Annotated in this window: 47 protein-coding genes (2 of these 47 running past the window's edge); 31 read left to right on the plus strand and 16 right to left on the minus strand. The window is 71.6% G+C overall.

The features are described from left to right. The 5 genes from CHR28_RS01785 to CHR28_RS01805 all read left to right on the plus strand — a co-directional run. Positions 1–699, plus strand: partial view of an MFS transporter gene (locus CHR28_RS01785; RefSeq protein ID WP_094051596.1) — the 3' portion only. The gene continues 585 nt to the left of window position 1, outside the view; the window shows 699 of its 1,284 coding nt (coding positions 586–1,284); its start codon lies off the left edge, out of view; it ends in the stop codon at positions 697–699. A gap of 64 nt (positions 700–763) precedes the next feature. Next, positions 764–1,825 (plus strand): YihY/virulence factor BrkB family protein, encoded by a 1,062-nt coding sequence (locus CHR28_RS01790; protein WP_094051597.1) that lies wholly within the window; start codon positions 764–766, stop codon positions 1,823–1,825. Between the two features lie 213 nt (positions 1,826–2,038). Then, the gene (gene tap / locus CHR28_RS01795; protein ID WP_094051598.1) at positions 2,039–4,315 is read left to right on the plus strand and encodes a telomere-associated protein Tap; all 2,277 of its coding nucleotides are present in this window, start codon (positions 2,039–2,041) and stop codon (positions 4,313–4,315) included. A 12-nt stretch (positions 4,316–4,327) separates the two neighbouring features. Next, the gene (gene tpg, locus CHR28_RS01800) at positions 4,328–4,885 is read left to right on the plus strand and encodes a telomere-protecting terminal protein Tpg (RefSeq protein ID WP_094051599.1); all 558 of its coding nucleotides are present in this window, start codon (positions 4,328–4,330) and stop codon (positions 4,883–4,885) included. Between the two features lie 93 nt (positions 4,886–4,978). Further along, positions 4,979–6,286 carry an NAD(P)/FAD-dependent oxidoreductase gene (locus CHR28_RS01805; protein ID WP_256984066.1) on the plus strand — a complete coding sequence of 436 codons (1,308 nt, stop codon included), beginning with the start codon at positions 4,979–4,981 and terminating at the stop codon, positions 6,284–6,286. A gap of 240 nt (positions 6,287–6,526) precedes the next feature. On the opposite strand, the gene CHR28_RS01810 is transcribed toward CHR28_RS01805, so the two are convergent. Beyond that, positions 6,527–7,072 carry an SDR family NAD(P)-dependent oxidoreductase gene (locus tag CHR28_RS01810; RefSeq protein ID WP_256984067.1) on the minus strand — a complete coding sequence of 182 codons (546 nt, stop codon included), beginning with the start codon at positions 7,070–7,072 and terminating at the stop codon, positions 6,527–6,529. After that, positions 7,069–8,526 (minus strand): glycosyltransferase, encoded by a 1,458-nt coding sequence (locus CHR28_RS01815; RefSeq protein ID WP_107473106.1) that lies wholly within the window; start codon positions 8,524–8,526, stop codon positions 7,069–7,071. The genes CHR28_RS01810 and CHR28_RS01815 overlap by 4 nt, the downstream gene beginning before the upstream one ends. Before the next feature lie 220 nt (positions 8,527–8,746). Between CHR28_RS01815 and CHR28_RS01825 the strand changes: the two genes are divergently transcribed. From CHR28_RS01825 to CHR28_RS01835, 3 genes are all read left to right on the plus strand, one after another. Next, on the plus strand, positions 8,747–10,927 hold the full coding sequence (locus CHR28_RS01825) for a glycosyltransferase family 4 protein (RefSeq protein ID WP_179272282.1): 2,181 nt from the start codon (positions 8,747–8,749) through the stop codon (positions 10,925–10,927). Positions 10,928–11,111: 184 nt separating this feature from the next. Then, positions 11,112–11,372: a WhiB family transcriptional regulator gene (locus CHR28_RS01830; RefSeq protein WP_094051602.1), complete on the plus strand. Its 261-nt coding sequence runs from the start codon at positions 11,112–11,114 to the stop codon at positions 11,370–11,372. Between the two features lie 281 nt (positions 11,373–11,653). After that, entirely contained in the window at positions 11,654–12,475 is an 822-nt protein-coding gene (locus CHR28_RS01835) for a S1 family peptidase (protein WP_256984068.1), read from the plus strand. A 28-nt stretch (positions 12,476–12,503) separates the two neighbouring features. On the opposite strand, the gene CHR28_RS01840 is transcribed toward CHR28_RS01835, so the two are convergent. Beyond that, entirely contained in the window at positions 12,504–13,709 is a 1,206-nt protein-coding gene (locus CHR28_RS01840; protein WP_094051604.1) for a cysteine desulfurase-like protein, read from the minus strand. A gap of 188 nt (positions 13,710–13,897) precedes the next feature. On the opposite strand from CHR28_RS01840, the gene CHR28_RS01845 reads away from it, so the two are divergent. The 5 genes from CHR28_RS01845 (at position 13,898) to CHR28_RS01865 (ending at position 21,661) form a co-directional block, all read left to right on the plus strand. Next, positions 13,898–15,073, plus strand: a complete 1,176-nt coding sequence (locus tag CHR28_RS01845; protein ID WP_094051605.1) for a carboxylate-amine ligase — start codon at positions 13,898–13,900, stop codon at positions 15,071–15,073. Positions 15,074–15,272: 199 nt separating this feature from the next. Then, complete coding sequence (locus CHR28_RS01850; RefSeq protein ID WP_373453315.1) at positions 15,273–15,809, plus strand: Dps family protein; 537 nt, start codon at positions 15,273–15,275, stop codon at positions 15,807–15,809. Between the two features lie 192 nt (positions 15,810–16,001). Continuing rightward, entirely contained in the window at positions 16,002–18,194 is a 2,193-nt protein-coding gene (locus CHR28_RS01855) for a discoidin domain-containing protein (RefSeq protein WP_094051607.1), read from the plus strand. 214 nt (positions 18,195–18,408) lie between these two features. Next, positions 18,409–20,502 carry a discoidin domain-containing protein gene (locus CHR28_RS01860; RefSeq protein ID WP_256984093.1) on the plus strand — a complete coding sequence of 698 codons (2,094 nt, stop codon included), beginning with the start codon at positions 18,409–18,411 and terminating at the stop codon, positions 20,500–20,502. An 82-nt stretch (positions 20,503–20,584) separates the two neighbouring features. Further along, entirely contained in the window at positions 20,585–21,661 is a 1,077-nt protein-coding gene (locus tag CHR28_RS01865) for a DUF1996 domain-containing protein (protein ID WP_094051609.1), read from the plus strand. A 116-nt stretch (positions 21,662–21,777) separates the two neighbouring features. Here CHR28_RS01865 and CHR28_RS01870 read toward each other — a convergent pair whose 3' ends face one another. Both CHR28_RS01870 and CHR28_RS01875 read right to left on the minus strand, forming a co-directional pair. Further along, complete coding sequence (locus CHR28_RS01870) at positions 21,778–22,800, minus strand: LacI family DNA-binding transcriptional regulator (protein ID WP_094051610.1); 1,023 nt, start codon at positions 22,798–22,800, stop codon at positions 21,778–21,780. An 85-nt stretch (positions 22,801–22,885) separates the two neighbouring features. Then, complete coding sequence (locus CHR28_RS01875) at positions 22,886–23,260, minus strand: peptidase inhibitor family I36 protein (protein WP_094051767.1); 375 nt, start codon at positions 23,258–23,260, stop codon at positions 22,886–22,888. Positions 23,261–23,625: 365 nt separating this feature from the next. Between CHR28_RS01875 and CHR28_RS01880 the strand changes: the two genes are divergently transcribed. Beyond that, on the plus strand, positions 23,626–24,012 hold the full coding sequence (locus tag CHR28_RS01880) for a gas vesicle structural protein GvpA (protein WP_094051611.1): 387 nt from the start codon (positions 23,626–23,628) through the stop codon (positions 24,010–24,012). Positions 24,013–24,130: 118 nt separating this feature from the next. On the opposite strand, the gene CHR28_RS01885 is transcribed toward CHR28_RS01880, so the two are convergent. Together CHR28_RS01885 and CHR28_RS01890 are read right to left on the minus strand one after the other, a co-directional pair. Beyond that, positions 24,131–27,577 (minus strand): CARDB domain-containing protein, encoded by a 3,447-nt coding sequence (locus CHR28_RS01885; protein ID WP_094051612.1) that lies wholly within the window; start codon positions 27,575–27,577, stop codon positions 24,131–24,133. A gap of 732 nt (positions 27,578–28,309) precedes the next feature. Next, the gene (locus tag CHR28_RS01890; RefSeq protein WP_094051613.1) at positions 28,310–32,395 is read right to left on the minus strand and encodes a discoidin domain-containing protein; all 4,086 of its coding nucleotides are present in this window, start codon (positions 32,393–32,395) and stop codon (positions 28,310–28,312) included. Positions 32,396–32,634: 239 nt separating this feature from the next. Between CHR28_RS01890 and CHR28_RS01895 the strand changes: the two genes are divergently transcribed. After that, the gene (locus CHR28_RS01895; RefSeq protein ID WP_094051614.1) at positions 32,635–33,345 is read left to right on the plus strand and encodes a helix-turn-helix domain-containing protein; all 711 of its coding nucleotides are present in this window, start codon (positions 32,635–32,637) and stop codon (positions 33,343–33,345) included. Positions 33,346–33,469: 124 nt separating this feature from the next. Here the strand turns inward: CHR28_RS01895 and CHR28_RS01900 are convergent, their stop codons facing one another. Continuing rightward, positions 33,470–34,045, minus strand: coding sequence for a dihydrofolate reductase family protein (locus CHR28_RS01900; RefSeq protein WP_094051615.1), 576 nt, complete (start codon positions 34,043–34,045; stop codon positions 33,470–33,472). A gap of 214 nt (positions 34,046–34,259) precedes the next feature. On the opposite strand from CHR28_RS01900, the gene CHR28_RS01905 reads away from it, so the two are divergent. After that, positions 34,260–35,087 carry an SAM-dependent methyltransferase gene (locus CHR28_RS01905; protein ID WP_094051616.1) on the plus strand — a complete coding sequence of 276 codons (828 nt, stop codon included), beginning with the start codon at positions 34,260–34,262 and terminating at the stop codon, positions 35,085–35,087. 152 nt (positions 35,088–35,239) lie between these two features. Further along, complete coding sequence (locus CHR28_RS01910; protein WP_094051768.1) at positions 35,240–36,247, plus strand: D-cysteine desulfhydrase family protein; 1,008 nt, start codon at positions 35,240–35,242, stop codon at positions 36,245–36,247. 149 nt (positions 36,248–36,396) lie between these two features. On the opposite strand, the gene CHR28_RS01915 is transcribed toward CHR28_RS01910, so the two are convergent. Continuing rightward, positions 36,397–37,032, minus strand: a complete 636-nt coding sequence (locus CHR28_RS01915) for a TetR/AcrR family transcriptional regulator (RefSeq protein ID WP_094051617.1) — start codon at positions 37,030–37,032, stop codon at positions 36,397–36,399. A 135-nt stretch (positions 37,033–37,167) separates the two neighbouring features. Between CHR28_RS01915 and CHR28_RS01920 the strand changes: the two genes are divergently transcribed. The 5 genes from CHR28_RS01920 (at position 37,168) to CHR28_RS01940 (ending at position 42,637) form a co-directional block, all read left to right on the plus strand. Then, entirely contained in the window at positions 37,168–38,313 is a 1,146-nt protein-coding gene (locus CHR28_RS01920; protein WP_094051618.1) for a VOC family protein, read from the plus strand. Between the two features lie 28 nt (positions 38,314–38,341). Continuing rightward, a complete protein-coding gene (locus CHR28_RS01925; protein WP_094051619.1) occupies positions 38,342–39,292 on the plus strand; it encodes a fumarylacetoacetate hydrolase family protein in 951 nt (316 codons plus the stop codon). A gap of 7 nt (positions 39,293–39,299) precedes the next feature. Then, the gene (mhpA, locus tag CHR28_RS01930) at positions 39,300–40,931 is read left to right on the plus strand and encodes a bifunctional 3-(3-hydroxy-phenyl)propionate/3-hydroxycinnamic acid hydroxylase MhpA (RefSeq protein ID WP_094051620.1); all 1,632 of its coding nucleotides are present in this window, start codon (positions 39,300–39,302) and stop codon (positions 40,929–40,931) included. Between the two features lie 298 nt (positions 40,932–41,229). After that, positions 41,230–41,574, plus strand: coding sequence for an STAS domain-containing protein (locus CHR28_RS01935; protein ID WP_094051621.1), 345 nt, complete (start codon positions 41,230–41,232; stop codon positions 41,572–41,574). Positions 41,575–41,815: 241 nt separating this feature from the next. Beyond that, the gene (locus CHR28_RS01940; protein WP_094051622.1) at positions 41,816–42,637 is read left to right on the plus strand and encodes a DUF2382 domain-containing protein; all 822 of its coding nucleotides are present in this window, start codon (positions 41,816–41,818) and stop codon (positions 42,635–42,637) included. 216 nt (positions 42,638–42,853) lie between these two features. On the opposite strand, the gene CHR28_RS01945 is transcribed toward CHR28_RS01940, so the two are convergent. Continuing rightward, complete coding sequence (locus tag CHR28_RS01945) at positions 42,854–43,576, minus strand: alpha/beta hydrolase (RefSeq protein WP_094051623.1); 723 nt, start codon at positions 43,574–43,576, stop codon at positions 42,854–42,856. Between the two features lie 167 nt (positions 43,577–43,743). On the opposite strand from CHR28_RS01945, the gene CHR28_RS01950 reads away from it, so the two are divergent. After that, complete coding sequence (locus CHR28_RS01950) at positions 43,744–44,610, plus strand: helix-turn-helix domain-containing protein (RefSeq protein ID WP_094051624.1); 867 nt, start codon at positions 43,744–43,746, stop codon at positions 44,608–44,610. A gap of 309 nt (positions 44,611–44,919) precedes the next feature. Here CHR28_RS01950 and CHR28_RS01960 read toward each other — a convergent pair whose 3' ends face one another. Beyond that, positions 44,920–45,807, minus strand: coding sequence for a PaaX family transcriptional regulator C-terminal domain-containing protein (locus tag CHR28_RS01960; RefSeq protein ID WP_094051625.1), 888 nt, complete (start codon positions 45,805–45,807; stop codon positions 44,920–44,922). Further along, the gene (locus CHR28_RS01965) at positions 45,804–46,427 is read right to left on the minus strand and encodes a GNAT family N-acetyltransferase (protein ID WP_256984070.1); all 624 of its coding nucleotides are present in this window, start codon (positions 46,425–46,427) and stop codon (positions 45,804–45,806) included. Before CHR28_RS01965 ends, CHR28_RS01960 begins: the two co-directional genes overlap by 4 nt. A 123-nt stretch (positions 46,428–46,550) precedes the next feature. Here CHR28_RS01965 and CHR28_RS01970 point away from each other — a divergent pair, with 123 nt between their 5' ends. The 6 genes from CHR28_RS01970 to CHR28_RS01995 all read left to right on the plus strand — a co-directional run bounded on the left by CHR28_RS01970 (position 46,551) and on the right by CHR28_RS01995 (position 53,059). After that, a complete protein-coding gene (locus CHR28_RS01970; protein WP_256984072.1) occupies positions 46,551–47,594 on the plus strand; it encodes an alpha/beta hydrolase family protein in 1,044 nt (347 codons plus the stop codon). Positions 47,595–47,682: 88 nt separating this feature from the next. After that, a complete protein-coding gene (locus CHR28_RS01975; RefSeq protein ID WP_094051627.1) occupies positions 47,683–48,519 on the plus strand; it encodes a DUF2182 domain-containing protein in 837 nt (278 codons plus the stop codon). A 114-nt stretch (positions 48,520–48,633) separates the two neighbouring features. Further along, a complete protein-coding gene (locus CHR28_RS01980) occupies positions 48,634–49,290 on the plus strand; it encodes a DUF1326 domain-containing protein (RefSeq protein WP_094051628.1) in 657 nt (218 codons plus the stop codon). Positions 49,291–49,494: 204 nt separating this feature from the next. Next, on the plus strand, positions 49,495–50,664 hold the full coding sequence (locus tag CHR28_RS01985) for a hypothetical protein (protein ID WP_256984073.1): 1,170 nt from the start codon (positions 49,495–49,497) through the stop codon (positions 50,662–50,664). 173 nt (positions 50,665–50,837) lie between these two features. After that, entirely contained in the window at positions 50,838–51,230 is a 393-nt protein-coding gene (locus CHR28_RS01990; protein WP_179272283.1) for a hypothetical protein, read from the plus strand. Continuing rightward, positions 51,227–53,059, plus strand: a complete 1,833-nt coding sequence (locus CHR28_RS01995; RefSeq protein ID WP_094051630.1) for a caspase family protein — start codon at positions 51,227–51,229, stop codon at positions 53,057–53,059. Before CHR28_RS01990 ends, CHR28_RS01995 begins: the two co-directional genes overlap by 4 nt. Positions 53,060–53,108: 49 nt before the next feature. On the opposite strand, the gene CHR28_RS02000 is transcribed toward CHR28_RS01995, so the two are convergent. From CHR28_RS02000 to CHR28_RS02010, 3 genes are all read right to left on the minus strand, one after another. Beyond that, positions 53,109–54,008 (minus strand): aminoglycoside phosphotransferase family protein, encoded by a 900-nt coding sequence (locus tag CHR28_RS02000; protein WP_094051631.1) that lies wholly within the window; start codon positions 54,006–54,008, stop codon positions 53,109–53,111. Positions 54,009–54,183: 175 nt separating this feature from the next. Next, a complete protein-coding gene (locus CHR28_RS02005) occupies positions 54,184–55,005 on the minus strand; it encodes a MerR family transcriptional regulator (RefSeq protein WP_094051632.1) in 822 nt (273 codons plus the stop codon). A 50-nt stretch (positions 55,006–55,055) separates the two neighbouring features. Further along, on the minus strand, positions 55,056–55,649 hold the full coding sequence (locus CHR28_RS02010) for a TetR/AcrR family transcriptional regulator (RefSeq protein WP_094051633.1): 594 nt from the start codon (positions 55,647–55,649) through the stop codon (positions 55,056–55,058). Positions 55,650–55,711: 62 nt separating this feature from the next. Between CHR28_RS02010 and CHR28_RS02015 the strand changes: the two genes are divergently transcribed. Together CHR28_RS02015 and CHR28_RS02020 are read left to right on the plus strand one after the other, a co-directional pair. After that, positions 55,712–56,608: an oxidoreductase gene (locus CHR28_RS02015; protein ID WP_256984074.1), complete on the plus strand. Its 897-nt coding sequence runs from the start codon at positions 55,712–55,714 to the stop codon at positions 56,606–56,608. 113 nt (positions 56,609–56,721) lie between these two features. Then, on the plus strand, positions 56,722–57,162 hold the full coding sequence (locus CHR28_RS02020) for a YdcF family protein (protein ID WP_179272284.1): 441 nt from the start codon (positions 56,722–56,724) through the stop codon (positions 57,160–57,162). Here CHR28_RS02020 and CHR28_RS02025 read toward each other — a convergent pair. Then, positions 57,057–57,671: the end of an ankyrin repeat domain-containing protein gene (locus CHR28_RS02025; RefSeq protein ID WP_094051636.1), read on the minus strand. Its footprint extends 1,140 nt past the window's final position; only the last 615 of its 1,755 coding nucleotides appear in the window; the start codon falls outside the window, past its right edge; the stop codon is at positions 57,057–57,059. The two genes, CHR28_RS02020 and CHR28_RS02025, sit on opposite strands and share 106 nt — an antisense overlap.

The following is a 57,671-nucleotide window of genomic DNA, read 5'->3' on the forward strand; positions in this document are numbered from 1 at the left end:
CTGGCCGCGTTGCTGGTCGCCGGCGCGGTCATCTCGGCACTGCCCGAGACCTCACTGCGGCGTCCGGGTGCTGCCCGCTCCCTCCAGCCCCGCCTCCGGATCGCGCCGCACCTTCGAGCGGACCTGCTGAGCCTGGTGCCGATCCTCGTCGCCAGCTGGGCGCTCGGCGGCCTCTACCTCTCCCTGGGCCCGTCCGTCGCAGCCGGCCTGTTCGGCCTGTCCAGCCATGTCGTCGGCGGGCTCGTCGTCACGCTGCTGACCGGTCCGGCCTTCCTCACCGCCCTCGCCCTGCGCGGCTGGCCGGTCGGACGCACCCTCGCCGTCAGCGCCGGACTACTGCTCGCCGGCACGGCCATCGCCCTGACAGGTGTTCAGGAACACTCCCTGGTCACGGCTGCGCTCGGCACCGCCATCGCGGGCGTCGGCTTCGGCGGCTCCGCCCTCGCCAGCTTCGGCACCCTGGCACGCATGGCCCGGCCGGCCGAGCGCAGCGAGCTCTTCTCCGTGGCCTTCGTCATCTCCTACCTGTCCTTCAGCATCCCCGCGGTGATAGCCGGAATCGCCACCACGCACGCCGGACTGCAGCCGACGTTCGTCGTCTACGCGGCCACCGTCGCCGTGCTGTGTGCCCTCGCCCTGCTCGCTCAGCGCCTGCGCGCCACCCGCACCGCGACGGCCGCACCCGCCCCCCGCGGGTGACGCACCGGCACCCGCGAACCGACCGGCAGGGCTTGAGGCGGCGGCGCCGGGTTACCCCCTTTCCATGGTGAAGCTGCAGTTTCCAGGGCGGAAAGACCGTGACGAGGAGCCGGGATCGACCTCCGGTGCTCCGGAGCCGGACGACGTGGGGCCGGACCGAGAGGTGGAGGAGGCGGCGCCGGACGCGCCGACGAAGCTGCCGAAGGGCGCCTGGATACAGGTGCTGAAAGGCAGCGTGAAGGAGTTCAAGGACGACGAGCTGACCGACCGCGCGGCGGCGCTGACGTACTACGGAGTGCTGTCGTTGTTCCCGGCGCTGCTGGTGCTGGTCTCCCTGCTGGGGATCGCCGGGGAGTCGGCCACCGACAAGGTGCTGGACAACCTCAAGCAGCTCACGCCCGGCTCCGCGCGGGACATCATCACGCGCGCGGTGGAGCAACTGCAGGGCAACGCGGGCACCGGCTCGGTCGTCGCCGTGGCCGGTCTGGTGCTGGCGGTGTGGTCGGCCTCCGGCTATGTCGCGGCGTTCATCCGCACCGCGAATGCCGTCTACGACATGCCCGAGGGCCGGCCGGTGTGGAAGGTGCTCCCGGTGCGCGTGGCGGTGACCGTGGTGCTGATGGTCCTGGCCGTGGTCAGCGCCCTGATCGTCGTGTTCACCGGCGGTGTCGCCCAGCAGGCCGGACAGGCCCTCGGCATCGGGGACACGGTGCTGACGGTGTGGTCGATCGCCAAGTGGCCGGTGCTCGTGCTGCTGGTCACGGTGATGATCGCGATCCTGTACTGGGCGTGCCCCAACGCCAAGGTGAAGGGCTTCCGCTGGGTCACCCCGGGCAGCTTCCTGGCGCTGGTGATCTGGATGGCCGCCTCCGCCGGCTTCGCGTTCTACGTCGCCAACTTCGCCTCCTACAACAAGACGTACGGCACGATGGCCGGTGTCATCGTCTTCCTGGTGTGGTTGTGGATCAGCAACCTGGCGATCCTGCTGGGCCTGCAGTTCGACGCCGAGACCGTCCGGCAACGGGCCGTCGCGGGCGGCCACCCGCCGGAGGCCGAGCCCTACACGCAGCCCCGCGACACCAGCACATGGGACGAGGACGACCTGCGCCGCCTGGACGACGACTGACACGGCATACGCCGGCCCGCGGTGCGATCACCGCGGGCCGCCGTCCACGTCCGTCCTCCGTCGAGCAGTACATGGAAACGCTGGAGGCTGAGGCCCGGGTCGGCACGTCCGGCACGTCCGGCACGTCCGGCACGTACGGCGTGTACGGCGTGTACGGCCGATGTACGCGACTCGTACGGTTGTCGCGGTAGGGTGCTCGGCAGGAGGTGTTCCATGTCCGAGTTGTTCGACGCGGTCGACGCGCTGGTGGCCTCCCGCGCCGCCCTCCCGCCGGTGGAGGAGCGCAAGCGGCTGCGGCAGGCCCATGGTCTGACGCTGGACGAGGTGGCTGCCGCGCTGAAGGTGCGCCGGGCGACCGTCTCCGGCTGGGAGTCGGTGAAGAAGCCGGTCGAACCGCGCGGACCGGAGCGGGAGGCGTACGCCCGACTGCTGAACCGGCTCGCGGAGCTCTACCCGGCGCCCGTCCCACCTCCCGCGGCCCCGGTGGCGGCACCCGAGCCCGAACTCGCCGAGCAGGCCCCCACTCCGGGTCACGCCTCCGACCCCGTACTCATGGCTGAACGTGAGGACGCGCGGACCGCGCCCCGGGCTGAACGAGACAACGCGCAGACCGTCCCCGCCCCCAGCGCGCCCGCCGCCCCGGCCCAGCGTGTCGCACACCGCCCGTCGGGAACCGCCGGCCGGGCGTCGGCGCCGGCGTCGGGGCCCCGCCGCCCCGCAGCGAGAAAACCCGCCCCGGCCCCAGCCCACAGCGCCGACCCCCGCTTCGAGAACGGTCCCCTCGCGGTGGTCGACGCCGACCCCGACGGCCAGGTCCTCGCGTACTGCACCGGCGGCCTCGTCCTGGACGTGCCCGCCAAGAGCCTCCCGGCACTGGTGGAGTGGACCCTGACGGAGGCGAGGCTCGGCCAGCCGAGGCTGTCCGGCCCCGGCAAGGACGCCGACCCGCTGCTCGTCCTCACCGAAACCGCCCTGAAGCTCTACGGCCTCCCGGTCACCCTCACCGACGAGGAGCGGCACGCGGGACGGATCCCGGAAGACCACAAGGTCGTCAAGCAGTTGGCGCGCGCCGAGTGGAAGCTGACCAAGCGCGGGTTCGGGCCGTGGGCGCGGATCTACCGCCCGGCCACCGGCTCGGAGCGGGCGTGCGTACAGCTGTGCATCCCGTCCTGGCACGCGCTCGACGCACGCCACTGGGGCAACGCCGCCGGGCTTCCGCCCGCCGAACTCGCCCGCGTCCTGGGCGTGTACGCCTCGCGCGTCATGACGCCGCGCGGATCCACCGCCGTGACCGGCCTGGAGCTGATGACCGCGCTCCGCCCGCCGACCCGCGCCTCCGAACCGGACGCCGACGGCCGCCGCCACTCCGAGCACAACCCCGGCTCCCTCGGCAAGGACCCGGTCGACTGCGCCCCATGCGAGGCCCCGGACGGGCACCCGCTCCTGGCGGACCTGCCGCGCTTCCACATCCGCGGCCCCGGCGAGAAGCTCTTCGAGGAGGCCTACGACTGGGCACGGCCGATGACCGACGACGAGTGCACCCTGCGGCACCTCGTCGGCATCGACGTGAACATGGCCTTCGCCGCCGGAGCCAACGGCCTGGTCGTCGGCCTCGGCGAGCCGACGCACGTCAAGCGGCCGGTCTTCGACGCGAAGCTGCCCGGCTCCTGGCTGGTCGACCTCTCCCACGTCGATCTGGCGAAGGTGAGGATCGGCAAGGACAAGTGGGCCGAGCTGGACGCCGGTCTGCTGCCCAGCCCGTTCACGCCCAAGGGCGAGCGCCCCGAGGGCCCGGCCTGGTACGCGACCCCCACCGTGGCGTACGCGGCGGAACTGGGCTACGAGGTGCGGCCGATCGAGGCGTACGTCCGGCACGAGAGCGGCCGCTACCTGGACGGCTGGTACCAGCGCCTGCGCGACGCCTACCTGGCCACGATGGCCGACCTCGGCGTACACGCCGACATGGAACCGGCGGCATTCCTGGAGGCCATGGACGGCTACCGGCAGCGCGATCCCGAACTGGCGATCGTCGTCTCGGCGATCAAGGCCACCGTCAAGGGCGGCCTGGGCAAACTGCGCGAACGGCCGCGCGGTGAGGGCTGGCGACCCGGCCAGGCCTGGCGCGCGCTGTCCCGTCCGACGTGGCGGCCGGACATCCGCGCCGCGGTCATCTCCCGCACCCGCGTCAACCTCCACCGCAAGATCGTCAAGCACGCGGCGTTCACCGGCCAGTACCCGGTCGCGATCCTCTCCGACTGCGTCGTGTACGCGGCCAACGGCGCATCACCCCTGGACTTCCTGCCGTACCGGGACGGCAAGCCGCTGCCCGGCGGCTTCAAACTCGGCGTGAACCCCGGCCTGGTGAAGCACGAAGGCACCCAGAGCGTCCTGTGGGGCGAGGAGGTCCGCGAGCGCTTCGACGCTCCGGAGCTCAACCTCGCCCGCTACATCAAGGACGGCACCGTCACCGACATCGACAACGGCGAGTAGGGGAGAGCGACGATGAGCCTGTTCGGTGACGGCCTGGAGGCCGCGGTGCAGAAGGCCTTCACCCGCCCGGCACCCAAGACCGCGCCCGCCCAGATGCGCTACCTGGTCAAACAGCTCAAGAGCACCCGGGCCGTCGCGCAGATGCTCCGCATCTCCCAGCGCACCGTCGAACGCTACGTGAAGAACCAGATCAGGAAGCCGCGCCCGGACCTCGCCGCCCGGCTGGAACGTGAGGTGACCAGGCGGTGGCAGCCGCAGGTCCGGGCCAGGGCGCGGCAGCGAGCGGCGACGACCGGGGGCATCGTCATCGACACGCGCGCCCGGATCGGCTACACCGCACCGATCGGTACGACCGACGACGCCCGCCTGAGGCACCTGACCGTCGCACTGCCGCCGCAGTACGCCGCCCGCCTCTTCGACGCCCAGCAGGCCGGCGCCGCCGACCAGCAGCTGCAGCAGATCGCCGCCGAAGGCCTCAAGGAGATGTACTTCCAGGACGGCGGCCGCCGCGCCGGCTCCCTGGAGGAGATCCGCTTCACCGACATCCAGCACATCGAGTTCGACTTGTAGCCCGCCCGAGCGGCGACACGGTCCGTCCCCCGTTCGGGTGCCTGGCCGCATCCGCTGCGGGCCGTTGCGGGGAAGCACCCGGGAAGCGATTGCTTGCGGGAGGTGGTGGCCGTGGTGGGTGCCGGCGCGGATGCGGACGTCGTCGTGGTGGGTGCCGGGGTGGCGGGGCTGGCGTGCGCGCACGACCTGGCCGCCGCGGGGCTCGGCGTCACGGTGCTGGAAGCCGGGGACGCGGTGGGCGGGCGGATGCGGACCGACCGCCTCGACGGCTTCACGGTCGACCGGGGCTTCCAGGTCGTCAACCCGGCCTACCCGCAGCTGCGCCGCCGCCTGCCCGCCCGGTTCCTCGCACCGCGCGCCTTCCTGCCGGGCGTCCTGGTGCACACCGGTGAACGGAGCGTGCTGCTGGCCGACCCCCGGCGCCGGCCCGACACGGTCGCCTCGCTGCTGTCCGGGCGGCTCGTCCGGCCACGCGACGTGGCCGCGCTGGCCGTGCTCGGCGCCCGCGACGGACTGGGCCCGGCGCGTGTGCTCAAGCACGCGCCCGAGCGCACCACGCGCACGGCGCTCGCCGAGGCCGGGTTCTCCGAGGAGTTCGTCGAGGGGTTCTTCCGGCCGTTCGTGTCAGGCGTCTTCCTGGAGGACGCACTGGAGACCTCAAGCCGGGTGTTCCACCTGGTCTGGCGCAGCATGCTGCGCGGCTCCCTGTGTCTGCCGGCCTTCGGCGTGCAGTCCGTCCCGCGCGCCCTGGCCGCCGCGCTCCCCGAGGGCACCGTCCGGCTCGGCACGCCGGTCGACCGGATCGCGGAAGGGGGCGTGATCACGGCGGACGGTGCGGAGGTCCCGGCGCGGGCGGTCGTGGTGGCCACGGGCGCCGACGCGGCCGCGAAGCTCGTGCCCGGCCTGGACGTCCCTGCGCACCGCACGGTCACCACGTACTACCACGTCGCGCCGCGCTCGCCCCTCGGCCGGCCCGTCCTGCTGGTCGACACCCGCCGCCGCGTCCTGAACACCTGCGTCCTCAGCGACGTCGCGCCCGAGTACGCGCCGCGCGGCAGCGCGCTGATCGCCACCTCGGTGCTGGGCGGCGACGACCCGTCCGTGCGCACGTCCGTGGCCACGGCCCTGTCCGAGATGTACGGCACCGACGCCACCGCCTGGGACCTGCTGACCGTGCGTACGGTCGAGGGCGCGCTGCCCGCCATGCCGCCGCCCTGGCCGCTGACCCGGACCTGCCGCACCGCGCCCGGCCGGTACGTCTGCGGTGACTACCGCGGAACGGGATCGGTCCAGGGCGCGCTCGCCTCCGGCGCCCGGGCGGCCCGGGAGGTGCTGCGGGACCTCGACGGGCACGACGGGCACGACCGGCGCGACGGGCACGACGGGCGCGAGGGGGGCTGACGCGCGAGGCCCGGCACACCGCCCTCGGCGGAGCCGGCCCATGGGCGGTTCCCGCCACGGCCCCCGGCATCTGACAGAACCCGCCCGTGGGACGTAGCGCGGCACGAGCTGCGCGGGCCGTCGCGCTCATCCCTCCTGGCTGGTGAGCTCCGCGACGATGCGGTCCGCGGCCTCGTCGACCGTCAGTCCGCGCGGTAGCCGTGGAGGTTCTCCCACGACCCGGCGCGCGGCGAAGCCCGACTACACGTGGGGCAGACGGATGTCCAGGACGGACGTGCCGGTGCGCCGCCGCTCTCGGCGTACGGCGGTGAGCCATGCCGCGAGCGCCGACTTGGCGGCCGCGTAGTCGGCCATGCCCGCCGGCGGCGCGTCCACCACGACACCGGTGACGGCGGCGAGTACGCCGGGCGGCGTGACCCGGGGCAGTGCGGCGCGCAGGAACGCCAGCGGCGCCAGGGCGTTGACCGTGAACAGGTGCTCGGCGACCGCGTCGGGCACGGTGTCGGCAGGTCCGAAGCCCGCGACGCCCACACAGACCACCACCGCATCGAGCCCGCCGAGTTCGCCGGCCGCCCAGTCCGGCGCGCGGGCGCAGCGGTCGAGCTCGTACGCGTCGAAGCGGAAGACGGGCGCGCCCTCGCACGCTTCCGACACGCGACGCAACCGTCCCTCGTCATGGCCCGCGAGGGCGAGCCGGGCACCGCTCCGGTGCAGCCGGACCGCCAGGGCCGAGCCGATCGCACCGGAGGCCCCGGGCACCAGCACGCGGGAACCGTGGATGTTCATGGCGATCCTCCTTCCGGCAGCACAGCTGAAGGGCGAAGCGGCAGCCTCGCCCCGGCGGCCCTACCCACAGTCGTCTCCACAGTCGTCGCTGCGGCCATCCCCGCCCTCATCTCCGCGGCTGCCCCCACCCCCGTCTCCATGGCCGTCACCAGCCGTTCTGCCGCCCACGAGGGGCCGTATCGGCGCAGCTCGCGCGCCATGCGGCTCGTGCGCCTGCGCACGGGTCCCGCCATGGCCGCCGCGAGGGCGTCCGGGACGTCCGGCGCTCGCAGCGCGTTGGGGTCGCGGACCACGCCGACCCCGGCCCGTTCCGCGTCCCTCGCCACACAGAACTGGTCGCTGGACATCGGCAGAACCAGGGCGGGCACGCCGGCGCGCAGACATTCGGTGAAGGAGTTGCCGCCTCCGTGATGGACCATGGCGTCCACGTGCGGCAGAAGCTGCCGCTGTGGAACCGTCGGCACCACCACGGCCCGGTCGCCCGCGAGATCCGCGAGCGCGTGCGCGCGGGCTCCCGCGGCCACCACGACGGCCGTGTCGTCCGTGCCGTCGAGCAGCCCCGACACCACGGTGCGCAGCACGTCGTCGCGGGCCGACAGGAAGGTGCCGAACGCCACGAGCACCACCCGCTCGGCCCGCTCGCGCAGCTCCCGCATGCGGCGTGTCCACTCGGGGGACGGCGGCGCGTCGGGCCCCGCCATGTGCCCGGCGAACAGGTGGGCGGGCCCGTCGGGCCGTTCGGGCAGCCAGGGCAGCGCGGGGTAGGCGTAGACGACGGCGTGCGTGGACGTCAGCGCGAAGGCGCGGCCCGGAGCGGGCGCCGACGGCGTACGGGCCCGGGCGAAAGCGGTGAACAACTCGGTGAAGGCCCGGTCGTTGTCCCGTACCGCGGTGTGCAGCTCGGTCAGCCGCGACGGCGCCGGGCGGACCGCGTCCGGCCAGTCGTGGGGCAGGCCGAAGAAGGCATCTGGGCCGGAGAGCACGTACGTGGGATGGCCCGGGCAGTACGACGCGTACGGCACCCCCAGGCAGTGCAGGGCGAGGGTGGCCGCGTAGGCGAGCTGGTCGACGACGTACCAGTCGGGGCGCAGCCGTCGGTCCAGGGCCCGCAGGTCCTCGTAGACGCCCTGCGGGTCGGCGAGCAGGTCCGCGCGCCGGTGCCGTGCCTGGGTGAGCAGGGTCTCGACGGGGCCGTGTCGGGTGGCCGCGAGGAACTCGTCCAGGCGTGCCGCTTCCCGTGCGGCCTGGTCGGTCCGCTCCGCCACGCCGGTGTTGGCGTTGCGCGTCACCGTCAGCGGCACGAACCGGACCCCGGCGCGGTCGGCCAACGGTTCGAATGCCGGAGCGCAAGCGAAGAACACCTCGGCGCCGTTCGCCGCCAGCGCCGCCGCCAGGGCGGAAAGGGGGGCGGCGTGGGAGTGGAACGGAGGGCTGACGATGACGATGCGCGGCATGCCCTGTGTTCACCGGGCAGGGGGTGAACGGATGCGCGCAGCCGACGGCGTGCTCCTCGGGGGTGAGGGGTGGCGGACGGGTCGGCCGGGCCGGGGGCGCGCCGTCGGCAGGACGGACGCCGCGCCCCTAGCCGCGCCGCACCGGTTCGCACCGCCCGGTGCATCCGTGCCGGGAAGGGCGGGCGAAACACCCGCGTACCGACCGCACCGAGGAGGCCCCGTGTCCGTCGCCCCACCCGTTCCCGCCCCGCCGCCGCTGCCGGGCATCGGCGCGGCGCAGCCCGGTGCCGAGCGGGATCCGCTGGTGGCGGCCCGTACCGCGTTCTTCACCGGAGCCGGAGCCGGAGCCGGAGCCGGAGCCGGGGCTGGGGCCGGAGCCGGGGCTGGGGCCGGGACCGTGGCGCCGGTGGCCCGGGGCACCGCACCCGCTCGCCTCGGTGCCCTCGAAACCGGCCGTGCCCCTCGCGATCCGGGCGGTACCAACAGTGCCCCGCACGACCCCAGCGCTCTCGCGTGTCTCCTGGAAGCCGAGTACGGTCCGCTGCCCCGCCTCCAGCCGTCGGGGCTGTCTGCGCTGCCCGGGCGCGAGGACGCGGCGGTCGCCTCCCTGCGGCGGGCCTGCCGTCTGGACGTTCCGCTGACGCCCGACGCGCTGCTCGCCCACGGCGAGGGCGGGCCGTATCTCAACGCCGTCCTCACCGAGCTGTGGCCCGCGACGGTACGGCGGCACGGACCCGCTTGGGCCGAGGAGGCGCTGCGGGAGCGGCTGCTGGACGGCGGGACCGGTACGGAGCGCACCGTGCTGCTGCTGGACCTCGCCGAGGCGGCCGGACTGCGACCGCTCCACGCGGCAGAAACCGCGGACGCGGCGGCACGGGCAGACCGGGCGGCCCGGCATGCCCTGTGGCGCTCGCTGCACCGGCTGCCCGACGGCCCTTCCCATCTGCCCCCGGTGTCCGAGGCGCGGGACGTCTACGAAGCCCTGCTGCTCGCCCCCACACCACCGGCCGCTGCCACCGGATGGCCGGACAACGGGCTCGTGGTGGCTCAGACGATGCTGCTGGGCCGGCTCGACCGCCCCGGGGAGGGCGCCAGCGGCGGACTGTCCGTGCTGCTCGGCGGCCTCGGTGACGCCCTGGCCGGCACCGGCGAGGTCGGCGCCGTGGTCACTGTCGTCCTCGCCGGCCGTGACGACCTCGACCACGACCGCCGCCTGCTGACGCGCCGGCGGGGCGGCCACTGGCTGTTGCGGCTACCGGTCGACGCGCCCGCCGCGCCGCCGCAGCACGTCCTCCCCGCCCATCGCCCGTCCCTCGCCTGGTGGGCCACCCGCCTGCTCGCTTCGCTGCCGCGCGCCTGCGACGTCCTGCACGTGCGCTACGCCGACGACGGCAGCCTGGCCCTGGCGCAGGCCGCCGCGCGGCTCGGTGCCCGCCTCGTCTTCACCGCCACGCCCGACCCGCACCGCCGTCTCGCGGAAACGCATGGCGACACCCGCGCGGACGACCCGGGGGCCACCGAGGCGCTCCGGGGCGACCTGCACCGGATCTTCCTCGCCGACCGGCTCGTCGAACGCGCCGACGGCGTGATCGGCATACCGGACGCCTCGGGCACGGGGCAGCTGCTGCGCCACTTCCCGGCCCTCATCCACCGCTACGGCCCCGACGGCCCGCCCGCACCCCCTGAGGGCATCGCCCCCTACGAACCCGCCGAGGACGAGCAGGACCGGCGGCGCGCGTTGCTCGACTCCCTGTTCGCGGGCGGTGACCGCCCCGACGCGCTGGACCCGGCCGACCGGGACCTGCCCCTGCTCCTGTGCGTCGGGCGTCTGCACCCGGTCAAGCAGCAGGACCTGCTGCTGCGCACCTGGCTGACCGCGGAATTGTGGCGGCGCGCGACCCTCGTCATGGTGGGCGGCGCGACCCGGCATCCCACCCCGGAGGAGCACCGCGTGCGCGCCGCGCTCGGCGCCCTGGTCACCGGCCGCACGCGGGCGGCACGCCGGCTGGCGCTCCTGCCCGCCCTGCCCAACGATCGGGTACGCCGTCTGGAGCGCGCCCTCGCCGATCCCGAACACGGGGTGCGCGCCTGGTACGTGTGCCCCAGTGCCAAGGAGGAGTTCGGCATCGCTGTGCTGGAGGCCATGGAGGCCGGACTGCCCGCGGCAGGGCCCCGGCGCGGCGGGGTGAGTCACTATCTGCGCGACGGCGTCAACGGCATCCTGCTCGACACCGCCTCCGCCTCCGGCCTGTCCCGCGGCCTGCACCGGCTGCTGTCCCTGCCGGAGACCCGGCGCGAGCAGCTGGCGCGCGCCGGTCGGGACACCGTGGCCGCCCGTTACTCCGTGGCACCCATGGCTCAGGCCCTGGCCGGCGTGTACGGCGAGGTGGCACACACATGAGCCAGGACCGGGCCGCGCAAGCCGGCAACCGCTCTATACTGCCGCTGCCGCCCCATATGACGGGAAAATCCACCTATGGCCATCCGGCCGTATCCGGCACTAGCATGGCGCTCACCTCTGCCGGGACCGCGGCGTGTGCTGCCGCGGCGACACCGACGTGCCGGTCGGCTGCTGGAGGTGCGGTATGGCGCGCTCACTCGCGTCCTGGAATGTTGACATCGGCTGGCACACGCAGGCGTTGTGCGTAGGCGAGGATCCCGAACTGTTCTTCCCCCTGGTGGAGACCGCCGCGGCCACCGCCCCCGCCCGCGCCGTGTGCAGACGCTGCCCCGTGCTGATCGACTGCCGCGACTGGGCCGTCCGCCACGGCGAGACGGACGGCGTCTGGGGCGCCACCACCCCCAGTCAGCGACGGGCGCTCCGCCGCGCGGCCCTGGACAGCTGACCGCGGCGACACCGCCGTTTCAGGACGCCCGATGCCCGCGTGGCCGACGCGATGCGCGAGCACGCGGAGATGGCCTCCGGCTCCGGAGCCGGCGATCTGCTGCTTCCTGCCCGCCGCTCTGTGCGCGTCTCCTGCAGTCGGAGCAGGTGGGGCCGGGGGTTGTCCCCACCTGCCCCGGGCCCGCTGGCCCGGTCCGGGACAGGCCCGCTGACCGGATGGATCGGATTCTCCTGATCGCGGAGGCTGGGCACCTCGCACTCGCTCGTCGGATCGGAGAACCCGTGTTCAGCTCGAAGTCCTCGCGCCGCAGGGCGCGCACTGCCGGTGTGTTCCTGACGGGTGCGGCGTGCACCGTCATGATGACCGGCGGCGCCGAAGCCATCGTGAGGGGCAGTGACTCCACTGAGATCTACCCCTCGATGGTGTCCATCCCGGTGACGGGCGTGGACGACCCCACGTTCAAGGGCGTCTGCGGGGGATCGCTGATCGACAGGACGTGGGTGCTGACAGCCGCCCACTGCGTCGATCCGGCGCTCGTCACGCTGGACGGCACGGTCCGGATCGGCAGTCAGTGGAGGAAGTCCGGGGGCACGGTCCGGTCCATCGCGAAGACGCTGTCGCACCCGGGGTACCGCAACGGTGAGGGCACCGCCCCCAATCGCGACGACCTCGCGCTGATCCGCCTGAACCGCCCGGTCGCCGAGGAGCCCCTCCGCATCGCCGACAAGCCGGGACGGCCCGGCACCCCGACCCGCATCCTGGGCTTCGGCACGATCGACGACACCTCCGACCCCGCTGGATGGGTCTTTCCCGACCGGCTTCAGGAACTTGACACGCGCCGGGGTGCCGTGTCCGAGTGCGCGCCGGGCTACGCGGACCGCACCCGTCTGAGCACGATCAGCCAGAGGCCCGGGGCCATGGCATGCAACGGCGACTCCGGCGGTCCGCAACTCCGGCGGGACCACAAGGGCCGCTGGGAGCTGATCGGTGTCACCTCGGGGCCCGGCGCCCCAGGCGTGCGCTGCAGCGAGGGCCCGGGGCTCTACACCAGCGCTCCCGCGTACGCGGGCTGGATCCACCAGGCGATGGGCCGGAACGGCTGATCACAGACATCGGCCAAGTGCCAGGGGCTCACTGCTCCAGAAACGCGGCCAACGCCGTCAACAGCCTGTCGACGTCCTCCGCGTCGTTGTAGGGGGCGAGTCCGATGCGCAGACCGCCGGTGTCGCCGAGGCCCAGGTGGCGGGAGGTCTCGATGGCGTAGAAGTTGCCGGCAGGGGCGTGGATGTCGCGGGCGGCCAGGAAGCGGTAGGCGTCGGCGGTGTCGTGGCGCTCGAAGGTCAGCAGGAGGGTGGGGGTGCGGTCGGCGGCCCGGGAGTGGACGGTGACCCCCGGCAGCGCGGCCGGCTGCTTGTCGAGCCGGTCACGCAGGGTGGCCTCGTGCGCTTCGAGGGCGGCGAAGGAGGCGGCCAGCCGCTCCCGCCGGGTTCCCGTGACGTCCGGGTCGAGGCCGGCCAGGAAGTCGACGGCGGCACGAGTGCCTGCCAGCAACTCGTAGGGGAGAGTGCCCAGTTCGAAACGCTCCGGGACCGCGTCACTGGAGGGCAGCAGCTTGTCGGGACGCAGACCCTCCAGCAGGGCTGGCCGGGCGGCCAGAACGCCGTGGTGGGGGCCGAGGAACTTGTACGGGGAGCAGACGAAGAAGTCCGCTCCCAGCGCCGGCAGATCCACCAGCGTGTGGGCGGTGTAGTGCACGCCGTCGACATGGACGAGCGCTCCGGCCTCGTGGACCAGGCGGCAGATCTCGGCGATCGGAGGGCGGGTGCCGATCAGGTTGGAGGCTGCGGTGACGGCGACGAGACGGGTGCGGTCGGACAGGACGGCGCGGATGTCGTCGGCCGTCAACTCCCCGGTGTCGGGGTCGAAGTCGGCCCAGCGCACGGTGGCGCCGGCCCGCTCCGCCGCCTGCACCCAGGGGCGGATGTTGGCGTCGTGATCGAGGCGGGTGACGACGACCTCGTCACCCGGCCCCCAGGACGTGGCGAGGGTGCGGGCGAGGTCGTAGGTGAGCTGGGTGGCGCCGCGCCCGAAGACGATTCCCGCCGGGTCCGCGCCCAGCAGGTCGGCCACGGCCCGGCGCGCTCCGATGACGATGTCCTGGGCGTTGCGTTCTCCCAGGGAGTACTGCCCCCGGTTGGACAGGGGCCGTGCCAGCGCGTCGGCGATCGCGTCGATGACGGGCCGCGGCGTCTGTGTGCCCCCGGGCCCGTCGAAGTGGACGGTCCCGGCGGCCAACGCCGGGAACTGAGAGCGCAAGGCGGCGATGTCGTACGTCAACGTTGTAGCTCCTGTCGTGGTCCGGACGCAGGGGCAGTCAACCTCATGAACCGCCCCGAGGCGAGATCACCCTCCAACGCCCCTCCCCGGCTCCCAGGCGCTCCTGGGCTCCCGGAGCCCTCCCCGGCCCTCCGACGGCCGTCGCCCCCATCCAATCTGCCGCCACTTTCTGAGACAGTGTCATCACTATGAGCAGTCAACATCGCAGCGAGACGGCTCCGGTGGACGACCCCGAGCCGCTCCGCCCCTCCGCACCCGGCCCCGTTCCGGAACCGCTCACCCTCGGGATCGAGGAAGAACTCCTCCTGATCGACCCGGCCGGCCGGACCCCGAGCCCACACGGACCCGAGTTGGTCGAGGCGGCGACGGACGCCCTCGGCGACCGGGTGAGCACCGAGCTGACCCGCTACCAGGTCGAACTGCGCACCCACCCGCACAGCTGCCTGAAGGAGGCCGACGACCAGATCCGTGCCGGCAGAACGACAGCCGCCCGCGCCGCCGCCCGGCTCGGACTGCGCCTCGCCTCCACCGGCACTCCGGTGCACGGCCAGGCGACCCCGGTGCCGATGACGCCCGGTGCCCGCTACGCACGCAGCACGGCCCACTTCCGCGCGCTGGACGACGAACAGATCGTGTGCGCCTGCCACGTGCACGTCGGTCTTCCCGACCCCCGTGACGCCGTCCACGTCAGCAATCATCTGCGCCCCTGGCTGCCGACGTTGACCGCGCTGGCGGCGAACTCCCCTTTCTGGGACGGCCGTGACACCGGGTACGCCAGTTGGCGTGCCACCACCTGGGGGCGCTGGCCCGTGGCCGGCCCGCCCCCTTACTTCGAGTCCCCCGCCCACTTCGAGGACCTCGTCCACACCCTCCTTGAAGCGGAGGTTCTCATCGACCGGGGAGGCCTGTACTGGGACGTGCGTCCCTCGCACCACCTGCCCACCATCGAGGTCCGGGTCGCCGACGCCGCGTTGACCCCCGACGACACACTCGTGCTGGGAGCCGTCGTCCGGGCTCTGACGGCCACCGCCCTCGCCGCCGTCCGGGCCGGCGAGCCGGTCCCGCGCCCGTCACCGGAGGTCCTGCGCGCGGCCTGCTGGCGCGCGGCCCGCGACGGGCTGTCGGGCCAGGGCATCGATCCGGTCACCGGCCGCCTGATGCCCCAGGCCTCCCTGGTCGAACGACTGCTGAACACCATCGCCCCGGCACTCCGCCGGCACGACGACCTCGACCTCGTACGCGAGCAGTGGCGGCGCCTGCGGACCGAGGGAAACGGCGCCGACCGCCAGCGCGCGGCCCACCGGCGGCGCCGCAGCACGGACGACGTCGTCGACTACCTCGTCTCGGCCACCTGCCCGCAGTGAAGGGAACGCCGTGCCCCGCGCCGGCCGGACGACCCACCCGGGGTCCGCGGCACCGGGGCACGGCGGAATCCGTACGGCTGTCCCGGAGGGGCAGACGAGCCGGGGCGGTGGTTGCCTGACCTGAAGGACGTTCTTCCGCCGGCAGGAGAAAGGTACGGCCGTGGCTTCTGAGCCCTCCCTCCAGTACACCGTCCCGGGCATGTCCGCCCAGGACAGTTCCGAGATCATCGAGCTGCTCCAGCGGCGGCTGCACTCGCTGAACGATCTGCACCTGACGCTCAAGCACATCCACTGGAACGTCGTCGGTCCGCACTTCATCGCGGTGCACGAGATGATCGACCCGCAGGTCGAGCAGGTACGGTCCATGACCGACGACCTGGCCGAACGGATCTCCACCCTCGGCGGCGTCCCGCAGGGCACGCCCGGGGCACTTGTCGCCGACCGCACCTGGGACGACTACTCCATCGGCAGGGCGGAGGCCATCGAGCACCTGGGCGCTCTCGACATGGTCTACACCCGCCTCATCGAGGACCACCGCGAGGCGATGGAGGCGACCGAGTCCTCCGACCCCGTCACGCAGGACATCCTCATCGAGCAACTGCGCGGACTGGAACTGTTCCAGTGGTTCGTCCGCGCCCACCTGGAGAGCAGCGGCGGGCGCCTGAGCACAGCCGACGCCAGGACGGAACAGGCGGCCGCGGACCAGGCCGCCGAACAGGCCCGCCGCCAGCCCTGAGCGGAACCCCGCCAGCCTGAACGGAACCCCCGGGCGGCGGACGTCTCGAAGGGACGCCGCCCCCGTACCACTCGACACTTAATGCAAGTCAAAAGAAAAGCCTGCACGGAACCTTGACCGTGTCAGACACGGCGGGCATGGTCGGGAGAGCGCTCTCCCACTCACCCCGTCCCCGTGTCGAGGAGTTCCTCCATGCCCGCTGTCGGCATACCCTCCGCTTCACCGCCGTCGCGCAGACCCGGCCGCCGCGGTCTCGTCGGCGTCCTGGTCACCGCCCTGGCCGCCGCCCTGCTCGCCGTAGTCCCGGCCACGCAGGCCCAGGCCGCACCCGTCCTGCTCTCCCAGGGCAAGCCGGTCACCGCCTCCAGCCAGGAGCACTACGGCACCCCGGCCACGGCAGCGGTCGACGGCGACGACGGCACCCGCTGGTCGAGCGCCGCCGCCGATCCGCAGTGGATCCGCGTCGACCTCGGTGCCCCCGCCTCCCTCAGCCGGGTCGAACTGCGCTGGGAGGCCGCCTACGCCACGTCCTACCGCATCGAGACGTCCCAGAACGGTACGGACTGGACGACGGCCCACTCCACCACCACCGGCGCCGGCGGCACGGAAACCGTGAACGTCTCCGGCACCGCTCGCTACGTCCGCATGCTCGGCACCGTCCGCGCCACTCCCTACGGCTACTCCCTCTGGGAGTTCAAGGTCTACGGCACCACCGGCGACGACCCCGGCCCGGTCACCCCGGGCGGCGACCTCGGCCCGAACGTGCACGTCTTCGACCCGTCGACGCCGGGGATCCAGGCCAAGCTGGACCAGGTCTTCAAGGAGCAGGAGTCGGCCCAGTTCGGCTCCGGCCGGCACGCCTTCCTCTTCAAGCCGGGCACGTACGACAACCTCAACGCCCAGATCGGCTTCTACACCCAGATCGCCGGCCTCGGCCTCAGCCCCGACGACACCACGATCAACGGTGACATCACCGTCGACGCCGGGTGGTTCAACGGCAACGCTACCCAGAACTTCTGGCGCGGCGCGGAGAACCTCGCCGTGAAGCCGGTCAACGGCACCAACCGCTGGGCCGTCTCCCAGGCCGCCTCGTTCCGCCGGATGCACGTCAAGGGCGGCCTCAACCTCGCGCCCAACGGCTACGGCTGGGCCAGCGGCGGCTACATCGCCGACAGCAGGATCGACGGCCAGATCGGCAACTACTCGCAGCAGCAGTGGTACACCCGCGACAGCTCCATCGGCGGCTGGTCCAACAGCGTGTGGAACCAGGTCTTCTCCGGCGTCGAGGGCGCTCCCGCGACCAGCTTCCCCGAGCCCCGCTACACCACGCTCGGCACGACACCGATCTCCCGCGAGAAGCCCTTCCTCTACCTGGACGGCGGCGAGTACAAGGTCTTCGCGCCCGCCAAGCGGACCGACGCGCGCGGCACCACCTGGGCGGGCGGCACCCCGCAGGGCGAGTCCGTCCCGCTGAGCAGGTTCTACGTCGTCAAGCCCGGCGCCACGGCGGCCACCATCAACGCCGCGCTCGCCCAGGGCCTGCACCTGCTGTTCACCCCGGGCGTCTACCACGTCGACCGGACCATCAACGTCGAGCGGGCGAACACCATCGTCCTGGGACTCGGTCTCGCCACGATCATCCCGGACAACGGCGTGACCGCCATGCGGGTCGCCGACGTCGACGGCGTGCGGCTCGCCGGCTTCCTCATCGACGCCGGACCGGTCAACTCCCCGACGCTGCTGGAGATCGGCCCGCAGGGCGCGTCCGCCGACCACGCGGCCAACCCCACCACCGTGCAGGACGTGTACATCCGCATCGGCGGAGCCGGCGCGGGCAAGGCGACCACCAGCATGGTGGTCAACAGCCACGACACGATCATCGACCACACCTGGGTGTGGCGGGCCGACCACGGCGAGGGCGTCGGCTGGGAGACCAACCGGGCCGACTACGGCGTCCGCGTCAACGGCGACGACGTCCTGGCGACCGGCCTGTTCGTCGAGCACTTCAACAAGTACGACGTCGAGTGGTACGGCGAACGCGGCCGGACGATCTTCTACCAGAACGAGAAGGCCTACGACGCGCCGAACCAGGCCGCCATCCAGAACGGCACGACGAAGGGGTACGCCGCCTACCGGGTCGACGACTCGGTCGACACCCACGAGGCATGGGGCCTGGGCAGCTACTGCAACTACAACGTCGACCCCGGCATCCGCCAGGACCACGGCTTCAAGACCCCCGTCAAACCGGGAGTGAAGTTCCACAGCCTCCTGGTGGTCTCCCTCGGCGGCATGGGCCACTACAACCACGTCATCAACGACACCGGAGCCTCCACGGTCCCGGCCGGCACCTCGACCGTGCCGTCCACCGTCGTGTCCTTCCCCTGACGTCCCACCCCTGATCGGCCGCCCGTCGGCCACGACTCCCCTTCCGGGCCGGATGACATCCCCGCGCCCCGGCCCGGAAGGGGCCCCACCGGTGCTCCCACAGCGCCGCTCGTTGGCTCTCCCCACACCGCCAGGAGCAGACGTGTCTCCCACATCCCAGTCCCGCGGACCAGCCGTCCGGCGTGCCGTCCCCCTGCTCGCCCTCGGCGCACTGATGGCGTCCCCGCTCGCCCTCGCCGCCCCGCCTGCCCATGCGGCGGAGACCCTGCTCTCCCAGGGCAGGCCCGCCACCGCCTCCTCCCAGGAAGGGGACGGTTACGCCCCCTCGGCGGCCGTCGACGGCAACCTCACCGGTACCCGCTGGGCCAGCCGCTGGAGCGACCCCCAGTGGATCCAGGTCGACCTCGGACAGCGGTCCGACCTCAGCCGGGTGGTCCTGACCTGGGAGGGCGCGTACGGCAGGAGCTACCAGATCCAGGCGTCCGACGACGGCACGGACTGGACCACCCTGAAGACCGTGACCGGAGGTGACGGCGGCACGGACGAGATCGCCGTCACCGGCTCCGGCCGCTACGTCCGCATGCTGGGCACCGAGCGCGCGGGCGGCTACGGCTACTCCCTGTGGGAGTTCCAGGTGTACGGGACCACGGACGGCACGTCGCCCGCCACGGGAGCGGTCAAGGTCACCGGCTCCCGGGGGAACTGGCAACTGACCGTCGGCGGACAGCCCTACACCGTCAAGGGCCTGACCTGGGGCCCCGCCATCGCGGACGCTCCCAAGTACCTGCCCGACGTGAAGTCCATGGGGGTCAACACCATCCGCACCTGGGGCACCGACGGCGGCACCAGGCCACTGCTGGACAGTGCCGCCGCGAACGGCCTCAAGGTCGTCAACGGCTTCTGGCTGCAGCCCGGCGGCGGCCCGGGCTCCGGCGGCTGTGTCAACTACGTCACCGACACCACGTACAAGACCAACATGCTCACCGAGTTCGCCAAGTGGGTGGAGGAGTACAAGAACCACCCGGCGACCCTCATGTGGAACGTCGGCAACGAGTCGGTCCTCGGCCTGCAGAACTGCTACAGCGGAACGGAGCTGGAGGCGCAGCGCAACGCCTACACCGGCTTCGTCAACGACGTCGCCAAGAAGATCCACAGCATCGACCCCGACCACCCCGTCACCTCCACCGACGCCTGGACGGGAGCCTGGCCCTACTACAAGCGCAACGCACCCGACCTCGACCTGTACTCGATGAACTCCTACGGCGACATCTGCGGCGTGCGCGAGGACTGGGAGCAGGGCGGCTACACCAAGCCGTACCTCATCACCGAGGGCGGACCGGCGGGGGAATGGGAGGTGCCGGACGACGCCAACGGCGTGCCCGACGAGCCGACCGACGCGCAGAAGGCCGAGGGCTACACCAAGGCCTGGGACTGCGTCACCGGCCACCGGGGCGTCGCCCTCGGCGCCACCCTCTTCCACTACGGCGTCGAGCACGACTTCGGCGGCGTCTGGTTCAACCTCGTGCCCGACGGACTGAAGCGGCTCTCCTACTACGCCGTGAAGCGGGCCTACACCGGAACCGCCGGCAACGACAACACCCCACCCGTCATCTCCGGCATGGCCGTCAGCCCGGCCTCGTCCGCCCCGGCCGGCGGCGAGTTCACCGTCCGCGCGGACGTGCGCGACCCCGACGGCGACCCGATCACCTACAAGATCTTCCTCAGCGGCAACTACGCCAACGGTGACAAGCGCCTCGTCGAGGCCGCCTGGCGGTCCACCGGCAACGGCACGTTCGCGGTGACCGCTCCCGAGAAGCTCGGCGTGTGGAAGGTGTACATCCAGGCCGAGGACGGCCGCGGCAACGCCGGCATCGAGACCAAGTCGGTCAAGGTCGTCGCCCCGCCGGTCACCGGCACGAACGTGGCGCTGCACAAGCCCACCACCGCATCCTCCTTCCAGTCCTCCTACGGCGACTGCCCCTGCGAACCCGCCAAGGCGACGGACGGCCGGGCCGACACGCGCTGGGCCAGCGACTGGAGCGACCCGCAGTGGATCCAGGTCGACCTCGGCTCGGGCACACCCGTCCGCAAGCTCCAGCTCGTCTGGGACCCCGCCTACGCCAAGTCCTACGAGGTCCGGGTCTCCGACGACGGCACCACCTGGCGGACGCTCCACTCCACCACCACCGGCAACGGCGACGTCGACACCATCGACGCCGCGACGACCGCACGGTACGTACGGCTGCACCTGACGGCGCGTGGCACCGGCTGGGGCTACTCGCTGCACGAGTTCGGCATCTACAGCTGACGACGGCGAAGGGCGCCCGGCGTCGCCCTTCGCACCCAGGCGGCTGTCACCACACAGGCACCTCGGCGGGCAAGGAGGCCCCATGAGACCACGTTCGAAACTCCCCGCGCTGCTGCTCGGCACCGCACTTGTCGCCGGCGTCCTCGGCGTCGGCACCGTCGCCACGGCGGCCGGCCCCGACGCCCCGGCCGCCACGGTGGCCGGCCACGCCGGGCACACGATGGCGGTGTCGACCCGGGCGTCCGCCGACGACCCCGACGGCGACGGATACATACCGGCCGTGCCCCAGGTCACCGGCGTGACCCCGTCCACCGCGACCCCGCCGCCGCGCTACCACAAGGAGTTCCAGGCCAACTGCTCCGTCACGCACACCGCGCCGGACGACCCGATCATCTACCCGGGCCAGCCCGGCAAGTCCCACGACCACACCTTCATGGGCAACACCACGACCAACGCGGGCAGCACCACGGCGAGCCTCTACGGCGGGAACACCACCTGCAACGCGCCGGCCGACGCCTCCGCGTACTGGATGCCCTCGCTGTACAACGGGGACAGGAAGATCCTCCCCGTCGGCCCCCAGGTCATCTACTACAAGTCGGGCATCACCGACTACACGAGCGTGCGCCCGTTCCCCCGAGGGCTGCGCTACGTCGTCGGTGACCCCCTGCAGAGCGCCCAGCAGTTCCGCAGCCACAAGGGCTTCGTCGAGGGCTGGGAGTGCGGCGACAGCTTCTTCAACGTCGACTTCCCGGCCTCCTGCCCGAGCCGTCCCGACGTGCAGCTCAACATCCGTTTCCAGGCGCCCAGTTGCTGGGACGGCAAGTACCTCGACACCCCCGACCACAAGAGCCACATGGCCTACCCGGTCGTGAAGCCCGGCACGAACGACAACATGTGCCCGGCCTCCCACCCGGTCGCCCTGCCGATGATCGAGTTCAAGATGGCCTTCCCGGTGAACGGCGACATGAGCCAGGTCCGCCTGGCCAGCGGCCGCGGGTACTCCTTCCACTACGACTTCTTCAACGCCTGGGAGGAGCGGACCCTCAAGGCGCTGGTCGACCACTGCATCGTCGGTGGCCTCCAGTGCGACACCCGCGGCTACGACCAGAACCACCCCGAGCGCGGAGCGGTGCTGAACGCCGACCACCGGCTGCCCTGACCCGGCCGGAGGCCTCAGGGCCCGACGGCACCCGCGCGCCGCGGGTGCCGTCGGGCCCGTGCGCCGTTCGTCGACGGTCCGGCGGGGCGGTCAGGCGCAGCGGTCAGACGCGGCGGTCAGGCGGAGTCGCGCACGACCAGTTCCGGAGCGAAGATCAGGGTGCGGGGTGCGGTGCGGATGCCCCGGACTTGTTCATCCAGCATCCTGGCCATGGCCGCCGCCATGTCCTCCACCGGCTGGCGCACGGTGGTCAGCGGCGGCAGGCAGGTCACGGCGGCGCTCGAGTCGTCGAACCCGACGACGGCGACGTCCTCCGGGATGCGCCGGCCCGCGTCCCGCAGCACCTGGCAGGCGCCTTGAGCCATCAGGTCGTTGGCCGCGAACACGCCGTCCAGCGCGGGATGGTCCCGCAACAGCGCGGCCATCGCGGCCGCCCCGCTGTCCAGGCTGAAGGACCCCTCGGCCGCGGGCACGTTGTCGTGGCCCGCCCGGGCCAGGGCGTCACGGAATCCGGCGAGGCGTGCCCGTCCGGCCCGGACCTCCGGCGACGTGCAGATGGTCACCACGCGGCCGCAGCCGCGGGCCAGGAGACGCTCCCCGGCGAGCCGTCCCCCCGCGTAGTGGTCGAGGTCGACGTGGCTGACCGGTGTGTCGCGGGCGGGACGTGCGAACAGCACCGTCGGGACCCGGGCGGACAGGAGTAGCTCCGGCAGCGGGTCGTCCGGCTGGACGGACACCACCAGGGCGCCGTCGGCACTGCCCTGCCGCAGGTAGTCGACCACCTGCTCCCTGGCCACCGCCGACTCCGCGAACAGCAGCACCGGTTGCAGGGCGCGTGCCCGGAGATACCCCACGACGCCGTCGACGACGCGCCCGAAGAACGGGTCGGCGAACACACGGCCGGCGAAGGCGTCGCCCGCGCCGGAGATGATGAGGGCCAGGCTTCCGGTGGGGTGCCGGGTGACCAGCGCTCGTGCCGCGCGGTTCGGCGTGTACCCGGTCCGTTCGATCGCGCTGCGGACCAGCTCCTGGATGCCGGGGTCGACGTTGCGCACACCGTTCACCACCCGCGACACGGTGGCGCGGGACACCCCCGCCTCGCGCGCGACGTCCTCGAGCGTCGGGGCCTGCCGCTTCATGGGGGCACTCTAACCGCGGGCGTTCCCTCGGTGCGGGCCGGTGTGCCGGGCACGCCGGCCCGCGGCTGCGCGGCGGTTCAGCCGCTCAGCACTCACCCCGCCAGACGACGCGGGTGATGGTGAGTCCGGGCTCGGCGTTGGCCTTGTACCGGCCCGGGCCGGGGTTGTAGTGGAAGCAGTCCGTCGACGGCTGTCCGCCCAGGTACGACGTCACATCGACGTGATCGGCACCCGGGTAGACCACCCCGTTGTTGAAGATGGAGCCGACGCCGAGGCTCCCGGACCAGTTGCCCGCGACCCTGAGCAGCAGGGTCCCGGTCTGGTCGGGGCCGCTGTAGGCGCAGAAGTAGCCCTTCGGGCACCCCGGCGGATTGGGTTCCGCGGACGCGCCCGGTGCGGCCGCCAGCACAGCGGCGAATGCGGCGGCCATCACGGCACCGGCAGCGGTTCGTGTGCGCATGCCCTTGTTCCCCCTGTTCTTGGTCGCGAACAGCGTCACGGTGGCGCACGTCGGCAGGCCGCCCTCGACGGCCACCCCGTGTCACACCCGTCGAACCTCGGCACATCTGCCACAGCTGTCCCGCACCCGGGGCTGCGGCAGTCCCGGACCGAAGTCGGGACCGAGCGTAGTCAGGAGGACCCGGTCCGCGGTCCTGACATCTGTCTGGATGCTTTGGTGTGAACCCGAGATGTCGTACGTGCGTTTGATGCGGCGCATCCGGGTCATCCGGATGCCATGCCTGCCTCCCGGCGGGCAGAGCCGACAGGGCCGAGCACGACAGGGCACATGCACAGAGACGACGGGTGAGACGAGGGGTGAGCGCGATGACCGTCGCGGCACAGCAGGGAGGCGGGGGCGGTTCCAGCGGCCTCTACGACGTTCTGGAGCTCATCCTCGACCGCGGGCTGGTGATCGACGCGTTCGTGCGGGTCTCCCTCGTCGGTATCGAGATCCTCAAGATCGACATACGGATCGTGGTGGCCAGCGTGGACACCTACCTGCGCTTCGCCGAAGCGTGCAACCGTCTCGACCTGGAGGCGGGACCGCGCAAGCCCGCCGGACTCACCGAACTGACGGGGAAGATCACCGAGTCCGGCGCCAAGGGCAAGACCAAGGGCGCACTGTCCGGTGCGGCGGAGACGATCGCCGACGCCTTCCAGCAGGCCCGTGACGAGGGCCGGGAACGCCAGGGCACACGGCGCAGCGGCTAGCCGGCGATCACGCCCCGCCGGCCGCGCACTTGGCGGCTCCGCTGCCGCGTGGAACGGGAACGATCTGAGCAGGCCTCCGGCCCCCCTCCGCTTCGGAGGGGGGCCGGAGGCGCATGCCTCAGCGTCGCGCGCGGGCCGCGGACGCCCCGCTGGGCGTGCCGGTGATCGTGAACTGTGAGCCCGGCTCTATCAGTACGCTCCCTTCGGCCGAATCGATGATCGTCACGTTCGTCAGGGTGGCGCTGCCCCGGGCCCCGCTCATCGCGAGGATTCCGGAGCCGTTGTTGGAGCCGTCGATCCGGACATCGGTGATCTTCACACCCGGCATCGCGCCGCCCCCCGTCTTGAACTGGATGCCGTCGTACGTCGAGTCGAGGATCTCGGTGTCGCGGATGGTCACCCCCGGGATGTCCTGTCCCTGCGCGAAGAGGGTGATGGCGCCGAACTCCTGCGCCTCGTTCCAGAACGCGCCACCGGTGCGGTGCAGGGCGTTGCCGGAGATGAGGGTCTGCCCGGAGAACGGCAGGGGGTCGTGGTCGGTGGCGAGCATGATGCCCGGGTAGTTCATCGTGTCGGCGATGACGTTGTTCTCGATCGTGTTGCCGTAACCGCCGTACACCGCCACGCCGTTGGCCCGCCACGGCAACTGGATGGTGTTGTTGCGGAAGTGGTTGTCGTGGCCGATGTCCACCGAGGTGTCCTTCACGTACTTGCTCGACCAGACGGCGAGCGCGTCGTCTCCGGTGTTGCGGAACGAGGAGTTGTACACGGTGGAGTTGCGGGTGCCGTTGGCGAAGTTGATACCGTCGGCGTAGGTGTTGCGGATCCGTACGCCGGAGAACTCCAGCCCGTCGCCGGGCCCCCACAGTTCGGGGATGTTGGAGTAGTCGCGGCCGGCCCACACGCCGACGTTGGCGTGCTCGATCCACACGTTGCTGATCTTCGTGCCCTTGCCGAAGCGGCCGTTGAGGCCCACGCCGCCCTCGGCGTTGCCGTCGCCGCCGCGGATGGTGCCCGAGCCGAAGATGGCGATGTCGGAGATCTGCGTGTTGTGGTCGATGTCGAAGCCGAAGTTGCCCTCGTGCGGGTGGTTGATCCCGCCGGCCTGGTGCGGCGGGGTGAGCGTGTAGAGCTGGGAGTGCCACATGCCCGCACCCCGGATGGTCACGTCCCGGATGCCGACCTGGTTGAACTGGCCGCGGTTCAGCGGGTCGTCGGTGAGGATCTTCTGTTCCTGGCGCCACTGCCCGGCGGGGATCCACACACAGGGGATCCGGCCGTTCTGGTCGGCGGTGACCGCCCGCTGCAGCGCGTCGGTGTCGTCGAGTCCGTCGTTCGGGACGGCCCCGTACTCGGTGATCGAGGTGCAGTCGGCAGGCTTCTCGGCCGGGGGTGCGACCTGCTCCAGGTCGACCAGGTCGATGACGTGGAACGCGGCGGTGTCCCCGGCGTCCCGCTGCAGCCGGAACCTGGTGCCGGCCGGGTAGGTCTGCGTCAGCAGGGCGTGCGACTCGTCGAAGAGCCGCCGGGCATCCCCGCCGGGGGTGTTGGTGAGGCCCTCCGGATCGTCGGTACTCCCGTACAGCCAGCTGTGCTTCGACGACAGCGTCAGCTTCCGTACGAAGGTGCCGTCGGCGTACAGGCTGATGGTGGCGTCCGCACCGCCGCCGCGCGCCGCGTCCGGAACGGAGTTGCGCACCACGATGGAGTTGGACGGCGCGGTCGAGGTGACTTCGACGAACTCTCCGGGCGCGTCGAGCCGGACGGACTCGCGGCCCGACGACTCGGTGGCGAAGTTGGTGTGCCCGAAGGTCCGCTTGGCGTCGGCGGTGAGCAGCGTGCCCTCGTAGCGGCCGTCCTCGGCCTCCAGTTCGGTGTAGGGGACGGCGGCACCCCGCCCGACCACCAGGGACTTGGTGAGCACGTTGTTGTTCTCGTTGGTCTCGTCGACGACTCCGGTGGCGTCGGCGGTCGCGGCGAGCGTGACACCGCCGCTGGTCGCCCGCCACGTTCCGTCGATCGCCACGTTCACGGTGGCTCCGGCCGCCACCTGAGGAGTGGTGCCGTTGAGGGCGATGGAGCCGGCCTGCAGGCGGGTGACGGAGCCGCCGGCCGCCGCGGTGGTGCCGCGGTTGTGCACGGCCACGTTGAAGGAGACGGGTGAACCGGCGGCCGGGTTGGCCGGGTTGGTGGTGATGCCCTTGACTTCCAGGTCGGGACCCGGGGCACGGGCGACGACCAGCCGGGTCGCGGCGGTGCGGCTGTTGTTGCTGTCGTCGAGCTCGGCGACCGTGCCGCGCGGGTCGACCGCGGCGGAGACGGAGTAGTCGCCGGCCGGCCGGGTGCCCGCGGCGACGGCCACGGTGGTGGACGCACCCGGGTCGAGCGCGGGTACGTTCCCGCTGCCGGCGACCGTGCCCTCCAGACTGGCCTCGACGGTGGTGGCGGCCGAGCGGGCGGTGCCGGCGTTGCGGACGGTGGCGTTCAGGGTCACCGCGTCCCGCTCGGACGGCGCGGTGGGCGTCCAGTCCAGACCGGTGACGGTCAGGTCCGGTGCGGGCGCGGATGTTCCCACGACCTGGAACTCGGCGACCTGGCCGCCGGGAGCACCGGTGTTGGAGAAGAAGCGCAGCCGTACGTCGGACGCGCGGCCGGTGACCGGGATGGTCACGGAGTTGCTGTCACGGGACGGGCTGAACGCGTAGTCCGCGCGGTCCTTCAGCGAGGTGAAGCCGCTCGCGGACTGCTCACGGCCCAGCACCTGGATGCTCTGGGTCCGCGGCCCCCACACCTGGTCCGGGTTGAGCTTCACCACCACCGCTTCGAGGTCGGCGTCGGCTCCCAGCTTCACGGTGAGGTCGGAGGGGTGGCCGGCCGCCTCCCAGTAGGTGGACGTGGAGTCGTCGGTGGCGTTCGCGGCGACGAATTGGTGGACCGACGAGGTGGCTTCGACCGGCTTGTTGCGGGCGAGGTTGGTGCCGGCGGGCGGGGGAGTGGTCCCGCCGTCGTCGCCGTGCACCTCCAGCTCGGAGAGCTGGGCCGCGTTCCAGCCGGTGTTCCCCGTGATGTGGACCCGGACGTAGCGCGTCTCGGTGGGGGAGGCGAGCTCGACCGGGACGATGTTGGCCCGGGCCGGGTCGAACGTCCGGTCCGTGGAGGCCGACAGCGCGCGGAAACCGGTGCCGTCGGTACTGCCCTGTAACGACAGCGTCTGCTTGCGGCTTTCCCAGGCGGCGGGCAGCTTGAGCACCACCCGGTCGACCGTGCGGGTCGCCCCGAGGTCGACCTGGACCCACTGCGGGAAGGAGCCGGCCGGCCCCTCCCAGTAGGACGCCTGGACGCCGTCGGTGACGTTCACGGCGGTGTACGGGCCGTTCGAGCCGCCCGCGGTGGCCGGACGGCCGAGTGCGAGGTTGGCGTCGGCAGCCGCCTCCGTCCGTCCGGTGTCATCGGGAACGGCGGCATGGGCGTGCGACGAGAAGGCCAGCGGACTCAGCCCGGCGGCCACGAGCGCGGCCATGACGGCACCGGTCACCGACCGGCGGCCGTGGGGTCTCCATCTCATGAGGTCCTCAGTTCCGTGGGATGCGGAGCGCGACTCGAGCAAGGCTTGTACGCAAATTCAGCGGATCAGTCGATTTTTTGCAGAAACCTCGCCAACAGATTTCTAGCGCACCCCTGCTTTGTCAACGTCCCCGGAACATACGAAAGTTGCCCGCAAGCGACTTGCGTTCCTTGCGGCCACTTACGTCCCCTCTGAGGAGGGGATACGTGAAACGGCACGGCAGTCCGCGGCTCTCCATCTGCAACTCGATGACGGATCGACGCAAAGGACCGCTCGGCAGGGAGGCGATGAGCGCCTGCCGGTACAGGCTCGTGGACAACTCCGAGTACGGCGGCTTCTGGTACGGCAGCTGAGCGCTCGACGCGACGACGGCAGGCGAGGAGCGGCCGTACGAGAGGGGATGGTGGTCGGCGCGTACTGCGGTTGCGACCTGTCGAATCCTGACATCTGTCAGGGATGCGGCCCGTTCGGCGTGGTCTACGTTCGAGGCGCTCACTCGGGGATACGCCAAGGAGGAGACAGTGCGCAAAGCCGTTCTGGCCGCGTTCGTGGCCCTGGCGGCCGTGCTCGCGGTAGCACCGCTCGCCGGCGCCGAGCAGTCCCGGACTGTCGCATGCTGCGGTCCGACACCGCCCGGCTGGCCGTAAAGCGCTCATGAGCAGGCGTGTGCCGCCACGTCCGCCCGCGGAAACCGTGTCCTGGCCCGGTAGACGGGCCAGGACACGGGTGGTTTCAGGCGCGCAGCGTCGTCAGTGCGCTGTTGTACGCCTGCGCCGTCAGCACCGGGTGCCGTGACGAAGTGGCCCCGGACGGCCAGGACACGGTGACGCGGCTGGACTCGCCGGGCAGCAGCCACAGGTAGTTGTCGCTGTACAGCGTCGGCAGCACCCGGCGGCCCCGGTCTTCCTCCAGCAGGGACAGCCGGACCATGGCGGCCACCGCCGACCCGCGGTTGTGGACCGTCGCCATCAGCTCGTGACGTTCCCCGGAGCGCGACACCTTGCTGATGTCACCGGTCAGCTTCACCTGCCTGACCTTGTTCAGCGTGCGCAGGGCCGAGCTGTCGCGGTAGCGCCAGTAGGTGTTCCGAGACACCTCCCTGCCCTTCGCGTCCGTCAGCGTGAGCCGCAGCAGATGCAGATCCGGGAGGTCGTCCGTCCACCCCGCCGTGAAGGCCTTCGCGGTGGCCGCACGCGCGACGTCCAGCCGGGCCGTCCTGGTCGTGCCGAGCCGACGCCCGTCCAGGTCGAACAGCCGGGCGCTGACGGTCGCTCCGCGCAGGTCGCTCGACGTGTGGTTGACGGCGAGAACCTGCCAGTTCACCGGATCGGCCTGGACGTGCAGCGGTTCACAGGCCGAACGGGCGCCGTAGTACGTGCCGTTGACGTCGAAGTCGTAGTCGTACGTCTGCCACACCGTGCTGTGCCAGGCCGGATGGGACATCCACAGCATCAGGCCGGAGGCGTTGTCCCACAGATGGGCGTTCCAGGCCTCGAACATGGCCCGGGTGTTCTCGTAGTTGACGAACTGCGCCTTGCGCGCGAAGTCGTCGAGGTCTCCCGACTCGCCGAGGCGTGCCTCGATGGCCGCCTTGTAGTTCTGCGGAGCCTGGTTCCCGCGCTCGCTCCAGTCGTGGTGGTACCAGGCCCCGCCGATGGGCCACTCCGGCTCGTCGCCCGTCATGGCACGGACGCTGGCCGCGGTGGAGACCACCGGCATACCGATCTCGGTGTGGAAGCCGAAGTCCTTGCTGCCGTACGTCATGGGGTCGAAGTACTTCTCCGGCTCCACCCAGCCGTACGGGCCGCCACCGGTGACGATTCCTCCCGCCGAGTTGTTCTGGTACAGCAGACCCGGCACCTGGTCCTGCACCGCGTCGCGCATGCCCTTGTCGATGGCGGCCGGGGGATTGCCCTCGTTCGCGCCGCACCAGACCACCACGCTCGGGTGGATGCGGTACCGCAGCACGGTGTCCCGGGCGAGCGAGATGAACGCCTCGCGCTCCGGCGGGTCCATGCCCCACGCGTTGGGGAAGTCGTTCCAGACCAGAATGCCGTGCCGGTCGCAGGCGGCGAAGAACTCCTCCCGGTCGCTGCTGCCCACCCAGTTGCGGATCATGGTGAAGTTCATGTCACGGTGCATGCGCACGGCCGCGTCCATACGCTCGGCGGGCATCCGGCGCAGCAGTTCGTCCCAGCCCCAGTTGCCGCCGCGGGCCAGCACCCGGATCCCGTTGACGCTGATCTTCAGCGGATCGGGGGTGTTGACCACGGACTTCACGTCGGTCCAGGACTCGCCGTCGTCGGACACCTGGATGACGTACGTCTTCGGGTACGCGCTCTCCCAGACGACGGCCACGCGGTCGAACGCCCGCGAGGACCCGAGGTCGACCTGGATCCACTGGTGGTCCTCGTACGCGGAGGACCAGCGGGTGCCGGGATCACCGTCGGTGGCGTGGGACGCGGGGTGGTCGGACTCCTCGGTGGAGGCGGTGGCCTGCCGGCGCAGGGCGAGATCGGTGCCCGGGTCACTCCGGTCGATGACGCTGAAGGTCCACAGCGAGTTGCCCCAACTCGTGTTGCGCAGGCCGCAACTGAGACGGACATAGCGCGCGGTGCGCCGGTCGAAGTCCTCGACCTGGAGACTGGCGTTGCCGTTGCCGAACGGCAGCGGGACGGCCCCGTTGTCCACGGACTTCACATCCGTCCAGTCCGAACCGTTCGCCGAGACCTGGACGACGAAGGTCTTCGCGTACGCCTGCTCCCAGGTCAGGTCGACGCGGTCGAAGGACTGCGTGGAGCCCAGGTCGACGCGTATCCACTGGTCGTCCTCGAAGGCGGAGGACCAGCGAGTGCCGGCGTCGCCGTCGGTGACGTTGCCCGCTCCGTGGTCGTCCTGGTCCGTGGTGGACGCCTCGGCAGGGGCGTGCAGGGCCAGGTCGACGCCCGGCCGGGCGCTGTCGCCGACGGAGAGGGCCCACAGGGAGCTGCCCCAGGAGGTCGCGCGCGTCAGACAGCGGATCCGGACGTGACGGGCCTGCTGCGGGTCGAAGGTCACGGTCTGCGTGTAGGCGTCACCGGACGCGGTGAACGGCAGCGGTGTGTCGTACTCGTAGCCGAACTGGCGGAGCCCGAAGCGCGTGGTGCGCCGGTCGCTCTCCCGGCCGTCGACTGATGCCGTCAGGGTGAGGTCGTGCAGGTGAGGTTCGCCCAGGCCGTTGGGCCACCACAGCTTGGGGTCGCGCACCCTCAACTGGGCGTAGGCGTCGGGCCCGAAGACGACGTCGACGCTCTGACCCGCCTTCACGGTGACGCTCCGGGAGACCCGCACGCCGTCGAACGCCGCGGTGACCGTCGCCCGGTGGTCGCGGTCGCCGGCGTTGCGGACCGGCACGACGACGGTCACCTCGGCGACCGACACGTCGGGCAGGTTCGGCAGAACGGTGTCCACCCGCGGGTCGCCGATGACGACGTGCCCGGTCGACCGGAGCCGCACGTGGTTCCAGATGCCGGCCGCGCGGTCACGTACGGCCGGCATCCAGTCCCAGCCCGAGGAGGCCAGATACGTTGGGGAGTTGAGGTTCATCTGCTGTGCGCCGGCGTCGACCCAGGCCTCGCCCGCTGGGCCCTTGTCACCCGGGCTGCCGGGCACCGGCATCGGCGTGATCCGTACCGCGAGCGCGTTCTCGCCGTCCGCGTCGAGATGCCCGGTGACGTCGAAGGCGGAGCGGGCGAACGGGTAGGTCAGATCGCCGACCTGCCGGCCGTTGAGCCACACGTCGGCCTTGTGGTTGACGCCGTCGAACTCCAGCCAGACATGCCGTCCGGCGCCGGTCCGCAGCCCTTTCGGCAGCGCGAAGTCCCGCTTGTACCACCACGCGTGGCGTGACAGGGCTTCCGGAATGCGGAGGTTGTTCAGGCCCGCCACGGGGTCGGGCAGTCTGCCCTGCTCCACCAGCGAGCCGAGCACCGTGCCGGGAACGGTCGCGGGCAGCCATGTGCTGGTGTCCACGGAGGTCGTCGAGAGACCGGCGCCGTCCGCGTCGGCCCAGTCGTCCATGGTCAGACGCCAGCCCGACTCCACGGGCACGGTCTGGTCCTCAGCGACCTGCAGCTTCGGCGCCTTGCCGGGATGGGAGCCCCAGTCGGTCCAGCCGCTTGCCGAGGGGCGACGGCCCTCGGCGGTGCCGTACACCTCGAAGCCGTTGAGGCCGAGGGGCAGGGGGCTGGAGCGCTTCTGTGAGGTCATGCGCACCCAGCGGGCCCGGGCCGGGCGCGGGAACTGGACGTTCACCACCCCGCCCGTGCCCGCCGTCGTGCGGTAGGCCGTGGTCCAGGACTCGTTGTCGAGGGAGGTCTCGACCACGAAGACCAGGGAGTAGCTGGACTGGATCTCCTCGCCGGTGGTGCCGCTGTGCACATTGCCGCTGGTGGGGGGCGTGTACACCGGGTCGGAGGCATCCGCCTCGAAGGTCAGACGGACATGGGTGACCTCGCAGGTCCCCTGGAGGTCGACGGCGATCCACTGCGGGTCACCTCCCTCGGCGCGCCATCCGCTGCCCCTGACGCCGGGGGAGGCGAGGCGGTCGACGACGAATGAGCCGGGCGTGGCGGCGTATGCGGTGGAGGAGACCGAGACGGGTCGGTAAAGGGCCAGCTCGCCGGGGGTGGCGGGTGCGGCCGGTGCGCCGGTGGGGGCGGCAGCAGCATGCGGCGCGGGAAGCACGGAACCGAGGCCGAACCCGGCCAGCAGCGTGGTCCCCGAGGTGACAACGGTCCGTCGCGACGGAAGGCGCGACGGACCCGAGAGATCGGTCATGAGTGTGACGTCCCATCAAAAAGCGCAAGCCGAACCGGCTCCGCACGCCCCGCGCCGAACCGGATGACAACGTTGCCAAAGGCTGTGTCGCCCAGCGTTCCCTGTCAACCCCTGGGGCACGGTTGCCTGCCGCGCCGGCAGAGCGACATTCGCAGACCATTGCTGAAGCGAACGCCGCGGGCCGCGCGGGATGGGTCCTCGGCCGGTGCCCTGCGCCGCGCCCGTCGTACCCTGCGGGTGTGGAGCTGCGCTTCGAGACACGCCAGTCGGACTCACCGTGGGTCGACAGCGTATGGACCTGCACCAGCGAGCAGGTCACGACGATGACGTCCGTCGCGGGCGTGCGCTGGGGCCTGGTCTTCTGGGACCAGGACGGCCGGTCCTACGCGGCCGTCACCGGCCCGGAGACCCGGGCGAGCACGGCACCCGTCCCGGAGGGCGCCGCATTCACCGGCATCGAGTTCGCCGTGGGCACCTCGCTGCGGGCCCTGCCCGCACCGGAGCTGGTCGACGGCGGCGTGGAACTCCCCGACACCACTCGCCGGACGTTCCGGCTGGACGGCACCCGCTGGCACACCCCGGGTGCCGATGACGCCGAGGCCCTGGTGGAGCGGCTGGTCAGAGCCGGGATCGTGGTGCGCGACCCGCTCGTCGCCGAAGTGCTGCGAGGTCACGAACCGACGGTGTCGGCACGTACTGTGGAGCGCCGTTTCCGGGCAGCCACGGGTCTGACGCGGGGGGCGGTACGGCAGATCGAGCGGGCTCGTACGGCGGCGGAACTGCTGGCGGCCGGGGACGTGGCCGCCGACGTCGTCGCCAAGCTCGACTACTTCGACGAGCCGCACCTCGCCCGGGCGCTGCGCGCCTACGTGGGTCGCACCGCCGGGGATCTGCGCGACGGCAGGGGCGGAGCGATCGCGCTCGACCTGGGTCAGCGTGTGACCTCGTAGATCATCGAGCCGGGGCAGCGCCTTTCGCTACGGGACCGCTCCAGCCGCGTCAGTGCCTTGCGCGTCCTACGCCGGCCGGCCTCCAGCTGGGTCAGTACCTTGCGCCGAACGGCCCCCAGCCAGGTCAGTGCTTGACGTCGTAGATCAGCTTCAGGATTCCGTTGGAGTAGCTCTCCGACTCCCGCAGGGACAGCATCTGCTTGTCCTGGTCGGCCCGGTGGAACAGGCTCTTGCCGGCGCCGAGCAGGACGGGGAAGACGAGCAGGTTGTACTGGTCGATCAGGCCGGCCTCCGACAGCCGCCGCGCCAGTTCGGCGCTGCCGTGGATGTAGATGGAGCCGCCCTCGGTCTCCTTGAGCGCGGCGACGTCCTCCGTCGTGCGCAGGATCGTCGACGGCCCCCACCCGTCGACGAGGGCGTCGTCCGGCAGCGTGCTCGACACCACGTACTTGGGCAGCTCCTTGTAGGCGGCATGGTCCTCCGAGCCGGGCCAGACGGCCGCGAAGGCCTCGTAACTTCTGCGGCCGAACATCAGCGCCGTGGTGTCGGCGAGCTCCTCGGCCTTCAGCGACCAGGCCTCCGGGACGAACTCCAGGTCCTTCACCACCCAGCCGCCGCTGCGGTGCCCTTCCTCGGGCCCACCGGGCGAGTCCAGAACGCCGTCGAGCGACATGAATCCGGTGTAGACCAACTTACGCATCTGTGTCTCCTCATCACGGGCCGAGCTCCTGGGATCAGGCTAGGCGCGGCCGGGACGGGTGTCTTGGACGGAAACGACAACATCGCGTGGGAACCACTGCGGCCCACCGCCTGAGGGAGCCCTCCGGCCTGCGTCGGCATGTGAAGCCGTGCGGCCGCAGTGGGCCGGCCAGAGTGCCGAAAACAGGCGTGCGCAAGCGATGTTGCCGGGGAGAATGGCTGCCATGAGTTACGACGGCTCGGCCATCGACCCGACCAAGCCCAGCATCGCCCGTGTCTACGACTACCTGCTCGGCGGCAAGGACAACTACGCCGTGGACCGGGAGATCGGGGACGTGTTCAAACGGGATCTGCCCGGCTCGGTGGCCATCGCCTTCGCGAACCGCGCGGCCCTGACCCGGGCGGTCGGACAGATCGCCAAGACCACGGACATCCGGCAGTTCATCGACCTGGGCAGTGGCCTGCCGACCGCGGACAACGTCCACCAGGTCGCGCAACGGCACGCTCCCGAGTCCCGGGTCGTCTACGTCGACATCGACGACCAAGTGCTGGTCCACGGCCGCGCGCTGCTGGAGGAGAACGACCGGACCCGCGTGGTGGCGGTCGATGTGCGCGACCCCGAAGGCATTCGCTCGCACCCCGCCACGCTCGAGATCATCGACTTCACCCGCCCCGTCGCCGTCATCTTCAGCGCCATCCTCCACCACGTCAACGACGACGAGGACCCGGCCGGCATCGTCCGCTACTGGCGTGACCAGGTCCCGTCCGGAAGCCACTTCTTCATCAGCCACTTCCGCTCCGGCAACAACCCGGAGACCAGGGAGGCCGAGAAGGTCCTGCAGCAGACGTTCGGCCGCGGCCGGTGGCGCACGGACACGGAGATCGCCTCCCTGCTGGACGGTCTGGACATCGTCGACCCCGGGATCGTCCCCGCGCCCCTGTGGCGTCCCGACGAGTCCGACAGTCCGTGGAACAGCGGCGAACAGCGCGAGCTCACGGTCTGGGAACACCTCATCGCCGCAGGCATGGCCCGGAAGCCGTAGCGGCCCGGAAGCCCTGGTGGCCCGGAGCTCCAGAGGTGTGAGCCGGGGGGAGAGAGACGGCCACCGGGGGAGACAAGCCCACCCCCTGGCCGTGCCGGTTCGTCATCGCCCGGGCGTGAGAGAAGCAGGCAGGGCAGGGAAGAGTGGTGGGCATGCAATCCTCCACGACCGGATCCGGACCCGACCACGGTGTCCCCGCGCCCGCCCCGTCCTTTCCGCCCTTGCGGCTCGGCACCTGGCCCACTCCGCTGGAGCCCGCTCCCCGGCTCGCCGAGGCCCTCGGGCTGCGCGGCGACGACCTGTGGATCAAGCGCGACGACCTCACCGGCCTCGCCGGGGGCGGCAACAAGATCCGCAAGCTGGAGTGGACCGTGGCCGGTGCACTCGCCGAGGGCGCCGACACCCTGGTCACCACCGGTGCCGCCCAGAGCAACCACGCCCGCTTGACCGCGGCGGTGGGAGCGCGCCTCGGCCTGGACGTGGTCCTGGTCCTCGCGGGCGAAGCACCGGCCGCGCCCTCCGGCAACCTCCTGCTCGACGGCCTCCTCGGCGCCCGCCTGGTCTGGGCCGGGGACGCGGACGCCGAGAGCCTGGACGCGAGGGCGCGCGAAACCGCCGCGGAACTGCGCCGGGCCGGGGCGCACCCCGCCGTGATCCCCTTCGGCGGCTCCAGCGTCCTGGGCGCGCGAGGCTACCTGGAAGCCGGCAGGGAAATACTCCAGCAGAGTCCCGGGGTGCGGCACATCGTCGTGGCGCTCGGCTCGGGCGGCACGATGGCCGGACTGGTCGCCGCCGCCGGAGCCCGACGAGTCCTCGGGGTGGACACCGGCGCGCGGCCGGGAGTGCGCACAGTCGTCGGCACCTATGCGGCGGCGCTGACCGAGGACCCGCCTCCGGCCGAGGACCTCCGCGTGCGCACCGACCAGGTCGGCGCCGGCTACGCCACCCTGACCTCCGAGACGGCCGAGGCCCTGTCCCTGGCCGCCCGGTGCGAAGGCGTCGTCCTCGACCCCGTCTACACCGGCCGGGCCCTCGCGGGGTTGCGCGCCGCCGTCCGCGACGGGGAGATCCGTCCTGGTGAGGCGACGGTGCTGATGCACACGGGCGGTCTCCCCGGCTTCTTCGGTCACCCGGACGTAGCGGCCGTCGTGTTCGGCTGAGACCCTGCGCACGCGGCGGGCGCGGCGCCAATCGCCGGCCGCCGAGCGCGACCGCCGGCTGCCTGTCGTCGGTCGCCTGTCGTCGGCCGGTGGCCGTCAATCGTCCGCCGTCGGTCGTTCGCCGCCGGTTGTCATTCGTCGCCCGTCGATCAGGCGAGGTCGGGCAGTGGCCGGCGGGCCACCTCGTGGGCGTCGTCCGGTGGCACGCCCAGCATGCGCAGGACCATCTCGGCGAGATTCGCCGCGGCGTCGTCGCCGTCCACGTCGGGGCGGGCGAACCTGAGCTCCACCAAGGACAGCAGGGTCCCGCCCAGCGCGGAGAGAGCGACCGTCGCGTCCGGGGCGGTGAAACGGCCGGAGGCCATGCCCGCCCGGAGGTCGCGCAGGGCCCGGACCGCCAGGCCGTTGTCCGAGTACAGGTGCCCGAGACCGCGGCGGCGCAGCACCTGCATCAGCTCGGGGTGCGACTCGGCCAGGCGAGCGCTGAACCGGAAGCCGGCCGCCACCAGCTCCGCCGGGTCGTCGATCCCGGTCAGGTGCTCGTCGAAGGTCTGGCCGAACTCCTCCAGCGCGTCCTGCACCGCGGCCTCGAACAACTCCGTCTTCGACTCGAAGTGGTTGTAGAAGGAGCCGAAGCCGACGTCGGCACGCTCGGCGATCGCCTGGATGCTGGCGCTCGTGTCCCCGCTCTCGGCGAGTATCTGCCGCGCCGCTCGTACGAGAGCCCGCCGGGTCTCCGCGCGACGCCGCTCGAACCGGTTGCTGGGCGGGGCTGACGTAGGCATGCGCAGAGTCTAACCGGCGGGACGATGACCATCGCAGTCCTGATGGATTCATCATTCATCGCCGTGAGCGTCTTGACGATGAAAAACTCATAGTTGATGATTTCCTCATCAAGGCCGTCTCGCTCGGAGGGCACCATGTCTGAAACCCGCGTCGACAGGGCCGACGTCATCACGCCCCACCAGGACCTCCACAGCGAGCAGGGCGCCCTGCGCGGCGAACACCCCGGCCGTTCCCGGAACCCGGTGATCAAGGTGGCCGACCTGGCCTGGCTGGAGTTCGAGAAGCCTGATCTGGGCCGCGCCGAGGTCTTCGCCCGTGACTTCGGCTTCGGCATCGCCGCCCGCACCGACCGTGAGCTGTGGCTGCGCGGCACCTTCGCCGGGTCACCCTGCATGGTGATCCGGAAAGGGCGCACGTCCCGCTTCATCGGCCCCGTCTTCCGGGCCGCCGGACGGGCCGACCTGGACCGGCTGGCCCGCGAGACGGGCACGTCCGTGCGGGACGCGGACGTGCCCGGCGGTGGCAAGGCGGTCGGGCTGCTCGACCCCTCCGGCTTCCCGGTCCGGGTCGTGCACTGCGGGGAGGAACTGCCGGCGTTGCCCGAGCAGCAGCCGCTGCTGCTCAACTTCGGCACCGATCACCGCCGTACGAACGCCACCCAGCGTCCACCGCGCGAACCCTCCCGCATCCAGCGCCTGGGCCACGTGGTGCTGGAGACGCGGGTGTTCGGGAGGGCCCTGGACTGGTACCTGGACACCCTCGGGATGATCGTGTCCGACTTCCTGTTCCTGGACGGGCAGCGCGACCGCGGCCCGACGATGGCGTTCGTCCGCTGCGACCTGGGCAGCGTGCCGGCCGATCACCACACCCTCGCCATGCACCTGGGGCCGGGCACCGGCTATGTCCACTCCGCCTACCAGGTCACCGACCTCGACTCCATCGCGGCGGGCGGCGAGTACCTCAAGGAGCGCGGCTACCAGCGCAGTTGGGGCATCGGCAGGCACATCCAGGGCAGCCAGCTGTTCGACTACTGGCGCGACCCGGACCGCTTCATGCTGGAGCACTTCGCCGACGGCGACCTGTTCACCTGCGACGTCGAGCCCGGGTGGGCCCCCATGTCGACCAGCGGGCTGGCCCAGTGGGGCCCGCCGGCCACCCGCGACTTCCTCGGCGCGAGCCCGTCCCCGCAGCGGGTCCGTGACGTCATCGAGGCACTGCGCGGCGACAACGAACTGGATCCGGCACGCCTGCTGGGCCTCCTCAAGGCCACAAGGTCCTGAACCACAACCCCCTTACGAAGGTACTGACATGAGCACCAACGTCCTGCGCACCGCCGACGGCTGGTGGGTTCAGCGCGGCGACCGGGCCATTCCCGTCGACACCAAGGCCGACACCACCGCCGAGCTGATCGCCGACCGGGCCGCCGTCCGGGAGGCGACACGGTCGGCCGACACCGGCACGCCCGTCACCGACCTGGTCGCCCTCTCACCGGTCACCACCCCCTGCCGCGTGGTCGCCCAGATGGTCAACTACCGCAGCCACGCCCGGGATTCAGGCTTCACCGGCGACATCCCGCCCGCCTTCTTCCGCAAGGCGTCCGGCTCGGTGAGCGGACCGCACGAGAGCATCGTCCGGCCCTCCCATGTGAAGCTCCTCGACTACGAGATCGAACTCGGGCTCGTCATGGGCGCGCCCCTGCCCATCGGCACCGTCGTCGACGAGCGGGACCTGCCGTCGTACGTCGCCGGGCTGGTGGTCGCCAACGACGTCAGCGCGCGCGATGTCCAGCTGACCAAGACGCAGTTCTACGAGAGCAAGTCGTACCCGACCTTCACCCCGACCGGTCCGTACCTGTCGTTGCTGGAGCCGGAGGACTTCGCTCATCTCCTGAATCTGCGGCTGAAGTTGAGCGTCAACGGCGAGCTGCGCCAGGACCGCACTCTCGCCGACATGATCGTCCGCCCGGCGCAGGCTCTCACCCTGCTGGCCCGCTTCCAGACCCTCGACCCCGGCGACCTGCTGCTGACCGGTACACCCGGTGGCACGGCCCTGAAGGCTCCGCCGAAGCCGGTCGAGAAGATCGGCGCGCTGCTGCCGCCCGCGGTGAAGTGGAAGGCGTTCTTCAGGTCGCAGGCGAAGAACCCGCACTACCTGCATGCCGGTGACGTGATCACCGCGACGATCGCGACCCCGGACGGCCGGATCGACCTCGGCGAGCAGCGCACGCCGGTCGCGGACGCCGACCAGCACCCGAGGTGAGCCGCGCATGACCGTCGACGAAGCCGCCCGTGTGCCCGTCGTGATCATCGGCGCCGGACCGGTGGGCGTGACCGCCGCCCTCCTCCTGGCCCGGCGCGGAGTCCGCACCCTGATCCTGGAACGCCATCGGGACGTCTACCCCCTCCCGCGCGCCGTCGCGACCGACGACGAGGTCCGCAGAATCCTCCAGGCCGCTGGCGTCGGCGAGGAGTTCGCCGCGATCGCCCGCCCGGCCAACGGGCTACGGCTGCTGGACGCCCGGCACCGGGTGATGGCCGAGTTCCGCCGCACCGAGCACGGCCACCACGGCTACCCGCAGACCAGCATGTTCGACCAGCCCGAGCTGGAGCGCCTGCTGCGCGACGCCCTCGCCCGGCACCAGGAGTGCGAACTGCGCGCAGACGTGGAGGTCGTCGGCATCGAGCAGGACGGAGACGGCCCGGTCCGGGTGACCTACCGTGACGACGACGGCGACCATCCCCTGTGGGCCGATGCCGTCCTCGGCTGCGACGGCGCCAACGGCCTCACCCGCGACGCCATCGGCGCCGTGTGGGAGGACCTGCGCTTCGAGGAGCGCTGGACGGTCATCGACGTCCGCACCCAGGCCGGTGTCCGCTCCTGGGAGGGCGTCGACCAGGTCTGCGACCCGGACCGGCCGGCGACCTTCATGCGCATCGGCGAGGACCGCTACCGCTGGGAGTTCCGCCTCGGGGACGCCCAGAGGCCGGTGCGCGAACTGATCGCCCCATGGCTGCCGCCCTCCTACGACGGGGACTTCGAAATCGTCCGCGAAGCGCAGTACACCTTCCGGGCCCGGGTCGCCGACCGATGGCGCAGCGGACGGGTCTTCCTCCTCGGCGACGCCGCCCACCTCACCCCGCCGTTCGTCGGACAAGGGCTGTGTGCCGGCCTGCGGGACGCCTACAACCTCACCTGGAAGCTCGCCCGCGTCCTCCGACAGGGCGGCGACGAGCGTCTGCTGGACACCTATGAGAGCGAGCGCAAGCCGCACGCCCGGTATGTGATCCGGCTAGCGGTGGCCATGGGCTGGGCCATGACCGGCGGCCAGGATGACGCCGCCGCGCTGCGCCGCGGGCTCCTGGCCGCAGCCTGCCGCATACCCGGCCTGACCGCGGCGGCCGGCCGCGACCTCAGTCCGCCCCTGACCGCCGGGCCTCTGGTCCGGCGCCGACTCGGCAGGGGACTGGTGGGCACACACTGCCCGCAACCATGGATCACCGCCGGAGGGCGGCGTACCCGCCTCGACGAGCTGCTCGGCGATTCCTTCACCATCCTGACCGGCACCGAACCCCCGCCCTCGCTGAGTGCCCTCGCCCAGGGACTCGGGGCCCGGTCGCTCTCCGTGCACGGTCTCGGCGACGACGGCACACTCGCCGCCTGGCTGCGCGCCGGTCATGCCGACGCCGTCCTGCTGCGCCCCGACCGCGTCGTCATGGACATCGTGCCTGCCGGGGGCCACGAGTTCACCGGAACGGCGGCCTGGGCGCCGCTTCTGCACACGACACGCACCCCTTGCCCGACGCGCAGACCCTTCGCTCGTCTGGGCGCCGAGTGTCGGGGCGGGCGTCCGGGCCGGGCAACGGCACCACCCCACGGATCACCCTCGCCGTCGGCCTGACCTGGTCGTTCTGGCCACCTGCCCCGGGGCCGGCGGGGATAAGCCGGCGGGCCCAATCCGCCCTTCGCGCCGGTCAGTTGCGTGTTTCACGCGACTTCTTCCCGCGGCGAGTCGTGGTACCGGGCGCGACTGTGCCACGGTGGAAGGACAACGAGACCGACCGGCGCCGCAAGCGCTGGTCTTTCGGGAGAGCCGGGCGTTGCCCCCATCCCGGGCACCCGGCCCCGCCATCGTCGTACACCCCTCGGGGGTGTTTCGCCTTTGGGCTCGCCGACCCCCGAAAGGGGGACGCGCCCCCATGAACATCATCACCACCCTCGACGGCCCCACCGCACGCATCTCCCCGCGCGGAGAGATCGACTTCGACGCCCTGCCCCCGCTGCGCGCCGCCGCCGACGCCCTGCCGCCGCAGGTGACCGACGTGCAGTGGGACCTGTCCCACACACCTTTCATGGACATCGCAGGCCTCCACCTCCTCTTCGGCCCCGGCAGTGGCCCCCGGCACCGGACGACCGTGACCGGACTGCGCGATCAGCCGCTGTGGCTGCTGCTCACCGCTGCCGACGTGAATCCCGCCGTCTTCGACCTGGCTCGCCTGCTGCCCGACGTGCCCCCGGCCCGTTTCCGGCCCGCGGCGGCTTGAACCGGTACGAAAAAAATTCTCAAAAAGCGCGAGCAGTGTTTTTGTGCGCAAAAGGGACACTTGGCGGTGGTGACAACCTGGGCCGCCTCAGGAATTGCGGGCGGTATCGCTGCTGTGGTCCGACCAAGGCGGGACAGCTCCGGCCGCGCTGCGGCCGATGGAAACGCCTCTCGCCACCACCCGTTCGAGCGGGGGTGAGCCGGATCGGCAGCTCAACCGACAGCGAAGAGAGTTAGCCATCGTGATCACGCATGAGCAGATTCCGACCGTGATGGACCACCCTGTCTACGACGCCGACGGCGACCAGATCGGAGAGGCGAAGCACGTCTTCCTCGACGATGCCACCGGCCAGCCCGAGTGGGTCAGTGTCAAGACCGGCCTGTTCGGCACCAACGAAACGTTCGTACCCGTCAAGGACGCCTCCGTCGTGGAGGACCACTTGGAGGTTCCCTACCCTAAGGCCAAGGTCAAGGACGCGCCCAACGTCGACGTGGACTCCGGCGGACACCTCTCCGTGGACGAGGAGCACCGTCTGTACGAGTACTACGGCATCGACTGGGACGCGGTCTGGCAGCAGACCAGCGAACCCGGCGAATCCGGCCGGCGCGGCTGGGCTCACGCCGGCACCGGTGAGACGACCGGCATGCCCGGTGCCGGCTACGCCGAGACGGGCACGAGCGATGACGACGCCATGACCCGCTCGGAGGAGCGCATGCACGTCGGCATCGAGCGCCGTGAGGTGGGCCGGGCACGGCTGCGGAAGTACGTCGTGACCGAAGAGGTGCAGCAGACCGTTCCGGTGCGCCGGGAAGAAGTCCGGATCGAGCGCGAGCCGATCACGGACGAGAACCGGGATGCCGCCCTGTCCGGGCCCGCCATCACCGAGGCCGAGCACGAGGTCACCCTGCACGAGGAGCGTCCCGTGACGGCGACGGAGACGGTGCCGGTGGAGCGGGTGCGGATGACGACCGACGAGCACACCGACGAGGAGACGGTGCGCGGCCAGGTCCGCAAGGAGCGCATCGAGGCCGAAGGCGTCGACGAAGGCCGCCAGGACCGGTAGCCGGAGAGTCGCCTCCGCGCGTCGGGCCCGCTCGGTACCTACCAGTACGAGCGGGCCGACGCCGGTGCCCGGCAGCCTGAGGCCGAGACGGACCCGGCAGCCTGAGGCCGAGACGGACGGCATCTGACGCCGGATGCCCGTCAGTCTGACGTCGGATGGGCGGCAGCCTCCGCAAGGCCGGGGCGCTGCCCCTTGAGCCGGACCGCCGAGCGGGGATCAGGCCGTCCGGAGGAGCAGCTCGGCCAGTTCGGCCGGTGTGGTGATCATGCAGTCGTGGCCCGTCGCCAGCTCCCACACCTGCGCCGGCGTGCCGTTGGGCTGAAGACCGGGCACCGGGCGCCGGACGAACCCGTCCGGCAGGACGGTGCAGTGGATGTGCGTACGCGGGATCCGCCTCGCGGCCGGTTCGTGCAACCGCACCGGTTGCCGCAGGCAGTTCACCGGCTGGTCCGACAGCATCGAGCGCAGCCAGGCGACATCGTTCGGGTCGCTCACGCCGAACAGGCCGGCGGGCGGCGGCAGCTCGGGCGGAGGCGGCACCCGCCAGCCGCTCTCCGATCGCAGGGCGGCGTCGATCAACTGCTGGGTGACGGGGATGACGTCGACCGCTGTCTCGCCGTCCTCCGGGACCATCGCGTCGAGGTAGACCAGCCGCGCGATCCGGTCCGGAACGTCGTTGGCCACGGACGAGATGACCAGTCCGGCGTAACTGTGCCCGACGAGGATCACCTCGGTGAGGTCCTCCTCGGTGATCAGCTTGACGATGTCGTTGACGTGGGTGTCGAGTCCCACGTCGGGACCGGCCAGACGGCGCTTGTCGCCGAACCCGGTGAGCGAGGGTGCGATCACGTGATGGCCCGCCGCCGCCAGCAGCGGAACCACCCGATCCCAACACGTGCCGCTGTGCCAGGCGCCGTGAACCAAGAGAAACGTGGACATCGTTGTGCTCCTTGCTGTGCCGGCCCGCTGCCGGGGCGGCGGGGAACGGGCGACCGAATAGCTCGGCGGAAACGTTGCCGAGGCGGTGCCGGCCGAGCCAGGGCCGTGGCGATCCTGGGGGTGACAGGGCCACCCGCACGCGCGGCCATGCGCACTACCGTGGCGTCATGACCGGCGAACCCAACCTCCTGGGCGACTACGTGCGCGCCCGCCGCGAGCTCGTCACGCCCGAGCAGGCCGGTGTGCCCGTGGTGGGAGTACGACGAGTGCCCGGCCTGCGCAGGGAGGAGGTCGCCCTGCTCGCCGGCATCAGCGTCGACTACTACCTGCGCCTGGAGCAGGGGCGCGACCGCAATCCTTCCGTTCAGGTCCTGGAGTCCCTCGCCCGTGTGCTGCTCCTGGACGACGAGGCGACGGAACACCTGCTCGCCCTGGGCGCCGACCGCCCCCGACGGCGTCGGCGCCGGTCCGCGAAGGAGACCGTCCCGCAGGGCGTCGCCCAACTCGTCGCCACGCTCCCACTGCCCGCCCTCGTCGAAGGCCGGTACTTCGACGTCCTCACCGCCAACCCGCTGGCGACGGCGCTGTCACCACGCTTCACCATGGGTACGAACCGTCTGCGCAGCCTCTTCCTCGACCCCGCCGAGCAGGCCCTCTACCCGGGCTGGGAGCAGGCCGCCGCGGGCATGGTCGCGGGCTTCCGCCGATCCATCGGCACCGGCACGGACGACCCCCGCTGCATCGAGCTGGTGGGCGAACTCACCCTGGCCAGCCCCCTTTTCAGCCGACTGTGGGCCCGCCACGACGTGGTGGCGTGCGAAGGAGCACCCAAGTACCTCGACCACCCCGAGGTCGGCGGCCTGTGGCTGAACCGCGAGCGGCTGAGCGTCGACGGCGCGGCCGGCCAGACGCTCGTCATCTACCATCCGGCCCCCGGCACGGACGCCGCTGAGAAACTGACGCTGCTCGCCGGCACGACACCGCCACCGCTCACGCCACGACCGACAGCGGCGCACCTCGGCCGGAGCGGTTGAAGCCACCGCGGGCATCGACCTCGGCGCCTCGGGTACCCCGCATGGGCATTCAGTAGGTCGAGCCGCTTGTGAAGGAGAACTGTCGTGCAGGGGATGGAAGACCAGAGGGGCAACCGGTTCTGCAAGGCGTGCGGTGTGCCGGCCGAGGACGGGCGGTTGTGCAATCGCTGCGGAGCGGTTCTGGACTTCCCCGACGAGGGTGGGCTGGTCGAGGACCAAGGCGCCGCGGTGCGCCGGGACTTCGAAGGGCGTGCGCTTCGCCCGGAGGCCTGAGCCCGCCAACGGACGCCCGCGCCGACGCCCGCACCCTCACGAGTCCCCACCCGGGTCGCCGAGCGTGTCGCCGTAGAGCCGGAACAGGCGCAGGGCCTCCGGTCCGTCGGTGGGGGACCGGCGCAGGCGTTGCCAGCAGTCGGCGCTGAGGCTGCGCGCCCGGGTGCCGGGCCAGGGCTGTGGCAGCAGCTCCGGGGGAAGCAGCGGGTCGGGTTCCATGGCCCTGGTGAACTCCGCCGCGAGTTGGACGGCCATGGCCAGCCGCCCGGCCGCCCCACGCTGCTCGGCGCCGTCGGTCCTTTCCATCGTCTCCAGCTCGGTCAGGCAGTGGTGTGCGAAGGCGGTGAGCCGTTCGTAGCGGGCGGCGATCTCCTCCAGCGGCCACAACTCGGCGGCCAGGGCAGCGGGATCGGCGAGCGTGCCGATGCGCAGGTCGGTGCTGGTGAGGAAGGTCAGGGAGTCCAGGACGCCCAGGTGGCGGGCGTGGGCCTCGACGATGTCGGTGACCGGGTTGGCGGTGACGTAGAGGCCGCCCTGGAGGGGGGCCGCCCCGAGGCGCAGGAGGGTGTCGCGCAGGGCGTCGCGGGTGGTGCGACGGGACTCGGGGATCGCGAAGGCGAACAGGTGCCAGACGCCGTCCCAGTCGGCGTTCCCCGCGTCCTGCCGGTAGGCGTGGCGTACGTACTCCGCGTCCGGCGCGAGCGCGCCGGTCGGGTCGGCGACGGCCCGGAGCACGGCCTTGCGTCCGCGGCCGTCCTGGGTGAACCGGCCGTCGGCGACCAGGCGTTTGACGCACAGCCGCACCTGTTGGTCGGTCATGCCGAGCAGTCCGGCGACGCTGTACAGCTCACCGGCGTCGACGGTGCCGTCCTCCCGCACGAGCGCGTGCACGAGCAGCCGGGTGGGGACCTCCGGGGCCGTCATCGCGCACCTCCGCCTGCCCGGTCCGCCTCCGTCACGGGGCGGTACATGGTCGTCACGGCGCCGAAGCCCATCAAGCGGCGCAGGTAGGGCGTCTGTTCGGTGTGCTGTGCCAGGAAGCCGTGCCGTTCGTACAGGGCGCGGGCGCGGGGGTTGGTGTCGATGACGTCCAGACGGATACGCCGGCAGCCGTTCTCCGCCGCGATGGCGGCGACCTCCTTGAGCAGCAGGCTGCCGATCCCGCCGCCCCGGTGGTGCGCGTCCACGGCGATGCCGTCCATGACGAGTTCACCCTTCCGAGGAGTGCGCTCGAACAGAGCGAGGACCGCCAGCCGGGGCAGGCCGCGGAAGAGGCCGTAGGTGGACAGGACGTCCCGCACGGTGCCGCCGGTAAGTGCGCGCCCGCCGAGCTGGTAGCCCGCCACGCCGACCACCGCACCGTCGACGAGGGCGGTCACGCCTCGGTCGTGGTGCACATGCGCGGCGATGAAGTCCCGCCCTGTGTCAGGTGGGTTGAGGGCGGGGCCGAGTTTGCGTCCGAAGGCGTCCCAGTACAACGCGGCCACCTCCTGCTCGCTCCCCGCGGGCACACCGCGTCGGCACGTCACGGCCTCGATGTTCACGTGTTCCTCCTGTCCGTCCTGCTCCCTTGCGCTATCGACCATAGTACGTTCATTCTCATAACGAGCGTTCTGTAATCGATAGATTCGGGCGAGCCGGTGCTGGGACGACGGGGGAGAGCCCGCGTGGGGCGGGGACGGCGGCGCCTGCTGTGGACGCTGGTGGGCGTCCTGCTGGTGGCGGGCGGACTCGGCGGGATCGTGGTGTGGCAGAACACGTACGCCCTGAGGGAGGAGCGCGTGGTGATGCTGCACCAAGGTCAACGGCTGGAGGGCGTGCTGGCCCTCCCGCCGGCAGGCGACGGGCCGTTCGGGCTGGTGGTCTTCGTGCACGGGGACGGGCCCGTCGACGCGACCCACGACACCTTCTACCGGCCCCTGTGGGAGTCGTTCGCGCGGGCGGGTTACGCCTCACTGTCCTTCAGCAAACCGGGCGTCGGGGGATCGGAGGGCGACTGGCTCGCACAGAGCATGGACGACCGCGCCGCGGAAACCCTCGCCGCGGTCGCCTGGGCCCGCGACCGCCCCGGCATCGACGGCCGTCGTATCGGACTCTGGGGAGCGAGTCAGGCCGGCTGGGTCCTGCCGAAGGTGGCAGCGGAAGACCGGCGGCTGCAGTTCGTCATCGCCGTGTCCCCGGCCGTCAACTGGCTGCGGCAGGGCCGCTACCACCTCCTCGGCGAACTCCGCCGGGAAGGCGCCGACCAGCGGCACGTCGACGAGGCGCTGCGCCGCCGCGAAACGACGCTGCGCCTGCTGCGGCAGCGCGCCTCCTACGAGGAGTACCGCGCGGCGGTCGGTGACACAGGTGACGCCGGTGACATCACGCCCGCCCGGTGGCGGTTCATCTCGAAGAACCACACCGCGGACGCCGTCGCCGACCTGCGGGCCATGAGGAACACCCCCGTCCTGCTCGTCCTGGCCGGACACGATGTGAACGTCGACGTCGCGGAGACGGAGGCCGTGTACCGCTCGATCCTTCCCGCCTCGACCCTCACCGTCGAGCACTACCCCGACGCCACGCACTCCCTGGTGGACCACCACACCGAGCGCTCACGACTGCGCCTGACCGCGACCGCCGTTCTCGCACCACGGAAGTTGTACGCGGCGGGGTTCCTGGACCGTCAGGCCCATTTCCTACGGCAGACCGGCAGGGGCCCTGTCGGCTGAGGTCTTCTCCCACGCATCGCCCCTGCCCAGAGTCGCGGTGCGGTCGGAGGCGTGCTGTGCTGGGAGTGTACGCAGGGGAGTTCATCCGATGCGCCCTCTCAGGACTTCCGCCTCCCGGCCCGTCCGGCCGCCCGCGCCGACGGGAACGGGCGGAGGACTGTTGCCGGCGCGGGACCTCGCCGTCGCGTGGTCGCTGGTCGTCCTGATCGCCGTGCCCGCATGGGTGCTCACCGTCGGGCAGGCCCGGGACATGGGAGTCGAGCCCGGCACGATGGGGATGGCGCTGCCGCTGTTCCTGGTGCTGTGGGTGACCATGATGGCGGCCATGATGCTGCCGTCCATGGCGCCGGTGGCCCTCACCTGGGCACGGGGCATCCAGCGGCGGTCGTCGGGATGGAGGCGCACGGCGCGGACCGTGGAGTTCGCGGGCGGATACCTGCTCGTGTGGACCGCCTTCGGGCTGCTCGTCTACGCGGCCCTGGCCGTCACCGGCGACCTGGTGAGTGATCACCCGACGGCGGGGCGCTGGATCGGATCGGCGGCGTTCCTGCTGGCGGGGCTCTACCAGCTGGGCCCCCTCAAGAACGTCTGCCTGCGGCACTGCCGCGACCCCATGGGCCAGCTCGTGCACTACGCCGGGTTCCGGCAACCGGCCCGTGACCTGCGGGTGGGCGTCCACCACGGGGCCTACTGCGTCGGCTGCTGCGCCGGGCTGATGGTCGTACTCGTCCCGCTCGGGGTGATGAACGTGGCGGCCATGGCCGGACTGGCCGTGGTGATCTTCGTGGAGAAGCTCTGGGCCAGGGGTCCGCTGCTGTCCAGAGTGGTGGGCGTCGTCTTCCTCGTCCTGGCCGTGCTCGCGCTGTTCCACGACGGGCTGCTGCCCGGGCTGCAGGAACCGGCGCCCGCGATGGACGGCATGTGAGCCGCTGCGGCAAGCTGGAAGGGACAGACCGCCTCGCGATCCGCGTGCGGGCTCGGGACGTGCGGTCCTGCCACTGCGGAGAAGCTCCCTCGGGCTCGATGGGAGGGGAGCGAGATGACGGAACAACTCGGCACCGCTACCCGCTGGCATCTGGCCGGCGACTGGTTCGACGTGTGCAAGTGCGCCATACCGTGCCCCTGCACGTTCGCGCAGCCTCCGACGTACGGCGACTGTGAAGGCGTACTGGTCTGGCACATCCGTGAGGGCAACTACGGCGACGTACGGCTCGATGGTCTCAATGTCCTGATGCTGGGTGCCTTCACGGGCAACGTGTGGGCCGGTGAGCACAGCGACGCCTACGCCGCGGTCTTCCTCGACGAACGTGCCGACGACCGGCAGCGCGCCGCGCTGGGGACGGTTTTCGGAGGTGAGGCGGGCGGCTGGCCGGCGCGGTTCGGGGAGATGCTCAGGCCCGAGATGCGCGGCATGGACATCGCACCGATCCGCGTGGAGATCGACGAGGACCTCGCCACCTGGCGAGCCGAGATTCCCGGCCGCGTCACGGCCCACGCCGAGGCGCTCACCGGCCCGACGACTCCGGAAGGCGCACGCGTCCAGGTGCACAACGCGCCGGGCGCCGAGGTCGGATCCGGCCAGGTCGCCACCTGGGGCCGGGCCACCGCCGACCGCGCCGACGCGTTCGGCTTCTCCTGGGACCGCTCGGGAAAGTCGAGCAAGCACTTCCCCTTCGACTGGACGGGGCCCGACTGACGCGGACGCACACGCGCTGCCCCCGGCCCACGCGCTGCCCCCGGCCCACGCGCTGCCCCCCCCCGGCCCACGGGCTGCCCCCGCGCCCTATCAGGCTCACCGGCCGTGCGGGTCGCAAAGCGCGAAACAGAGCCGGGCGCGGCCGGTGACCGGCCATGCTGCTGCCGGTGACAAGAGCCCGGGGGCGGGGGGAACGTGCAATCGATGCTGGTGGGGGCCGTACTTCTGGTGTGTCTGAGCACGCCGCTGGTCGGAGGGATGCAGGCGCCGCGGCTGCGCTCGAAGCGGCAGACTCCCGAGTTCTGCGCGGGGGCGCCGCCGGCGGTGGCGCTCGGCTCGTGGGCGCTGTGGGTGCTGATGTCCGTCGCGGTCCGCGTCGGCTTCACCGGCACCCGGAACACCTGGGTGTGCGTGGCGCTGTTCGCAGGGTGTGTGCTGGTCGTCCGGCCGATGGTCCGCATGGTGGCGCCCGCGCGGCTCAAGGAGAACCGGCTGGTGGTCGCGGCGCGGGCCGTGGGTGTGTGCTGCGTGGCGGCGGCCGTCATGGCACCGCTGGAGGTCCCGGTCACCGAGCATCCGGTGGCCGGGGTGGTCATGATCTACGCGGTGACCGCCGCCGCGCTGGGTCTGATACGGGTCGTGGACCACGGCTACTTCCCGCTGGTCCTGCTGTGCACCGCGCTGTGGAAGGCGCTAATGGCAGGCCTGACCGGCTACTGGATCCGGCACGAAGGAGGCAGCCTCACCCCCGACCCGGACACCGCCACGGCCGGGACGCTGCTGCTCGCCGTCCTGTGGTGGGCGCTGGCCGGGCTGGCGGCCGGCTGCGCGCTGGCCGCGACGGCCCGGCTCGTGCCCTGGCTCAGGACCGGGCCGCCGGCCCGTCCCGTGCCTCCCGGTGTGACGTCCTGGCCACCGGCCGTGGGCGACGTGTGGATGGCCGAGCTCACGCACGAGGACAACACCTACAAGGAACGTCCGGTGATCGTCCTGGAGCACGCCCCGGGCTTCGTCCGCGTGCTCGGCATCACGAGCGTCGACAAGTCCAACCGGTCGCGCGGCTACATGAAGCTCCGCCTGGCCGAGTGGAAGGGCGTGCTGACCAAGGACGGCTGGCTGAACCTGGAGATCGCGCACATCCCGTACTGCGACTTCCTCTGGCGGCGCGGGGAGTGCCCGGACCGGGTGTGGGACGTGCTGTGCAAGAAGGCCGTCGTGCGGGAGCGGTCCACGCAGGCGGGTCCGGCACCGGGGTTCACCTTCCGGCACCGCCTGCGGTCGGCGATGAACAAGCACGTCGGGCGTGACGCGCGCACGGTCGGCGCCGGTGCCGGCAGCAGGGCGCGCCGGGTGTGGACACGCGAGCGGGTCTGAGCCGGACCGCCGCCGGTTGAACGGGCAACCTCAATGTTGAACCGTCATCTTCATTCTCCCGTGGGCGACTTGCCACACCACTGTGAGCAGCAGAAACTGAAGATGATGACGTGGAGCCCACCACCACTGCGACTCTGCGCCGCCCCGAGAAGCACGAACGAAGGGGCTGACCGGTGGAGAACACGCTGCGCATCCTCCTCACGGAACAGGACGCGGAAGCCGAACGCGTCGCCGAACTGACCGGCTACCTGCGTGAGGAACTGCTCGACCTCGACGTGGCCGACGTCGCGGCCGTGCCCGGTGGGCCGGTGCCACCCGGAGCGCGTGCCGTGGACGTCGCCCAGATCGGTGCCCTGATGGTGACCCTGGGCAGCTCGGCAACGGCCCTGAACCAGGTGGTGACCGTGATCCGGTCGTGGCTCGGACGTCACCATGACACACACCCGTCCCTGCACCTGCAGATGGGCGACGACGTCCTGGAGATCTCCGAGGCGAGCGACGAGCAGGTCGCGGAAGCCTTCAAGATCTTCGTCCAGCGCCACTCCCCGGCCGGAGCCGAGCCATGACGGACAGCAGACACGCGCTGATCATCGCCAACGACCGCTACACCGACCAGGGGCTCAAGAAGCTCAACGCGCCCCTCCAGGACGCCGCGTCCCTGGAGAGGGTGCTGCACGATCCGCAGATCGGCGACTTCGAGGTGGAGGTCGTGCACAACGCCTCGGCCGACCTCATGCGCCGACGCATCCAGGGCTTCTTCAAGGACCGCGACCGCGCCGACACCCTCCTGCTGCACTTCTCCTGCCACGGCCTCAAGAGCGAGTCGGGCGAACTGTACTTCGCCGCGAGCGACACCGAGCCCCCGCTGCTGGCCGCCACCGCCGTCCCGTCCCAGTTCGTCCGCAGCTGCATGTCCACCACCCGGGCCGGCCGCACCGTGCTCTTCCTCGACTGCTGCTACGGCGGCGCCTTCTCCAAGGGATCGACGTCCGTGCGTGCTTCCGGAGACGTCAACGTCCTCGCCTCGTTCGCCGAGGACGAGCCGGTGACCGGGCGGGGCTGGGCCGTCATCACCGCCTCCGACTCCATGGAGTACGCCTTCGAAGGCAGCCAACTCGCCGAGGACTCCGGTGCGCGGCCTTCGGTGTTCACCCACGCCGTGGTCGAAGGCCTGGAGACCGGCGATGCCGACCTCGACGCCGACGGCAACATCTCCCTGGACGACCTGTACGACTACATCTACCGGCACGTACGCGATCAGAACCCGCATCAGACCCCCAAGAAGGCCGCCGAACTGCACGGGGAGCTGTATCTGGCCCACAGCCGGCGCGGCCGCATCAAGATCGCCGCCGTTCCGTCGCCGCCCTCCCTGCGGACCGCCCTCCAGAGCGACGACATCCTCACCCGGCAGCGGGCCGTGCTCGTCCTGAACAAGCGACTCCAGGACGTCAAACTGCCCGTGGCGGAAGGCGCGCGTCAGCACCTGGAAGAGGTCGCGAGCAAGGACATCCACGAGATCGCCGTCCTGGCATCGGACGCCTTGAGCGAGATCCATCTGTCGCCCTCCCCGGACTACCTGGACTTCGGCCGCGTCGAGAGGAACTCCACTCCGCAGAAGCGGTCCGTGACCATGCAGGGCCCACCGCTGGCCCGCCACTGCGTGGCCCAGCCCACCGAGTCCTGGCTGCGCGTGGATCCGACGCGCAGCGGCCTGGAGGTCCACATCGACACCGCCACCGAGGGGCAGCTGTCCGGCGACATCGCCCTGAAAGGGGTCGCCGACGAGACGGTGATCCACGTGGAGGCGGTCGTGGCCGCGGCCCACGAGCCGGATCACGCCGAGCCCGCACCAGGTCCCTCGAACGAGTCGGCACAAGCCCACGCACCGCGCCGAGACCGGGACACGGTGGTCATCGGGACAACGCCCACTCCGCCACCGCCACCGCCACCGCGCCCGCCCGGGAGGCCGCCTGTGCCCCAGCGCAACCGGCAAAAGACGCAGCGGCCCACGGCGTCCGGACGCGCGCCCACCCTGGCCGGGGCCGCCTTGACGCTCGCCGTCACGGCGTTGGCCATGCTCGCCATGACCATCCAGAGGGCGGTCGCGGCCATCACGGAACGCAGCGAGGCAGGAGTCGGCGGCGAGATAGAGAACAACATCCGCGAGCAAGGAGCCCTCACACCGCTCATCGTGTGCCTCATCACCGCCGCTGCTGCCCTGATCGTCGGCGCCTTCGCCCAGCACGATCTGGCGGCACAGCGCGAGCGCTACACACGGAAGGCGGCCGGCGGTACGCGCACGCTCCTCTCCATCACGAAGGGCTTGGCCATACCGGCACTGATCCTGGCCGTCCTCGCCGGCATCACGTACCTGGCGGGTAGTCCCTCCTGGTAGGCCTCGTCAGCTCCGCCCGAGGCCGTGGTTGCTGGTCGCCCCGCCCCTGTCAGCCGAGGAGGGCCTGGGTGATCTGCCGGGTCGTCTGCGCGGCGACCCGGGGGTCGACGGCGGCGTACGTGGTGTATGCGTTCAGGCCGGTGGCCAGGGCCCAGCCGCGGCCTCGCAGCCAGGTGGCGTCGTCCACGCCGAGCGCGTCGCGGAAGGCGGCTCGGCTGGTTGCCGACATCAGGGTGAAGGCGATCATCAGGTCGCGGGCCGGGTCGCCTCTGCCGAGCTCGCCGAAGTCGATGACGGCGCTGAGACGGCCGTCGCAGGTCAGCAGGTTGCCGGTGTGGAAGTCCCCGTGGAACCACACCGGAGCGCGGTCCCAGCCGGGCACGCTCAGTGCCTCGTTCCACAGTCCGGTCATCGCTGTCGCGTCGAACACGCCGTCTACCTCGGCGATGGCGAGTCGCGTCGCCCGGTCCCGGTCGGACAGCGGCCGACCGGTGAGATCCTCCCCGGTGCTCCCCGCAGGGGTGTCCTCAGAGGCGATGCGCTCCAAGGCGACCAGGAACTCGGCCAGTTGGACCGCGGCCTCGCAGGAGTCGCCCAGCGCGTCGACCGTCGCCACCTCGCCGTCCAGCCAGCGGGACACCGCCCACGGCCACGGATAGCCGAAGCCGGGCTCACCCACTCCCACCGGCACCGGGACGGCCAGGGGAAGGTGCGGGGCGAGTCGAGGCAACCACTCGTACTCCTTCCTGGCCTGGCCGATGGCCCCGCGATGACGCGGCAACCGGACGGACAGCTCCTCGCCCAACCGGTGGATCACATGATCGGAGCCGGCGGGGCTGACCAACTCCAGGGCCAGCCCCGCCCACTGCGGGAACTGAGTGTCGATCAGGCGCCTGACCAGAGCCTCGTCGATCCGAGGGCGGATGTCCGCGGTTCGCCCGGCGACCAAGAGCAACTCCCGTCATCGGCCCGCTCCGTGCGACGGGCAGTCGCAGCCATCACAGTGGCTCAGGCTGCGCCTGTCGACCGATTTTGCGAGGAACGGCCACCGCGCCGAGGCGTGCTCGCGGGAATGAGTCGATGTACGAACAGGCCGTCCCTGCGCTGCAGTCGGGTGCGCTTGATCAGGACCGGGTCACCGGTGCCTGGAGTTCCGTCACCCAGTCGTCGCGGTCGGCCGGGCACTCCAGGTTGATCTCGCGGGGGTATCCGGTCGACTCGTAGCCGTTGGCGTCGATCCAGCGGGCCAGGGTCTGGGCGGTGGGCAGGACGGTGTCCATCGAGCCGCGGTGCACGATGGTCGCCGCCTGGTCGAGGGACGGCAGGTCGTGGATGCGGAAGGCGCCGTCCTGCGGGGGAGCGGAGACCTGGACGGCGGCGTGGACGCTGATCCTGCCGCCGCCCTCCGGGGCGTCCTCGTAGTAGGCGACACCGGGGCCCGTGGGGGTGATTCCTGCCGCCTCAAGGCGTCGGAACAGCTCGTCGTAGAGCGGTCCGATGACCGGACCGATGTCCTCGGGCCCGAAACTCGCGGCCGTCGCGGTCAGCTCCGCCACCCGGACGGCGGGGACGCTCTTGATGACGACGTCGTTGGTGGGCATGTGCCCCTCGCTCTCGATTGCTCGGAGCCTCGCCTCGACCTGGACCAGCCATGCCGCTGCGGCAGCCATGGCGGTCTCCAACTCGGCCTGTCGCAACCGCAGCATGCCGCGCAGTTCCTCGGCGCCGACCTTCTCCTCCACGATGTCGCGGACCTGCTGGAGGGTGAAGCCGAGGTCCTTGAGGGCGATGATCCGGTTGAGGCGGGCGAGCTGGGCGGCGGTGTAGTAGCGGTAGCCGCTGGCCGGGTCGACATGGGCCGGGCGCAGCAGGCCGGTGGCGTCGTAATGCCGCAGCATCCGGACCGATACGCGGCCGTGCCGGGCGAAGTCTCCGATGGTGAACATGATGTCTCCGAGCTGACCACCTGACACGGTGTGAGGGTCAAGGAGCCGGCTCAGCGGGGCCGCAGGCCCGACATCAGAGTCTCGACGCAGCCGGTGACGAGCGTGTCGAGCGGGAGGTCGCCGTTCATGCCCGTGGCGACGAGCACGGTCAGGCCCTGCAGAAGCGCCAGGAGGGTCATGTCGACCCGGCCGCTGGTGTCCGGGTCGATGTCACCGCGGCCGCGGGCCTCGTGCAGCAGCCGCAGGGGCGCGGCGAAGGCCCGGTCGTTGGCAGCCGTAAGAGCGTCGTCGCGCGCCTCGCCCTTCGGGCGGTGCATCAGGGGCAGCAGTGCGCGGTGTTCGATGCCGAACTCCACGTAGGTGCGGGCGAAGACGACGAGCCGAGCGGTGACGTCGCCCTCAGCGGTCCTCAGGGCTGCGTCGAGTCTGCGCCCCAGTCGCTCGTAGCCCTCTTCGGCGAGCGCGTCCAGCAACGCCGTCTTGTCGGCGAAGTGGCGGCGGGGCGCGCTGTTGCTCACTCCTGCCGCCCGAGCCAGTTCGCGCAGGGACAGGCCCTCGACGCCGCGTTCCCCGAGGACGTTCTCCGCCTCGCGCAGCAGGGTGCTGCGCAGGTTGCCGTGGTGGTAAGGCCGTACTGCGGTCATGGCGTCACCCTAGCTCAATGTATTCATTGACTACAATGTATTCGTTGAATACATTGACCGCCATGACCAGCTCACTCACCACGACCGCCTGGGCGGCCGGTCAGCTGCCGCCGCAGGACGGGCGCACCGTGATCATCACCGGCGCGAACAGCGGCATCGGCCTCGAGGCGACCCGCGCGTTCGCTCGGGCGGGAGCCCGCGTGATCATGGCCGTGCGGGACGTCGAACATGCCCGCGCGACCGCCCCGTACCTGCCCGGAGCGATCGAACTGCGGCCGCTCGACCTCGCCGATCTCGCGTCCGTCCGCGCCTTCGCGACCTGCGTGGAGCACCCCTTCGACATCCTGATCAACAACGCCGGCGTGGCGAACGTGCCGCTCAGCCGGACGGCGGACGGCTTCGAGACCCACTTCGGCACCAACCACCTCGGCCACTTCGCCCTCACCAACCTGCTGCTGCCGAAGATCACCGACCGGGTGGTCACCATCGCCTCCAACGCCCACAAGAGCGCCACCCTGGACCTCACCGACCCCAACTGGGAGCGCCGGCGCTACCGGTCCCCGGCCGCCTATGGCCAGTCCAAGCTCGCCAACCTGCTGTTCACCCTGGAACTGCAGAGCAGACTCACCGCGGCGGGCTCCGTGGTGCGGGCCCTGGCTGCACACCCGGGAGCGGCGACGACCGGGCTGAACCGCCACCTGGGCCCGGCCATGAAGGCGGTCGCAGCGATAGTCGGCCGCCTCGTCATGCAGAGCGGGACCGACGGGGCGCAACCGACCCTGTTCGCGGCCGTCCGTGACCTGCCCGGGGCGAGCTACGTCGGCCCCGACGGCCGGGGCGGCCGGCGCGGCCGCCCCACCCTGGTCTCCCGCAGCACCGCCGCCCAGGACACCGACCTGGCCGCCCGACTGTGGGACCTGTCCGAACGCCTCACGGCCACGTCCTTCCCGCTCGGGTGACGTCAGGCCCTCAGGCCCCGGGGTGCCACCCACCACAGAGGCGACGCCGAACCCATGGGCTGGAGCGCACCCTTGCGATCGACGCCGTCGGCGGAGCGGACACGCCGCGTGTGGTGTTCGCCGTCTCGGGCGGCCAGGGCGACGACGAGGTCCGCTCCGAGACGGACGCGATGGCCGAGTATCTGCGGGCACGCGGAGTGCCCGACGACCGGATCGTACGGGAGGACCGATCCGTCAACACGCGGCAGAACCTCCGCCTCAGCGCGGCCCTGTGGGACGGCACGACTCAGGGTCACCGGGCCGCGGTGGTCACCAGCGTCTACCGCACGAGCCTGCTGGCCCACCGCGTCGGACTCAGCCTGCTGCCGGCAGTGCCGGTGGCGACGGCGGTCTTCGAGAGCCCCGGCCGCTGCCCGCACGACGAGTGGACGTCCACGGCTCCGGTGCCTCAGCGCTGGAGTTGTGCGGGCAACGGCACCCAGCGGCGGGGGGTGCTGCGGTCGATGGTGTCCTGGCCGTCGTCGATCTTCAGCCCGGCCGCGGCACAGGCGTAGGCGAGTGTGTCCGCATAGTGCGGGAAAGCTGACCGCCGCTGCCAGAAGCGGAAGTGCCAATGGGCGGCCGGCTCCGGCTCCCTCGGCGGGAGGCCTATCTCCTCGTGCTCGACAATTTGGCCGTCCCGGGCCAGGGCGCCGAAGGTCCCGCCCTTGGGGTTGAAATAGATTCCGTAGGCGGCGGTGCCCCCTGATATCGCCCGCAGTACGCCGTCGTCGCTCGGCATATAGCCGTCCCGTGTGATCACGCAGCCGCCAGGAGTCCCGGACACGCTCGTCACCCCCACGTAGCGGAGGGACTCGTCGTAGTCCATGGGATCGAAGGGCGCGTGCTCGGAGTCCGTCTTCGCGCACTGCGCGGGGTCGGCGCCGAGCCGCTGGATCACCTCGTCCTCGCTCAGGCCCTGCACGAAGCAGATGCCGAGTCCTTCGGTCCACAGTTCCTGCTCACCGAAGGCCGCGATGAGCGCGTCCGCTGCTGTGAACGCCGCGGCTTCCTCCGGAGGGAG

Source organism: Streptomyces sp. XY006 (genome assembly GCF_002237655.1).
GTDB lineage: Bacteria > Actinomycetota > Actinomycetes > Streptomycetales > Streptomycetaceae > Streptomyces > Streptomyces levis.

Excerpts from the sequence above, each read along its gene's own strand:
- CHR28_RS01860 (WP_256984093.1), top strand. The coding sequence starts at position 18,409 with ATGGCGTCCCCGCTCGCCCTCGCCGCCCCGCCTGCCCATGCGGCGGAG.
- CHR28_RS01870 (WP_094051610.1), bottom strand. The coding sequence starts at position 22,800 with ATGAAGCGGCAGGCCCCGACGCTCGAGGACGTCGCGCGCGAGGCGGGG.
- CHR28_RS01855 (WP_094051607.1), top strand. The coding sequence starts at position 16,002 with ATGCCCGCTGTCGGCATACCCTCCGCTTCACCGCCGTCGCGCAGACCC.
- CHR28_RS01975 (WP_094051627.1), top strand. The coding sequence starts at position 47,683 with ATGCGCCCTCTCAGGACTTCCGCCTCCCGGCCCGTCCGGCCGCCCGCG.
- CHR28_RS01865 (WP_094051609.1), top strand. The coding sequence starts at position 20,585 with ATGAGACCACGTTCGAAACTCCCCGCGCTGCTGCTCGGCACCGCACTT.
- CHR28_RS01885 (WP_094051612.1), bottom strand. The coding sequence starts at position 27,577 with ATGAGATGGAGACCCCACGGCCGCCGGTCGGTGACCGGTGCCGTCATG.
- CHR28_RS01980 (WP_094051628.1), top strand. The coding sequence starts at position 48,634 with ATGACGGAACAACTCGGCACCGCTACCCGCTGGCATCTGGCCGGCGAC.
- CHR28_RS01945 (WP_094051623.1), bottom strand. The coding sequence starts at position 43,576 with ATGTCCACGTTTCTCTTGGTTCACGGCGCCTGGCACAGCGGCACGTGT.
- CHR28_RS01810 (WP_256984067.1), bottom strand. The coding sequence starts at position 7,072 with ATGAACATCCACGGTTCCCGCGTGCTGGTGCCCGGGGCCTCCGGTGCG.
- tap (WP_094051598.1), top strand. The coding sequence starts at position 2,039 with ATGTCCGAGTTGTTCGACGCGGTCGACGCGCTGGTGGCCTCCCGCGCC.
- CHR28_RS02010 (WP_094051633.1), bottom strand. The coding sequence starts at position 55,649 with ATGACCGCAGTACGGCCTTACCACCACGGCAACCTGCGCAGCACCCTG.
- tpg (WP_094051599.1), top strand. The coding sequence starts at position 4,328 with ATGAGCCTGTTCGGTGACGGCCTGGAGGCCGCGGTGCAGAAGGCCTTC.
- CHR28_RS01925 (WP_094051619.1), top strand. The coding sequence starts at position 38,342 with ATGAGCACCAACGTCCTGCGCACCGCCGACGGCTGGTGGGTTCAGCGC.
- CHR28_RS01875 (WP_094051767.1), bottom strand. The coding sequence starts at position 23,260 with ATGCGCACACGAACCGCTGCCGGTGCCGTGATGGCCGCCGCATTCGCC.
- CHR28_RS01920 (WP_094051618.1), top strand. The coding sequence starts at position 37,168 with ATGTCTGAAACCCGCGTCGACAGGGCCGACGTCATCACGCCCCACCAG.
- CHR28_RS01915 (WP_094051617.1), bottom strand. The coding sequence starts at position 37,032 with ATGCCTACGTCAGCCCCGCCCAGCAACCGGTTCGAGCGGCGTCGCGCG.
- CHR28_RS01900 (WP_094051615.1), bottom strand. The coding sequence starts at position 34,045 with ATGCGTAAGTTGGTCTACACCGGATTCATGTCGCTCGACGGCGTTCTG.
- CHR28_RS01960 (WP_094051625.1), bottom strand. The coding sequence starts at position 45,807 with ATGACGGCCCCGGAGGTCCCCACCCGGCTGCTCGTGCACGCGCTCGTG.
- CHR28_RS01890 (WP_094051613.1), bottom strand. The coding sequence starts at position 32,395 with ATGACCGATCTCTCGGGTCCGTCGCGCCTTCCGTCGCGACGGACCGTT.
- CHR28_RS01830 (WP_094051602.1), top strand. The coding sequence starts at position 11,112 with ATGGCGCGCTCACTCGCGTCCTGGAATGTTGACATCGGCTGGCACACG.
- CHR28_RS02015 (WP_256984074.1), top strand. The coding sequence starts at position 55,712 with ATGACCAGCTCACTCACCACGACCGCCTGGGCGGCCGGTCAGCTGCCG.
- CHR28_RS01905 (WP_094051616.1), top strand. The coding sequence starts at position 34,260 with ATGGCTGCCATGAGTTACGACGGCTCGGCCATCGACCCGACCAAGCCC.
- CHR28_RS01910 (WP_094051768.1), top strand. The coding sequence starts at position 35,240 with ATGCAATCCTCCACGACCGGATCCGGACCCGACCACGGTGTCCCCGCG.
- CHR28_RS01850 (WP_373453315.1), top strand. The coding sequence starts at position 15,273 with ATGTCCGCCCAGGACAGTTCCGAGATCATCGAGCTGCTCCAGCGGCGG.
- CHR28_RS01790 (WP_094051597.1), top strand. The coding sequence starts at position 764 with ATGGTGAAGCTGCAGTTTCCAGGGCGGAAAGACCGTGACGAGGAGCCG.
- CHR28_RS01985 (WP_256984073.1), top strand. The coding sequence starts at position 49,495 with ATGCTGGTGGGGGCCGTACTTCTGGTGTGTCTGAGCACGCCGCTGGTC.
- CHR28_RS01880 (WP_094051611.1), top strand. The coding sequence starts at position 23,626 with ATGACCGTCGCGGCACAGCAGGGAGGCGGGGGCGGTTCCAGCGGCCTC.
- CHR28_RS01950 (WP_094051624.1), top strand. The coding sequence starts at position 43,744 with ATGACCGGCGAACCCAACCTCCTGGGCGACTACGTGCGCGCCCGCCGC.
- CHR28_RS01845 (WP_094051605.1), top strand. The coding sequence starts at position 13,898 with ATGAGCAGTCAACATCGCAGCGAGACGGCTCCGGTGGACGACCCCGAG.
- mhpA (WP_094051620.1), top strand. The coding sequence starts at position 39,300 with ATGACCGTCGACGAAGCCGCCCGTGTGCCCGTCGTGATCATCGGCGCC.
- CHR28_RS01935 (WP_094051621.1), top strand. The coding sequence starts at position 41,230 with ATGAACATCATCACCACCCTCGACGGCCCCACCGCACGCATCTCCCCG.
- CHR28_RS01815 (WP_107473106.1), bottom strand. The coding sequence starts at position 8,526 with ATGCCGCGCATCGTCATCGTCAGCCCTCCGTTCCACTCCCACGCCGCC.
- CHR28_RS02005 (WP_094051632.1), bottom strand. The coding sequence starts at position 55,005 with ATGTTCACCATCGGAGACTTCGCCCGGCACGGCCGCGTATCGGTCCGG.
- CHR28_RS01995 (WP_094051630.1), top strand. The coding sequence starts at position 51,227 with ATGACGGACAGCAGACACGCGCTGATCATCGCCAACGACCGCTACACC.